The organism is Peribacillus asahii (genome assembly GCF_003570725.1).
Classification (GTDB): domain Bacteria; phylum Bacillota; class Bacilli; order Bacillales; family DSM-1321; genus Peribacillus; species Peribacillus asahii.
The window spans coordinates 57,672-115,342 of sequence record NZ_QWVS01000003.1 but is presented as its reverse complement, the minus strand read 5'-3'; the positions used below and the strand labels follow the sequence as shown (position 1 = coordinate 115,342).

Genomic DNA, 57,671 nt, shown 5'->3' with positions numbered 1-57,671 from the left:
GACCTTCAGCAATCCATTTATCTGCTCCACGTCTGGAGGTAATTCCTGACTCACTAATATATTTATTAATCCGCAAAAACAGCACACCTTTTTTCATTAAATTTTGTTACATTACAAAAGATAACGTAAACGCCCCTCTTTATTCAAGGGGCGTTCCGTTATTATTAAGAATTCGTACTCTGTAGTTTGGCTTTTTGACTAGATAGATAAACTCCAATAAAGACAAGCAGGCCGCCGACAATTTGTACAAGTGTAATCGTTTGTCCTAAAATTAAACTTAAAATAGCGGTAAAAACAGCAATTAAGTTAAGATAAATTCCGGCTTGGCTAGCATTAATATGACGTAACGAGCTATTCCAAAAGATGAAAGAACCAACAGATGGAAAGAGAGCAATATACACAATACCAATAATGGCTTGATTACTAAGTTGATAATTAAACTCGGAAAAAAGAACAAATGGCAATAAAGTGATAAGTCCTAGAACAGCAGATATAGATGTTCCGGAAATGGGGGGAATATTTTTAAGTTTTTTTCCGATAATTGAATAAAATGTCCATACGAGAATGGCTGCAATCATTAATACATCACCTTTATTATAGGTAAGGTGAAGAACTTCCTGAAGCTGTCCTTTCGTTAACACGAGTAAAACACCTAATAAAGAAATGAACAGACCAATTCCATTTTTTAGAGAAATTCGCTCTCGTAATAAAAATGCAGAAAAAAATACGATAACAGCTGGATTAATAGAATTAACGAGTGCTGCGTTTAGTGGAGTTGTGTATTTCAGTGCCCAATAAAGGAGAAGGTTGTAGCTAATAATTCCGAGTACACCCATAGTCCAGAGAATTTTCCACTGCTTCCACACTTGCTTCCAATTAGGTCGTTCAATCCAGTGGGCAATCGGAATTAATAAGAACGTTGCAAGGAGCCAACGTGAGAAGGTTAATTGTATGGGCGACATTTCGTTTATGACATATTGACCAAATACATAATTGCCAGCCCAAAACAAGTTGGCCAAAACTAAAAATAAAATAACTAATGATTTGTTCATTCGCAAACGCGACCTTTCTAAAAAAGTAAGTAGTTTTGCATCTATTCAAACAATATAGCAAAATAGGAAAAAGTTTTCAATTGGGAGAATGAGATCATGAGATGCAGGGATTGGTATCTTTGTTTTGTATTTTCGCTTATAATGAAGATAGGTCAGATGAAAGTTAAAAGGAGACAACAGCATGTCTGAAACTAAAAAGATGAGTTTGGCGAATGCCATTAAGCAGAAGTTGGCACAAAAGCAAGCTCAGACAACAAAAGGAACAAAAGAAACAGGGGTTGTAAAGACCGCTAAACCATTAAAAAATCAATTAACTAAAAAACCAAACAACCAACGAAAACGTACGGGGGTTTGATTGAAGAAAAACCTCATTGAGAAGACAGTCAATGGGGATTTTTTGTATCATTAGACTACGGATTATCCCAGTTTTGAGATTTAAGTTTAGGCTGTTTGAAGCTGGTTTCTTGTGTAAAAATCTGTTAATTTTATAGTGTGTATTTTGGAAATTACGTATCATTTTTATTAAAATCTTTACAGAAGTGCAATTTCTGTGTTGAAAATGTAAAGTTTATGACATCGTATAACAAAGCTATTTTGTTAAAATAATGATTTAAAAGTGGATTTTTACATCACTATATGCAAGATAGGCACAACCATGGTTTCATATATAAGCCAAAAAATTATTTATCAACAATCGTATTTACGGAAGCCTTTTAAATAAACATATTGTAAAAATATAAGGGTGGAGGCGTGAGAATGGACGAGCAATTAATTCAAAAAAAGTTTTACGAAATACTTATAGAAGGTAAAGAAAAGCATCCAATTGAATCTTTAGGAGAACTTTTTATAGAAGAAAACAAAAAAGAGATTGCTAATTTAACAGATATTCGCTTTGCACAAGGGGAAGTATATTTTCAACATCTTGATTATGAAGCAGCCATTTTTAAATGGGAAAACATTGAGGGCAAACTCGGTCCATGGGCAAAGAAGAATATTGCAGATGCGTATTTTGAGTTGGAATTATATGATACAGCAGAATCGATTTATAAAGATGTTTCGACTGATAACCCAGTGTTGAAGATGGAAGTGTTTTTGCAATTGTTTTCTCTTTATATCGTTGGGATGAAACATCCATTAGCACGTGATGTCATTAAAGAAGCAGTTGCATTTGATCCAGACTATCCGAATGTAACGAAGATGGCTCGTGCTTTTTTTGAAGAGCAAAAGGATTGGCCGAATGCTGTTGAATTAGCTGTGAATGAAAGTATTCGTACAGAATCTATGGCCTGGTTTGATGTATTGCATGCCTATATTAAGCAGGGGGTTGCTCAATCCAGTGCTCCAGATTATTTTGCTCGTATGTTGGAATCATTATATCAGCTTGAGCCAGTTCGATTTGAAAAGATGGCTGTAGCTCTATGGAAGAATTATAAGTATACAGATTCGTATTTTAATTGGTTAGAGGTTATTACAGAATTAATTGGCAAAGGCGAACATAGTAAAGAGCATAGATGGAATGATTTATCCAATCAATATCAAGAAGCATTTTCTCGTTTACTAGAAGGAAAGTACTTGATTCGTGATTTGAAGCCCGTTATTCCAAGTCTATTAGAAAACTGGTTGAAGATTTCAAATGGAGAGCAGACTATTCATGCAGCGGCAGCTGTAGCTTCATGGAACAAGGTATTCCCTGAATCAATGAATATGTTAATTGTTCACGAGGCAGAGGGGATATTAAATCAATCAAGTAAAGTGAAGGGTGGCTTAACGGCAAGCGAAACGTTATTCGAGTCGATTGCTGCTTGGGCGCAAGAGAATGAATTAGCTGTTGGCTATAAATTAAAGTGGATGATTCGTGAGTTACTCAATACCAATTCTTATCGTCTTCTTCTTGCGGGAAGTGCTGGCAGCGGGAAAACGTCCTTTATGGAAGCACTTGTTGGTCAAACATTAGGAGTGCATGATTATTCTGGTACGATTAGTGTTCAAGATAGCTCAGAATCGGCCATCATCGAAATTACGGGGGATGAGCAAAAGATTGTAACGGAGTTAGGTGAGACAAATGGTCAAAAAGGGTCCATTATGGATATCCACCTTTCAAGTGATTACTTGCAAAAGCAAACGTTGCGTGTAGTTGATGCACCAGGGTTTAATGGAGAAAAAACGATTTCTTCTGATTTTCAACATCATTTAGCAGGAAGCGATGGACTATTATTTGTGTTAGATGCACGGGCTCCTTTTACAGGAGTGGAGCGCGATTTATTATTAGACATTCAAGCAGCAGCACCGCAAATTCCGATTCATTTTTTATTAAATAAAATGGATACCGTTTATAGCGATCAAGTGGCTATGCAGATGGAAGATGAAACATGGAATAAAGTAAATATGTACTTTCCGAAGGCGAAAGTGTTTACTTTTTCGAATAAGTATGAAGATAGCAAGCAACTGAATGATTTTGCACTATTTATGAATAGTAATTATCGTCAAGATGATTGGAAAGAAAAGCGGACAGAGAAGGTATTGAATTTTATTCATCAGACGTTAACTTATTTGTTAGAAAAGCGGGCGTCTACGGAAAGAAAATGGGAACATTCGATTGCTTGGAATGAACAAATGGTAGAGAAGCTCAACGGAGCGATGAATCAATTAGCTGATTTGGAAAAAGAAAAAATTAAAACGATTACTAAATCGTATCGTTCGTTTAAGGAAGAAGTCAAAAGTGAAATATTTACAAAAATTCCTGAAATCCTGCATAACTGCTCTAATTTAATAACGGAAAATAGTGATTTTAGTCAAGTTCATGTGCAATTAAATCAAGAAATGAATGAAAAAATTCAAGAATATGTTAAGCAGACTTTAATGCCAGATTACTATCATTCTTTACAAAAATGGATTTCAGAGTCTGAAATGGAATTTACTCAAAGTCAGCAATTTATGGATGACGTAAGCAGTGGCTTTAATGAATTATATCAAGAAGAACGGATTGGCTTACTTGGTGATTTTAAAGTGCTCGATGATTGGAGAAGAGATGCGGATAGAATGACAAGTGGTATTCGAATAGAAAATGTAAATATTTTGCTTAGACGCACGCCGGCGCAATTATTGCTTAAAGGAGCTGGGAAGCTGTTAGGAGCAATTCCTCAAAACAAGGCATCGATGTATAATCGGTATAAAAAATACTTGGAAAATGAAGATTTCCTTGATGTCGCACTTATGATTAGTGATCGTTTCTTAGCCCAGTTTGAACTATTCGAGCAGTCAATTGAACGTGATATTACTTTGTTCTTTAGAAGCGCATTTTCTATGCTGCAAAAAACAATTGATACAACACAGATGGAAACGAAAGAGTATCAAGAGACGCTTCTGCATATGAGAGAAAACCCAGAAGTGTATCGTGATCCAATTACGTTGTTTGAAGTGAAGCTGAATCAAGCTGAGCGCCTTGAAAAAGTAGAGAAAAGACGTTTGGGTAAACTACAGCGTAATATTTAGCAGGTCAGAATACTTTATTTATACAATGGATATCGTTAAAGGTTTTACGTATTATAAGCAAAATCATCGAACAAAAGGACACCCGTTGATGGGTGTCCTTTTGTTGTTTTAAAAGAAAGATGGAGAAGGAGTAAAGAAGCGTTTGTAAGAGGTTTTTAGTTTATAACATAATTCAATTATGAACCCAATAAACTAATGGTAACGTCAGAATAAGGAAGGGGAGAGGCATGCAAAATCAGCCTCAAATACCTGGTCATGTAAGCGCAGATGAGTTTAATCGTATGTTACTTCCACCTGAATCATTTGCGGCCAAACCGGAGTCATTAACCGAACAACTCTTTATTGAACGTTCTTTAACGGAAAATAGATTTTGGCTTAGAATTATGAAAGAACATGCTAAATTTCTAGGAGATGGTTTTAATCGTAAGGATACGGGACTAATTCAACAAACCGATCGTTTTTATCATTATTTTGAACAGCAGGAAAAGCGGGCTTATGAAGTCCCAAATAATGTTTCTTTGGTGAGGAAATTAAACGAAGATAGTATTGAACTGGTAAAAGGGTTCCGGAATTTTAAAAGAAATCTTCTTATCTTGATCATTAATTGTAAAGTAAGCGGGTTTAATTTTCCTTTGCTTGTAGACCATACTGCTCGTGAAGCAGAATACTTTATGAGAACACTAAAAAAATTTAATAAAGGGATTTTAGATCCCATTCAAGATGCCATTATTAATGAGAATGTATTTTGGCTGAAAATTATGATGGAACACTCGCGATTTATTGCTTCATTGCTAGATCAATCTGAAAGGAATTTAGTACACACAGCTCTTAAATTTGGGGATGATTTTGAAACGCTGTTAAATCAAGCGAGAGACGTAGAGTCAATGTTACATCATAAACAACCAACATATCCTATTATCGGCAAAATGAATAAAGACAGTGAAGATGCAGCTACTGAAATTCGAGATTTCAAGAAAGCGGGGCTAGATTTTATTAAGAACTGCCAAATTCGGAACGTAATTGACCCGCTTCTTGCTGACCACGTTTTACGCGAAGCTAATCATTTCCTTTATATGATTCATATATTGGAAGATCGTTTAAACAAGAAGAAAATGAGTGAACAGCAATAACATTGTATTATATGGGAGGCCAAAATGAATCGTGTAGGTAAAGATGATTTCGTACCGGGATTTGTACCAAATCATAATCATGGTTCGGTTGATTATACATCTGTAAATGACGGTCATGTTCATCAGTGTTTAGATGTTACTTCTCCTCCTATCCAGACTCAAGATGGGAATCATATTCATTACACGGAAGGCTATGTTGTTTTTGAAGGTGGGCATACCCATCATTATCAGGCATATTCAGGTCCTGCTATCCCTGTGGGAAATGGAATGCACGTCCATCATTATGATTTTTATACAACAGAAAATGATGGGCATCGGCATCGAGTAAGAGGTGTGGATCAGCCTGCTCCAGGGAATAAATAATAACCACCCATAGGGTATAGTAAGATAATTTTGTGATAGCCATGCATTTTAACAGAGACTTCAAACGGATTTAGTTTGGAGTTCTCTGTTTTTTGACTGTGCTTAATGGTATAAAAAGATTTTTAATTGATCGTTTTGATCAATGGTTCCTAATAAAATATCATGTATATCTGCATCATATAGGCTTTTAACTTTGTGTTCCAGCCAGTTTTCGTTCTTACCAATTCGATGTAATTCTTTGAGTTCAATTTTTCCCTCTTTAATAATTGTACTAGGAAAAGTAAATGGTTTAGTCACTATGTTCATATTCGCTGGGGTCATCGCCTGATATTGTGGATGCAAGAAAAATGAAATCGTACCATCTGGCTCCCATAAAGCAAATGCTACCTTTTGAACGTCTTCGACTTTTTCCTTCCTCAATTCTGATAATAAAAAATCAATAGATATTCTTGCTCTTTTTAAGTTTTTAGATATAATCTTTCCATTTTCAATAAGTGAGAAGGGAGGAGTATCAATAAAATGTCGAAGTTTCCTCCATTTCAGACTAGCAAATACTCCAATTAAGTATAAGGCAACTAAAACGGTCATGGTAATCATCGAGCCTTTCAAACCTAACCCTTCATCAGACAATGGGTGGGCAACAATGTTTCCAATCGATAAGGCTATAATGAAATCAAGTAGTTGTAACTGAGAAATCGATCGTTGTCCCATTATTTTTGCCATAAAGAATAAGAAAAGAAAAGCAACAACAGCTCGTAAAATCCACTCTATTGAAGTAAGGGATTCCTGGCTTTGAAAAAAGTCCATTCAAATTCACGTCCTTATTTCCTGTTATTCAGTGCTTAGTATTATCTGTCATGTCATTCGTGATACAATAAAAGAATATGAAACTAATTAATTATACGAGAGGTGCCAAGGTGAGAAAGAGAGTAACAGCATTGGTTGTACTGACATTTTTATTAATGGTTGCGGGTTGTACATCAAGGGAATATGATGCCAATATGGATTTAGGAAAAGAGCAAGTACAAGAAGAAAATTATTTGGAAGCGTATGATGCGTTTGCATTAGCGTACAAGGATCAAGAAACGGATGAAGCAAAGGAATTGATGGAGCTTTCTAAATACCTTGCTGATGGAATCAGTCATTACGAAGAGAAAGACTTTGAGGCTGCTTTAACAGCTTTTGAAAAAGGAGCGGGATACGAAGCTAAAACAAAGTTAGGCAAGAAAATGGTTAAGATTGCGGATGAATGGGTAACGAAGATTGATCATATGAATGAAGATTCATCTGATGTAGTAGAAGAAGAAACATTGAGCCCTGAAGAAGAGGCGGCACTTGAGGAGCAAAATATTGAAGTGCCAGCAGACGTTAAAGAACCAGAGAAGAGTGACGTCAACACAGAACCGAAAAGAACGGAGACTGATTCGAATTCATCAGATTCGTCAAATTCATCAAGTGCTGATGTTTCAAAGGAGCAGAATCAGAATCAGAATAAGGAAGATTCTAAAAAACTAACTGTCCAAGAAGCAGAGCAATTAGTTAAAGACTTTATCGAAATTGAGGATTATCCATATCTACGTGTTCAGTATGATCATGATGATGAAAAAGGCGATTATATCTTTCAAGTATTTGAAAGCGTAGAGGATAATGAATACGGCCATACAGCTACATGGGGATGGTACGGGGTAAATCCGAAAACAAAAGAAGTATATGATATAATGCAATGATGGAAAAACGACCTCTGTTGAGGATATAAAAAGGCTCTATAAGAAAATTGGAAATCGAGTTTTAGATTTTGATAGATATGTTAATGAAACCTACACCTATTTAATTTTTTAATGGGTGTAGGTTTTTTTTGTTGGTAAAATAAGTAAAATGGTGTTGGATGAATCTGTTAATTGGTTTAGAATGGTAAAAAGAGGAGGGAGATGAATGGAGGAGCATTTGAAAATATTAAATCCTTTAAAATGGATGTGCGGTACGGCTGGTGTAATTGGTCTAGGTATCTTCATTTTAAGTCTCTTTGCCAGCGAGTATAATAAAGATTATTTGTTTTCTATTATCGGATTAATGCTTTTAATTACTTCACTAGCTATCTTTTTAGTTGGGATGTTTTTTATTGTGATGGAGGAAATGGTGATGAATACAGAAAAGGGGGAGAGGGTTATTCCTACGGGATCAAACGTAGTAGCTTTTAAAAGAAAAAGACGAACGTTACATTAATGTTCGTCTTTTTTTCTGCTTTCGTTAAGAATTTCTTAAGCTTTCTCCTGTATGATAATGCCATTGAAAGAAGTATTGCATATAGGAGGAAGTAGGATATGGAATCATTCAATGAAGAGCAAGTAAAAGTGAAAAAAGAAAAATCACCATTAGTGACATCTATTATATCGAGTACGGTCGCTGCTTTAATCACTTCTTCTGTCTTTCTGTTTGCTGGTGATTATGTTCATAATGATCAAAAGCAAGAAGCGGATACTGTAACAACCCAAACATCAAATTCAAATACAAATGTTCAAAGGGTATCTACAAGTAATGTAAATAGCAATTCCGTTGCAGACATCGTTGAAAATACTTCAAAATCGATTGTAGGTGTGGTCAATTATCAACAATCCCAAACGACAAATTGGTTTGGAGAACCGAACGCTCAAGCGGCTAATGGAGAAAGTGAAACGGTTGAAAGCGGTACGGGTTCAGGAGTAGTTTGGAAAAAGGAGAATGGAAAAGCTTATATTATTACCAATAACCATGTCATTGAAGGAGCAGCTAAAGTCGAGATTTCTTTATATGATGGGACGAAAACAAAAGCTGATGTGGTAGGGGCCGATGCATTAACAGATTTAGCTGTTTTAACCATTGATGCTTCTGATGCACCAGAAGGGCTTACTTTTGGTGATTCGGACAGTGTTCGTCCAGGAGAAAGCGTATTAGCGATTGGGAATCCACTCGGCCTTGATTTTTCTAGGTCTGTTACACAAGGAATCGTAAGTGCTATAAATCGCACAATGTCTGTTGATACTTCTGCGGGAGAATGGGAATTGAATGTACTTCAAACGGATGCAGCGATTAATCCCGGTAACAGTGGGGGCGCGTTAATTAATACGAGTGGAGAGGTCGTCGGGATTAACAGTATGAAAATTTCAGAAAGCGGAGTAGAGGGATTAGGGTTTGCGATTCCAAGTAATGATGTAATTCCCATCGCGGAGCAGTTGGTTAAAAGCGGAAAAATTACTCGTCCATATTTAGGCGTAAGTCTAATGAATGTTTCCGACATTCCACAATATTATAGGAAAAATGTACAGAACTCTGTTCAGTCAGGTGTGATTATAACTGGAGTTGAAGCTAATTCAGCAGCAGCTAAAGCAGGCTTTCAACAAGAAGACATTATTGGCGCAGTTGATGGTGTAGAAGTCGGTACAGCTACGGACTTTAGAAAACAATTGTATACAGAAAAAAAGATTGGCGATAAAGTATCATTTACGATATATCGCGGTAACGATAAGAAAACAATAACTGTTACCTTACAAAGTAAGCAGTAAGACATATCGAAACAGAGAAAGGCCCTCGTTTGGGGCTTTTTTTGGTGAACGGCAACGCAAACTAAAAAAAGAGTCAAAGGCATGGTCTAGGTAACTATATTGTCCTTAAATACATACCAATAATGAGCGCTCCGACTCCTGATATTAGTAAACTATATACCATTGATGAGTGCCTTAAAGCTTCATAGAAAATTTCTTTAAGTGTAACCATAATCATAATTCCTACAGCAAGGCTAATAATAAAAGCCCATAAAGCAGGGTAGTCCATGCCAACCATACTTCCTAGAACCGCTCCTATTCCAACAGGTAAAGAAACAATACAAGTAAAGAGAAGGAGTTCATAAATACCAAGTCCGGCTAAAAGTAAGGGCGTAAACATTGCTATTCCTTCAGGGATATTATGAAGAATAAGTGTTTGAAGAATGGAATCACTTATCCCCGTATGCTGACTTGAACCAAAGGCGATCCCCATAGGAAAGTTATGGATTGAGATACTGATTGCCAATAAGTAACCCGTATGCATAAATAAATCTTTACTTGAATGATGATTAATGGTGGTAACCTTACTATATGTTTGGTGTATAAGCAGGAAAAGTAAGCTACCTGTGACAATTCCTAAAATAAATATGGTCCATCCGCCGAGATTAATGCTTTCAGGTACAATCTCTAGAAAAACTAATCCAAGAATCAAGCCTGTGCATAATGCGTATATAGCTGCGATTCCTTGTTGAAACCTTCTTAAAAGCATTGTGAGCAATCCGCCGATACTAATTCCTATTGCTGTTGCAACGAAACCTAGTACGCCAATATAAAACATTTTACACCCCTATATTCTGCCTATAAGTATATATGGACAAAATATAGAAATTATTCATAGGGAATAAAGGAATAAACATTAGAGTCCTCAAATAATCAACAATATTGTTTAACAAAGCCAAACTAAAAGAAAAACGTACCTTAATGGCACGTTTATACTTTTAATTCATTGTGAGCAATGAGTGAAGTTTCAATTTGAATCGTTGTGTGTTCTATTTTAAATGTATCCTTTATTTTATTAATGGCTTCTTGTAATATTTCTTGACTGTTTTTATCATCTTCAATGAGTATATGACAGCTTAAAGAATCTAATCCAGAGGTAATGGTCCATATATGGAGGTCATGTACATCGATGACTCCATCAATTTCTTTTAGAGCTGCTTTTACTTCTTCCTGATTAATAGTAAGAGGGGTGCCCTCCATTAAAATATGGACCGAGTGCTTTATGACTCCCCAAGCACTTTTTAAAATTAATAATGCGACTAAAACTGAAATGATAGGGTCTGCTATATACCAATCGAATAGAAGCATTAATGTACCAGCTGCAATTGCTCCAACAGAACCTAATGCATCCCCAAGTACGTGTAGATAAGCACTTCGTAAATTAACATTATTCTTCACGTCGCCTTTGCGCATTAACGACCAAGCACTAATTAAATTGGCAAACAATCCTATTGAAGCAATCAGCATCATTGTTCCACTTGCAATAGTTGGTGGTTCGAAAAAGCGTCCGTATGCTTCCCAAACGATAAACCCCGCGATTACAAATAGGGTAACACCATTAAATAATGCCGCTAATATTTCAAAGCGATAATATCCATAGCTTTTATTAGGTGATGGCGGTTTCGCTGCGAACCATATCGCAATTAAACTTAGAAATAAGGAACTAGCGTCACTAAGCATATGTCCGGAATCAGATAATAAAGCTAGACTATTGGTGAGTAAACCTCCAAAGAATTCTAGAAACATAATTCCAGTAGTAATTAGTAAAGCTATAATTAACCCTTTTTTATTTCCTTCTCTTGTTTCTTCAAAATGATTATGACTATGAGAGTGACCGTGGTGATGATGTCCGTGATCATGGTGATGGCCCATGTTCATTCCTCCCTTACTCGCATTGAATATGTGATAAAACTTGATTTAAAATGGTAATAACGTGTTCATCGTCATAGGTATAATAAAACGTGTTGCCTTCACGTCTATACTTAACAAGTCGTAGATTTCTTAAGAAACTTAATTGGTGGGAAACAGCTGATTGTGTCATATCTAATACTTCAGTAATGTGATTGACAGAGCATTCCTCTTGAGAAAGTAAATATAAAATCTTTATTCTAGTCGGGTCAGCTAATGCTTTGAAAATTCGGGAGGCTTCGTCTACCGTATTAGGCGATAAAAAAGAATGGTCATGTTGGTTCATAAAATATACACCTCATTTATTTGGTTAGTAATCTGCTGATAAAGAATTAGAAAAGAAAAAGGCAAGTTATATCTCATAGATAAACCTGCTTGCCCAGCGTCTATAACAATAACGTCATAAATCATGCTTAACAACTCAACTGAACTATATGAGCATATGTTCATATATAACATATGTTTAAAAGTAAATTTTGTCAATTACTTTATATGGGATTTTTTGTTATGAAATTTACAAAGAGTATACGTAGTGTTTTAACCGCAAATCGTAATGTAACTTTGCGGAATTAGCGTGAATGAAACTGCTAACATTATTTAGCAGTTTTTTTATTTTACAAATAGTTTGACAATATCGAAATATAATCATATTATAACGTTAAAAGTTGCGTTAGGGCAAAAAAAAAGTATGGAGGAAAGAATGATGACTGAATCTAAAAAAATAAAGTTATTTAATGGGAAGAAGGGGGACTTCATTCGTCTTACTCATTTAGATATAGATGGTGTTATGCGAAGAAGACTGCTGGATTTAGGTTTTGTTCCGGGGGCTGTCGTTGAGGTACTTAGAAAAAGTCCTTTGGGAGATCCTATTGCTTTTCGTGTAAGTCAAACCTCTATAGCTTTAAGAAAAGAAGAGAGTTTAAGAATCGAAGGGGAGTTGATTAACCCATGACTAAATCCTTCCGTATTGCCCTTGCCGGTAATCCAAACACCGGGAAAAGCACCTTATTTAATCTGTTAACTGGATTAAAACAGCATACTGGGAATTGGGCAGGAAAAACTGTGGATTTGAAGGCTGGTACATTTACCTTCAAGACAAACCAATATGAAATGATTGATTTGCCCGGAACTTATTCTCTATTTTCAAATTCAAAGGACGAAGAAATTGCCCGGGATTATATTGTATTTGAGAAGCCCGATGTAACTTTGGTGGTCTTGGATGCTACAGCTCTTGAAAGAAATATGAATCTAGCTTTACAAGTGATGGAGATTACGGATCGTCTCATTATTTGTATTAACTTAATTGACGAAGCAGAAAAAATGGGCATTAAAATTAATGAAAAAGTATTGATGAAGCGCTTGGGAGTTCCTGTTATTAAAATATCCGCTAGAAACAAATCCGGGATACCGATGCTGCTTGATACTATTGATCGAGTTGTAACTGGGGCCATTCAATGTACGCCTTATCAAATGACTTATGATGAAGAAACAGAGAAAAAAATAGCATTATTATTGCCAACCGTCGAAAAGATTTCAGGTAATAAGTTTCCAGCAAGGTGGTTGTCTTTAAGATTGTTAGATGGAGATACAAATCTTCTACAGCAAATTCAACAGAAGATTACAATAATGGAGGGATAACAGGGTGGGAGCACAATCTGCATACAAGCAAAATGAAGTACAAGAACTCTTTTATCAGGCTGAGCAGCTTTCTTCTTCTAATGTTCGTGATCAAATTGTTGAACAACTTTATAAAAAAAGCAATGAATTGATTAAAGAAGGAGTTAGTTTTACAAAAACAAAACATGATCAAAGAACAGAGAAATTAGATGCTATTTTTACATCACCTATTTGGGGATTTCCGATTATGCTCATTATGTTAGGAGTTATTTTTTATTTAACGATTGCAGGGGCGAATATTCCTTCCTCTATGTTAGCTAGTTTCTTTGGATGGATTGAGGGATATTTAACCCTAATGTTTACGACTTTACATGCTCCAGATTGGCTTCATGGAGTTCTTGTTTTAGGATTATATCGAGGAACGAGTTGGGTGATTAGTGTGATGCTTCCACCGATGGCCATATTTTTCCCTACTTTTGCACTTCTTGAGAATTATGGCTATCTGCCTCGAGTTGCTTTTAACATGGATCGATTATTTAAAACTGTTGGGGCGCATGGAAAGCAATCATTAACAATGGCTATGGGGTTCGGATGTAATGCAGCTGCAGTTATGTCTTCACGAATTATTGAGTCCCCTCGTGAACGGATGTTAGCCATTCTGACCAATAATTTTGTTCCTTGTAATGGTCGTTGGGGCACACTAATTGTTTTAGCTTCTCTATTTATGGCCGCGGGCTTTACAGGCGGAATGAAGTCTTTGGTTACAACGTCAGTCATCGTTGGCATTGTAATGTTTGGAATTATAATAACGTTTCTTGTTTCGTGGGTACTGTCTAAAACAGCGCTAAAGGGTGTTCCCACTCATTATACGCTAGAACTGCCGCCTTATAGAAAACCAAAGTTCGTTGATACGGTCATTAGATCCTCTTTAACTAAATCTTTATCGGTTCTTAAGCGTGCAATAAAAGTTGCGGCTCCTGCAGGAATTTTGACTTGGGTTTTAGCTAATATTCAGGTAGGAGATACGAGTATCTTATTGCATATTGTGAACTTTTTAGATCCATTAGGACAAATGATTGGATTAGATGGCTATATACTAATGGCATTTTTAATAGGGCTTCCAGCAAATGAAATCGTATTACCGATATTATTGATGGGGTACTTATCAACAGGTGCACTAATTGATGTAGAGGGTATTGAAGATCTAAAGCAGATTTTTTTGAATAACGGTTGGACGTGGTTAACAGCTCTTAATATGATGTTGTTTTCATTGTTACATTACCCATGTGGAACGACATTAGTTAATATTTATAAAGAAACAAAAAGTATAAAATGGACATTTTGGTCTTTTATGATTCCAACAGGGATTGCGTTTTTAGTTACATTTTTAATTACTCAAATCGTTCGTTTCATGGGGTGGGTATAGAGCGAGGTAACAGAGGCCCTTGGTTTGAGAAGAAATATTTTGAAGAAAATAGATTAGAAAGGAACAATGAACATGGCTTAGTCCCTTGATTTTGAGGGGCTTTTTTTGTTTGGTTATGAGACATAAATGGGGAGGTGAAATGACAATTTAGTGAATATTATCAGTTCGTTTAAGTGGATGGGGGAAACATGCTATGATTGGATGGTCTCATTTATTATAATATATATTATAAATAAAGATAGAATAGATGTACAAGGTTAACAAGCCTTTATAAAAAAGTGATATAGATGTATTGGAGGAGAAACGGTGATGAAAAAAAATATGCCAAATTGGTTAAATAACACTTTAGTTGTCATTATTTCAATCATATCCCTAGGAGGGGTAGCTCAAAACCTTGAATGGAGATCTAATAAAAAGAAGGAAAAGGATGTTGAAAATCATAATGGAAACTAAAGGAATGTAGATTGTGGAGTGGAAGCTGAATCGAAATTCTAAAAAAGCTCTCTATAAACAAATTGCTGAATATATTGAACATGGAATCGCTGATGGAACCTTTCCGGTAGATACTCCACTACCTTCAGAACGCTCTTTAGCCAGTGAGTTAAAGGTAAACCGAAGTACAGTAGTAGCGGCTTATGATGAACTGGAGGCTAACGGATTAATTGAGCGGAAAAAAGGAAGCGGAACGACTATTAGTAAGGATATTTGGGGAATGACTAGAAGGCGTATTCCAAGTTGGAACACCTATATTGAATCTGGTTCATTTTTGCCTAACTTACCGCTCATACAAAGAATTCGTAAAGAAATGGTCGACGATACCTTAATTAATTTATCTAGTGGAGAACTATCAGAAGATTTGTTTCCCGTTGATTCTCTAAGGGAAATCCTTTCCGGCAGATCATTTGTTGGGAGCCTTGGGTATGACCACCCGCAAGGAAACGCATATTTAAGGGAAACGATTGTCTCTCATGTAAAACAATATAGAAGAATTCATACAGATTCATCTTCTATTATGATTACTTCTGGTGCCCAACAGGCCCTGCATCTCGTTGTGCAATGTTTACTGAAACCAGGGGATGCTGTTGCTCTTGAGGACCCGTCTTATTCATATGGCCTTCCTATTTTTCAATCAGCTGGCATACGGACGTATCCGTTGCCTGTGAATCAGGAAGGAGTCGATCCGGATGATTTGTTATCGCTTCTTAAAAAGCGAAAAATTCGTATGATTTTTTTAAATCCTGCTTTTCAAAATCCTACAGGAACGTTGCTTTCTATTGAGCGACGTAGAAGGATATTAGAGATTTCATCTGAGCATGGAATTCCTGTTATTGAAGATGATCCTTATAGTTTAACAGCATTTAATGGAGAAGAAATTGCTACGCTAAAATCAATGGATGACTATGGAAATGTTTTATATATTAGTTCATTATCCAAAATCGTTGCTTCTGGTTTACGAATTGGTTGGATTATTGGCCCGAAGTCTGTCATCGAAAGACTATCGGATGCTAAACAACAAATTGATTTTGGACATGGAATTTTTAATCAGTGGGTGGCAAATGACTTTCTTAGTTCTCCTTATTTTCATTCTCATATTGCTTATTTAAGAGAGCAGCTAGAAACAAGAAGAAATCAAATGGTTTCAAGTCTGCAGCAATATTTGAATCAGCAGGTTGAATTTCATATTCCACAAGGCGGCATTCATTTATGGTGTAAAATAAATGAAACGTTGAATGAGAAAAAATTGCTGGAGGAAGCGATAAAAAGAGGGGTTATTCATGTTCCAGGTTCTACTTTAGGATCAAAAAAAGGGTATGTACGATTTACTTTTGCTAGAGCGAACGAAACATGCATTCACGAAGGGATTAAAAGATTTTCTGCTGCCTTAAAAAGTTTATAAACATGATGAAGGAAAAGAGTGCCTAAAAAAGATGTTGTAATAACAATCTTTGGGGCACTCTTTTTAATGTATCGTGAATTAATAAGGAGTAAAGACCATTAATAGATGAGATTTTACTCTAGTATTGATCTTTTCATTTAGTGGAACTTTTAATCTATAGTGCATAGAATATTTTAATGAAATAATGACAAAATATTTTTGTCAAGTTTTTTGTTAAAATTTTATAGAAATATTTGACAATTTTGTGAAATATATTAAAATAAAAGCAAAGGAGCTGAGCTAAATGAAAATATTGAACCCTTTAAAGTGGGTATGTGGAACTGCTAATGTCATTGGTTTAGGTATCCTGATTGTGAGTTTTATTGTAAACGGTTACAAATGGAACTATACTTTGTCGTTCATAGGATTAACGATGGCTATTAGCGCGACACTCATATTTATGGTTGGTTTATTTTTCATTTTGACGGAAGAGCTGGTTTCGAATACGGAAAAAGGGGAGAAGGTTATCCCAATTAAACGTAACGTATCTAATGTCGTTGAGTTCAAAAGAAAAAGAAGGGTATCAAATTGATACTCTTCTTTCTACTACATAATTTGTATGGTGAATTTTTCACAAGGGGCCGTTCATCATAGAGGGAGTTTTAAGGAGTAATATAAAAAATTACTTTAATTAATCAATCTTTGAGCATGAAGTGTGGCTTGTATGACAATGCCATAGCTCTAAATCCATGTTTAAAATCCTTCAAACAGAGTTTTAACAAACCAATATATTTCACCTTTAAAAGGAGACAAAAGTGCCTAGGCACGTTTATTAGAAAGTCGACCCAGGCACTTTTTATGTATAAGGATTTAAAATAAAATTATATCATAGAAAAAACAGGAATCAAAATTGATTCCTGTTTTTTCTATGATATAACTCTTTTTCGATAGGCTTCCGTTCGGATATTGCTATACTGATATATTTTTAATAGAGATTTCCCTAACGATTGTTTTCGATAAGCGATTGATATCTCTTTATAGTTTGGAGAAAACGAAAACAGATTAATCAATTAGTATATTCCCTTTTTCAAAATGTGTTATTAAATATCGTAGATTCCATTTATTGTATAATTCTTCATGAACATTTTGTGACATATATCACTTTCCATTGTTTTTTTTTCTTAATGATACTAATATAAGAATGTAATTGTAAACATGATAGTTTTATCAATTATTTTCAACACAACTTCTAAAAAAAAAGAAAGGGGAATCTTTATGAAAATGAAATGGACTTTATTAGCTCTTATTTTCGCTGTTGCCACTGCGCTTACTGGCTGCGAAAATCCGTTAGCTGTCTTCGATCCAAAAGGTCCTCAAGCGGCAACACTCTCAGATACTATTATTCTTACAATTTGGATAATGCTTGCTATCTGTGTTGTTGTAACTGTTGCCTTTATTTATATGTTAGTAAAATATCGTGCGTCTAAACAAAGCAAAGATTATGAACCTCCTCACATTGAAGGAAGTGCAGTTGTTGAAACAATTTGGACAGCAATTCCAATAATCATTGTTGCTTTCCTATCCGTTGTTACTGTAGTTTCACTAAAAGACGTTGAGGCAACGCCGAAAGGATATGAAAACAAAGAACCTCTAGTTATTTATGCTTCATCATCTAACTGGAAGTGGCATTTTAGTTATCCGGAAGAAAATATTGAAACAGTAAACTACGTGTATGTTCCGACAGACCGTCCGCTTGAGTTTAAACTTTATTCTTATGGACCAATCTCAAGCTTCTGGATTCCGCAGCTTGGTGGGCAAAAGTATGCAATGGCTGACATGGTAACTACGCTTCACTTGTTAGCTGATGAACCAGGAGAAATGTGGGGACGAAATTCAAACTTTAGTGGTAAAGGTTCTGCTCACCAACTATTTGATGTGCAAGCAGTTTCTCCTGCTGAATTTGAAGAATGGGTAGAAGAGGCTAAAGCTAAATCAGAGCCACTTACTGAAGAAAAATTCGACGAATTATTAAAAACAGAGCATGTTGGTCGACAAACGTTCACTGGAACGCATTTAGAATTTAGTCCAGCTCCAGAAGGTTCTCATAACATGGATGACATGGAGAACAAGGAAGATATGGAAGATATGGAAGACATGAATCATGACATGGATCATAAATAATAGTCAACTTTAATAAATGAAACATATGAATTTCCAATTTTAAACATGACGAAAGGAGTCACGAAGTATGGAATTCTTTGAAAGATTTGCCGTGCCGCATCCAAGTTTCGCCATCTATGCGTCGATGGTAGGGATTGCTCTTACTAGTCTCGCTATTGTTGTCGGCTTAACCTATTTTAAAAAATGGGGTTACTTATGGCGTGAGTGGATTACAACCGTCGATCATAAGCGTATCGGGATTATGTATATCCTAGCTGCTTTGATTATGCTTTTACGTGGTCTTGTTGATGCCGTTATGTTACGTGCTCAACTTGCCATTCCTGATAATACAATCTTAGATTCTCAGCATTACAATGAGGTATTCTCAGCACATGGTGTTATCATGATCATGTTTATGGCGATGCCGTTCTTATTTGGTTTAATGAATATCGTTACGCCGCTACAAATTGGTGCACGTGACGTTGCGTTCCCGCGTTTGAATGCAATCAGCTTTTGGTTGTTCTTCATGGGTGCTATGTTATTCAACATCGCTTTCGTAGTAGGTGGTGCGCCTGATGCTGGTTGGACATCTTACTTCCCGCTAGCTAGTGAAGAGTTTAGTCCATCAGTGGGTACGAATTATTATATGATGTCGCTTCAGCTTTCAGGTCTCGGTACATTAATGACAGGTATTAACTTTTTGACTACCATTTTTAGAATGAGAGCTCCTGGCTTGAAATTAATGCAACTGCCAATGTTCACATGGGCTATGTTAGTTACTAACGTACTAATCATAGCGGTGTTCCCTTTATTTGCAGTAGCACTTGCATTTGGGGCAATGGACCGTATGTTCGGTACTCAATTCTTTACAATTGGTAATGGCGGTATGGATATGATGTGGGCAAACTTGTTCTGGGTTTGGGGACATCCTGAAGTATATATCTTAATCCTGCCTGCATTTGGTATCTATAGTGAAATTATCTCAACATTTGCACGCCGTAACCTATATGGTTATAAATCAATGGTTGCTTCAATGGTCGCTATCACTATTCTTTCTCTAGTTGTATGGGCTCACCATTTCTATACAATGGGGCAAGGAGTATTAGCAAATAGTATTTTCTCTATTGCAACAATGGCAATTGCCGTTCCAACAGGGATTAAAATCTTTAACTGGTTGGCAACACTTCGAAAAGGTAAAATTGAGTTTACAACGCCAATGCTTTGGTCTTTAGCATTTATTCCAACCTTCTTAATCGGTGGGGTTACAGGGGTTATGCTTGCGATGGCAAGTGCCGACTTCCAATATCATAATACGATGTTCTTAGTTGCTCACTTCCATTACACAATTATTCCTGGTGTAGTATATGCGTTTATTGCTGGTTTAATTTACTGGTGGCCAAAAATGTTTGGTTTTATGCTGAACGAAAAAATCGGGAAAGTTTCATTCTGGTTGGTAGCCATCTTCTTTAATGTAACATTCTTCCCGATGTTTATTACAGGGTTAGATGGTCAAGCACGCCGTATGTACACATACTCTGAAGAAACTGGTTTCGGTCCATTAAACTTGATTGCCTCTATTGGAGCAATTGGATTAGCTCTTGGTTTCATCGTACTTGCATACAACATCTATTGGAGTACTCGTTATATGCCAAGAAATATTGGTTCAGATCCATGGAATGCACGTTCTCTTGAATGGTCAATTCCTAGTCCAGTACCTGTATATAACTTTGCAACACTACCACATGTTAAATCGTCACAAGCATTCTGGGATGCTAAGACAAAGGGTCATAACTTATTCCCAGATAAAGTGGAAGAGATTCATATGCCAAATAACAGCGGTGTACCGTTTATCATGTGTGTCATCTTCTTTATTGGTGCGTTCTCTTTAATATTTGATATGATTCCTTTAGCAATTGCTTCCCTAATCGGAGTCTTTGCTTGTATGGCTTACCGTTCATTTGAGGCTAACCATGATCACGGATATCATATTCATGTGAAAGAAATTGAAGAAACAGAAGAAAGATTGCGAGGTGCTAACAAATGAAAATAGATAACTCGCTTCCACTTGAATATAGTACAGAAGAAAATCGTTTGAAGATTTTAGGCTTTTGGATTTTCTTAGCTGCCGAAATTGCGCTTTTTGCAACACTTTTCGCGACTTACTTTGCTTATCAGGGCCGTACAGGTAACGGTCCTGGTACGGAGATTTTCGAGATTACACCAGTATTAATTAACACATTCGCTCTATTAACAAGTAGTTTTACCATTGGATTAGCAGTTAATGCTATGCGACTTGGAAATAAAAAGGCAATGTTAACATTCCTTGGTCTCACATTAGCTCTTGGACTTGTATTCTTAGGAGTAGAAATTAAAGAGTTTTTCACATTCGTTCATGAAGGAGCGACAATCCAAACAAGTGGGTACTTATCCATCTTATTTTCAACATTAGGAACACATGGTGCTCACGTATCGCTTGGTTTCTTCTGGGGATTATTCATCATTATCCAAGTGTCTAAATATGGATTAACTCCACACACAGCTAATAAAGCGTTCATCTTTTCATTGTACTGGCACTTCTTAGACGTAGTTTGGATCTTCATTTTCAGCTTCGTCTACTTGAAAGGAATGATGTAATATGGCACAGTTATTTCCTAAGCACCATGTAATGGGATTTATCTTCTCATTGGTCCTTACAGTAGTTGCGATGGCTGTTGTTGTTTATGACCTTTCTTATACAGCAGCAATGGCTATTCTGCTAATAACTGCTTTCATGCAAGCTGGCGTTCAATTAGTAATGTTTATGCATGCTGGAGAATCTGAAGATAAGGTTACAATTTACACTAACGTTATCTATATGGTATTCTTTGCTATAGTAACGATATTAGGTACACTATTACTGTTCATTTGGGATATGTAATAATATATAAGAGAAGAGTATCAAATTTGATACTCTTCTTTTTATTTCTGGCTCATAATTTTATTCTGAGTCTTTTTCTTATGTCCTAGAGGGCTGTCGTGAGTAGCAATTGCTTAAGGGCGAATTCTCTTATGCCTATCTATGCCCCCTCAGCCTTTTTCATGCGGCAGCAAGCCATGTTGACGGATCATACGGCCAATAGTTTGAAGTCGCTGTATAAAATAGGCTGAATTTTTAGATGGGCCGGATTAGGACTGGAAATTGTTAAGGAATTGGGAAGTTAGTGCAATGTTAGTGTTATAGAGAAGATATATATCCATAAAAAAGAAGCAGGCTGTGGGCTGCCTGCTTCTTAATTTTCCCATTGTTTTTTTACTTGAGAAAGAGCTAATTGATGGATTTCTTCCGGAGCTGTATCTCTCGTTGCTAATACATTTGTTTGATAAGTTCTCCCTTTGAAATCAACTGTAACTGTAACTTTAATCATTGTCATCTTCCTTTCTTGAATTAGTATTGGATGTAAGAGAGGTATACTCATTCTTTTCTTGCACTTTTTGAGTGGTTTTAATATAGGGGATTGATTATTTTTTTTAATTATCTGATATTTGCGACAATTTGTCAATAGGTTAATTTGTAAAAAATGTAAAAAAGTAAAATGCACTAGTTTTTAAGGGGGAATTCGAAAGCAACTGCTGCTTATTTGCTTTCGAATTATGCCTTCCTTAAATTTTTGTTAAAATAATCCCAATGATTGCAATCAAAATACCACTTATTTGATAGATTCTCAGTTTTTCTTGAAATAAATAGCAGCCAGCAAAAACGACAAATAAACAATTTAGACTAACAATCGGAAATATAATACTCGAGATACCTGTACTTAATGCATAGAAGTAACAGCCGTATCCCATAATGCTTAATAGACCAACCACTGTTCCAATTTGAATCTCAGGAGCTTGTATTTTCTCACGTTTGAGAATGAGTATAATTAATAAATAAATGCTGCCGCCTCCATACATGGCAGTGAGCACGTCCAATGATTGAAATTGTAAGTGTGCGGACGTTTGCATTAGAACTCCGAGTGTTCCAAATGAAAAAATAGCAAAGCATACGTGCATAATCCAGATGAAATAGCTATGTTGTCCCTTTGCATTAGGGGTATACTGAATCACGACGACAGCTACCATCATACAAAATATACCAATCCATTGAATAGATGAAATGTGCTCATGAAAGATAAGAGCGGAACAAAGGATTGGAAAAATAGCATTCGCTGCCACTAATGGTGCTGTTAAACTGGCGGGGCCTTTTTCGAAAGCACGTGATAACTGAATATTCCCGTTCGTATTTAGAATACCAATTAGAGCACCAATTAAAATAGTTAGTATATGGAAATTTTGATTACCAATAAAGACACTATAACCAAATGTACATATGAATGCAACTAAGTAGAAGAAAAATTGGATATGAATCTTTGAAAGGCCTTTTCCATTACTCCACTTAAAAATACTATTATTAATTCCAAAACATAAACTCGTGACAAGTGCTGCAAAAATCCACATAATGTAATCGCTTCTTTCGTGATAAGGTTGGAATGTTGTTAATTTTACGCTCAAAAGAGTATTGTAGCAATAAGAATTCGTAAGGTATGAAAGGTTTTATTGACATATGTGTTTAAATTCCCTATTCTTAATAGGGATTACATTTCCATACACACATTCCGTTATAGCGGAAGAGGTTCATAGCAACAACCCTCTATAAAAAACTATGGCTTGACTGGGACACTAATCAACCATATCTGTGAGGAGATATGGTTTTTTGTATACGTCTGTGTTAAACGATAATATCGTTTAACACAGACTGGTTTATAGCCTTTATGAGCATCGTTGTGAGAACATAAATGACTGAGGAGGATTTTGAAATGGCTGGAAGATCAGAAAGTGAGTTAAAGGATATTACGTTACTTGGAAATCAAGGGACAAAATATTTATTTGAATATACTCCAGATGTGTTGGAGACATTTGATAATAAGCATGCAAATCGAGATTATTTCGTTAAATTTAACTGTCCAGAATTTACGAGCTTATGTCCAATGACGGGACAACCAGACTTCGCAACCATTTACATTAGCTATATTCCAGATGTGAAAATGGTAGAAAGTAAATCGTTAAAGCTGTATTTATTCAGTTTTCGTAATCATGGAGATTTCCATGAAGATTGCATGAATATTATTATGAATGATTTAATTGAATTAATGGATCCGCGTTATATTGAAGTATGGGGGAAATTCACGCCGCGCGGCGGGATTTCGATTGATCCATATACGAACTATGGAAAGCCTGGTACAAAATATGAAAAGATGGCGGAGCATCGTTTAATGAATCACGATTTATATCCAGAGAAAGTGGATAATCGCTAAAACGCTATAGAATGAAAAGACAATTGCTTAGGCAGTTGTCTTTTTCGATTTGACCTCAGATGTATGAGTTAAAAATCGAAATGGATTTCTTGGCTGACTCATTTCAATTTTAGAGAATTTACGAGTAATTTATATTTGAAATTTAAATTAAGGTTATATATTTTTAGTTTTTTATCATAAGTCCACTCTAAAAATACAAATGTACACCATAAATAGAATTTATACTTGATTGTTTGCGGAAAACAAGTGATAATAATAGAAGAATTTTTACTGAATATTTCTAACAATAGGGGATGTCGTGATGAAAGTTATTAAATTTGGTGGTAGTTCATTAGCTTCTGGTGAGCAATTAAAAAAAGTGTTTAATATAGTAATCTCTGATTCTGAACGGAAAATTGTTGTTGTTTCAGCTCCTGGTAAAAGAAATTCTGATGATATAAAAGTAACTGATTTATTAATCGCTACTGCAGAGCGTCAATTACGTAATGAAAAAAATGAAGAGTTGATTGAAGAAGTCATCGCACGTTATGCAAGTATTGCTGAGGAATTAAGTATTCCTGCAGATATTATCACGACAATTCGTGAAGATCTTTTAGCTCTAGTACACGCAGATCAAAGCGATGAGAAGCGTTATATTGATGCGCTGAAAGCAAGCGGTGAAGATAATAATGCGAAGCTTGTAGCCGCGTTTTTCCAAAGCCAAGGTGTAGAAGCGGAATATGTATGTCCAAAGCAGGCTGGGTTAATTGTAACGGATGAAGAGGGGTATACAAGTGTATTACCTGAATCTTATGAAAGATTGAGTGCTTTGCGTGATAGAAAAGGAATTGTTGTGTTCCCTGGATTTTTTGGATACACAGAGGATGGAGATGTATTAACGTTCTCACGCAGTGGTTCAGATATTACCGGTTCAATCTTAGCTGCAGCTGTTAAAGCAGATTTCTATGAGAATTTTACAGATGTTGATGCGGTTTATTCCGTGAATCCAAATGTAGTGTCTAATCCTAAGGAAATTCGCGAGATTACATATCGCGAAATGCGTGAGTTGTCTTATGCAGGTTTTACTGTTTTACATGATGAAGCATTAATTCCAGCATTTCGTGCAGGCATTCCGGTAAACATTCGCAATACGAATAATCCTACAGCACCAGGAACACTTATTGTGAATAAACGAAACAATACAAATGGGCCTGTTATTGGAATTGCGAGTGACAAAGGATTTTGCAGCATTTATATCAGCAAATATTTAATGAACCGTGAAGTTGGTTTTGGTCGTAAAATGCTGTCTATTTTGGAAGAGTACGGTGTAGCGTATGAACATACTCCATCTGGGATTGATGATGTAACACTAATCTTGCGCCAAGATCAAATGAATGCAGAAACGGAAGAGAAAATTGTACAGCGCTTAACAGAAGAACTTCATGCAGACGAAGTGATTGTTGAACATAATCTTGCCCTTATTATGGTTGTTGGGGAAGGTATGCGTCATAATGTAGGGACAACAGCAAGAGCGGCTAAAGCACTTGCTGATGCAAAGGTTAATATTGAAATGATTAACCAAGGTTCATCAGAAGTAAGCATGATGTTTGCGGTTAAAGGGGAGTCAGAGGACAAAGCGGTTCACGCTCTGTATCATGAATTCTTCTAATTACTTTTACTAATTTCACTGAAAGCATTTAGTTAGATTCTTCCATTTTTAGACTTTGTTACATGTAGAAAGAGAAGGTGAGCGAATTCACCTTCTCTTTAATTATATGTTTTATTGTTTAAACATGAAGGTTGAGAAAGCTGTTTGCATTCTCGGAATGCGAAATGACGGCAGCCTATGCATTGGTTCGTGTTTAATCGAGTTAGTGCATAGTCAATAGCTTCTCCGGTATGTTTAAAGAAATGCTCTTCTCCAATTTCCTCTAGTAATTTATTTTTTTGTAACGTTTCTTTTAACGGTGATGTAGCTCCTGACACTAGTACAGTTCCTCCATAATTATGAATCTCTTTTACTATGTTTCGGAAAGTAGCTTCTCCAGTTGTATCCATAAACGGTACTTTACTAAGCCGTAAAATTAACACTCGTGGTTTCCTTTGCAGTGTATCCAGTATGTTTTTTTCAAACGTTTGCGCTGCTCCAAAAAAGAGAGGTCCTTCAATCGTATAAATGCTCACTTGCGGACAATCATGCTGATCATTTACAACATGAGGCAACACTTTATTTTGTTTATTACGATGATCAGGCAGTACTTTTTCTGTTACAAGCTGCTTGCTCATTTGTTTGACAAATAATAGGATGGCTAAAATAAGCCCTACTTCAACAGCTACAGTTAAGCTTGTAAATACAGTTAATAGAAAAGTTAAAAGCAGAACAAGAGAATCTCCGGTTTTCTGTTTAAGTAAGTGAGCGAAATGCTTTCGTTCACTCATGTTCCAAGCGACAATCATTAAAACAGGAGCCATGCTTGCCAAAGGAATCGCAGAAGCATAAGGAGCGAGCAATAACAAAGTGAATAAAACAAAGATGCCATGAATGATACCAGACATCGGAGAGACGGCACCGCTTTTAATATTCGTAGCTGTTCGAGCAATGGCTCCGGTAGCCGGAATACCCCCGAAAAAGGGCGTGACAATATTGGCAACTCCTTGCCCGATTAGTTCACGATTACTATTATGCTTACTGTTTGTCATTGTCATGCCATCAGCGACAACAGCTGACAGTAGAGATTCAATAGCTCCTAAGGCAGCAATGACAAAAGCGGGACCAAGCAATCGTTCAATTCTTTCCCATGTTATATTGAGCATTTCAACTTGTGGAAGTGCATTAGGAATGCCTCCGTAAACGGTTCCAATCGTCGGAACTTGTTCAGCAAAGAAGATAGATGCAACGATACTTGAAACAATTAATCCGGCTAAAGAGTTCGGTACTTTTGGGAGAAAATGGGCTGTTCCTAGAATCACAGCTAGACAGATGAGTGCTGTTATAACGCTATAAATATTTATAGTATCTACATGAAAGATAATTTCTTTCATATTTGCAATAAACCGCTCATGCTTTTCAATGCCTGTTAGTCCTAAAAAGTTGGCGATTTGCCCAGTGAAAATAATCACTGCAATTCCTGCAGTAAAACCAATTGTAACGGGGAGCGGGATATATTTAATTAATGTACCGAGCTTAAGAATACCCATGAGACATAGCATGATCCCCGCTAATAATCCAGCTAATAGCAAGTCTGCATAACCATAGGTAAGAACAATGCCTAATAAAATAGGAACAAAAGCTCCGGTTGGTCCACCAATTTGATATTTGGAACCACCGAGTAGAGAAATGAGAATCCCAGCAATAATAGTTGTATAAATTCCATACTCTGGATTCACTCCAGAAGCAATGGCAAAAGCCATAGCGAGTGGAATAGCAATAACGCCAACAGTTATACCTGAGAGGATATCTTTTTGAAAATCGCGGGATGAATACCCTTGAAATCTCCCTGTAAATTTAGTTCTCACAGTATGCCCCTTCTTTTCTGTTCAATAGTTTTATTGTTCACTCTTTTCTGTCTCATCCAGTTCGTCTTCTAATATTGAAATGGTATCAATTAAATGATTATTATAAATTTCTTTAGCGATAGCGAGTAAGTCAGCAATTTTTGGATCACGAAGCGAATAAATGACTTTTTTTCCATCCTTCGTACCTACAACAATATTTTTTGCTCGAAGAATACTTAACTGTTGTGAAACCGCTGAGCCTTCGCTTCCCAAACTACTTTGAATTTCATTAACACTTTTATCTCCTTCCGTTAATAATTCAAGGATTTGAATGCGTAACGGATGTGCTAACGCTTTAAAAAATTCTGTTTTAAATTGCTGCATAGGATTCTCCATTTCTTTATGAATATAAAATTAATATATTCAAATATTTGAATATGTTGATTTTACTACATCTTGTAAATAACATCAATAAATTATAAATTTTTACATATTGACTTTAGTGTAAAAAACCCCTATAAGTAAACGATAATATGATGATTCATATTCCGTTTGCTTATAGGGGTTTGTTTGGTATCTAAATTAAACTTACGCACTTTTTTGTATAGGCGGTTCCTGCTCAAGTTTACGCTTATTAGATAGCCATTTGAAAGGAAGGGCACAATAATCGACTATTTTCCCTTCGATTAATGGTTTTGTCAGCACAGTGACAGGTTTAGAGCTTAGTATGAGCACAAGTAAAATTGCATACATCGGCAGCTGTAAATAATGCCAGATTGTTGTAAACTCTTCTGGATTGATGACGTATACGTATAGTGTTCGAACGATTGCTCCGTGAAGAATATAAATATAGGCTGTTTTTCGTCCTAAGCTTGTAAAGAATGTCTTTTTGGTTGGTACAAAGGATAAAAACGCAAAGCCAACTAAAAGTGAAAATGAATAAAACATGGCCCGTTTTAAGCCGATATACCATTCTTCATGCCCATTTGCAATATAGGAACGGTTTGCCCCTAACCAAGATTGAACTTCGGCTGGTGAAATTTGAGATACAATAAACCAAACTACTGCAATAAAAACAATACCTATTAATTTAGAAGACTTCTTTTTCACGATTTCAAAATGTTCTTTCCTCAAATAAAACCCTAGCATAAAGAAAGGAAAGTACGTAAAGGTTCTCTGGATATTAAAGTAATGTCCAGCACTTTCGATATATCCAATTCCAATTCCAAAAATAAAAGCGAAAAGGAGTGGGTGCTTTAAATTAGAGAAAATAAATAAAAGCATTTTCCACATAAATAAACTGAATATAAACCATAAAGTGAATTGCGGCTGGAAGAAGTCAAAAGTGAATATACTTTTGTCATATAATAAGTAATAGTAATAGGCAAAAATTACTTGAAATAGTAAATAAGGTACAAGGAGTGCTTTGGTGGTTTTTTCAATGTAACCAGGTCGATTAAAGCCCTTGGATAAAAAACCTGTAATAACGATGAGGGCAGGCATTCTAAGTAAAGAAAGAAAGTTATTTAATTCGAAGATAAACCAATGATGGTGTTTTACTTGCACGATAAAGTGACCAAATACAACTAGAAATACGAGAATAAATCTAGCGTTATCAAAAAACGGGTCACGTTCCTTGACAATACTAATAGTTAACATCCCCTTAATTTTTATAGATTTACAATCTTGGATTGTAGTAGTAATTTCAAACAACAAAAAAAGACTTGGAAAAGTCTTAAGTGAAAATACGGAGCCAGCGTTATTTTGAAGTTATTTGAATATAATTATAAGCTTATTCCTAATATATTTCAATGGGACTACTAGTAAAAAAAGGTGGTAATTTCCTACCTTTTTGATAGGGGGAATAATTTGAATATAGGATTTTTCTCCTAAACGATTGTTTAAATAGTGATAAAAAACGCCTCTAGCAAAAAAGCTGGAGGCGTTGTTATGTGAAAAAATAGTCCCCGACTACCCGATCGTTGATTGTGGTAAATGAAAATAACTGAATAAAGAGGGGGCAATATTCTAGTGACTTGTATTTACACAAAGCATCAATCATTTCTATGGGTACAGAGAAAGTCGGGGTGACATTGTATCTTTGTACAATGTCTAAAAGGTGTACGATTTTAAGGATCATACGTACTTATCGAAATTCAGAAAATAATAATGAAAATCATTATCAATTAGAATTTTATCTCGTTTTTCTTTTTTTGTCAACAGATGTGTTGGAAAATTTTTTTATAAAATAGAAGAGCAGCTAAATCGTGTTAAAATTTTAATGCAAATTGTATAATTGGAACAATTAACAAAAGGTTTTGAGGTTTTTGGAAAATAAAATACATAATGGATGTGCAAAAAGGGTGAATCGATGATAAAACTATTTAAATATTTGAAACCGTATCAACTATTCATCGGGCTTGCTCTGTTTTTTCTATTAGTTGAACTTGGAGTAGAGCTCGTACAGCCGTTGTTAATGGCGAAAATTATTGATGAAGGAATTATGCAGAAAGATTTATCGGTCGTTGTTTTTTGGGGCTCTATCATGATGGGGATGGCGCTGTTTTCTTTTCTCGGAGGAATTGTTAATTCTTTTGCTGCTTCACATGTTGCTCAAAGTTTTGGTTACGATGTTCGAAAACGGTTGTTTGAAAAAGTGCAGGCCTTTTCATTTTCTAATTTGAATAAATTCGCTGCCTCTTCGTTAATTACGAGGTTAACGAATGATGTAACAATGATTCAAAGTACGGTATTTATGGGCCTTCGCATTATGCTGCGTGCACCGCAAATGGTCATCGGCGGGGTTGTAATGGCGCTTTTCGTCCATGTTCAGTTAGCACTTATTTTAGTCATTATGATTCCCGTTCTTGTGTTCTTTTTAGTATGGATGATGAAGCGAGCGATGCGTTTATTTAAAGGTGTACAGGAGAGATTAGATCAAGTAAATGGTGTCATACGTGAGAATTTGATGGGAACGAGGGTCATTAAAGTGTTCTTACGAAAAGATCATGAGGTGAAGCGTTTTGCTGCAGCAAGTGATGAATTAAAAGAGAAAACAACTGCCTCTCTACGATTCATTGAAACGACGATGCCGGTATTAATGCTCATCATGAATGGCGGAATTCTCTTTATTATTTGGCTGGGCAGTGAGTATATTTCGACTGGCGATATTCAAGTCGGAGAGGTAGTTGCTATTGTCAATTATGCAATGAGAATTACAACTTCTCTCTCTATTTTATCCTGGTTAATGACGGTAGTTGCACGAGCGAAGGCATCGGCAGACCGTGTGAATGACATAGTAGATACAGAAATCGATCTTCTTGATGCGAAGGAAACGGGTCATATAGGAGGGGAATATGAAGGAAAGATACAATTTGATTCGGTCTCTTTTCGTTACCCAGGAAGTGAAGCGCTTGTATTAAAAAATCTTTCATTTACTGCTGAAGCGAGGGAAACGGTAGCGATTATGGGGGCGACAGGAGCTGGGAAAACCTCATTGTTTCAATTGATTCCTCGGCTTTTTGATATTGAGTCCGGGTACATTTATTTGGATGATGAAGAGCTTACACATATACCGCTCCATACGCTTCGAAAGCAAATTGGTTATGTGCCGCAAGAGGCTGTCCTTTTTTCAGGATCCATCCGAGACAATATTGCGTGGGGCAAGGAAGAAGCTTCTATTGAAGAAATTATGTTGGCAGCCAAACATGCGCAAATTCATGAAACCATTATGCAATTACCTAAGCAGTATGAAACAACTTTAGGTCAGAAAGGCATCAACCTTTCTGGTGGACAAAAACAGCGTCTTTCAATTGCTCGTGCCCTTGTTCGCAATCCTAAAATTCTCTTGTTAGATGATAGTACAAGTGCTCTGGATTTAAAAACAGAGGGAAAGTTGCTTCATGCATTAAAAAAAGGGTATAGCTGTACGACGCTTATTATTACTCAAAAGATTAGCACAGCGATGGAAGCGGATAAAATCTTATTGTTAGACGAAGGGGAGCTGGTTGCTATAGGAACGCATGCGCAATTAGCTGAGACAAATGCTCTTTATCAAAAAATTATCCAATCGCAGTTCGGAAAGGAGGGATTGCGATTTGAGGCCAAAAGCTAAGATGAAAAAGCCGGAAAATTGGTTTCCGACAGTAAAGCGTATTTGGGGTTATTTGCGTGAAAGGGAAAAAGGCATTGTATTTGTCTTACTTATGGTTATTGTGAGCTCTATGCTCGGTTTATTAGGACCTTATCTCGTAGGAGTTGCAATTGATGAATATATTGTAACGAAAGATGAAAGCGGACTTTTGCTTTTATTGTGCAGCTTGCTTGGTGTTTATGTATTCTATTCTCTTTCAACGTGGCTGCAAAATTATTGGATGATTGGGATAGCTCAACATACAGTTTACCGGATGCGAAGTGATTTGTTTTATCAATTTCAATTACTGCCGATTTCTTTTTTTGATAAACGAAAGCATGGCGAACTGATGAGTCGTGTTACGAATGATATGGAAAATGTTAGTTCTACGTTAAATAGCTCCGTTATTCAAATTTTTTCTAGTGTGTTGACGCTGGTTGGAACGATTGGAGTAATGCTATGGTTAAGTCCATTATTAACATTGCTAACATTGACGATTGTGCCGCTTATGTTCTATGGCATGAAGTGGATTACCAATCGAACAGGGAAGCTGTTTAAAGAGCAGCAGAGCAGTATTGGTGAATTAAATGGATTTATTGAGGAAACCATTTCTGGACAGCGAATTGTCAAAACGTTTTCTCAAGAAGAGAAGGTTATTGGAGAATTCTTAGAAAGAAGCGAAAGATACAAACGTTCTTCGTTCTGGGCACAATCTTACTCGGGGTTAATTCCTAAGTTGATGAACTTGCTGAATAATCTTAGCTTTACGATTATTGCAGCAATTGGTGGATATCTGGCGTTAAAGGGTGTTGTTTCAATTGGGGTTATTGTAATTTTCACGGAATACTCTAGACAGTTTACTCGTCCATTGAACGAATTAGCCAACCAGTTTAATACATTGCTATCGGCGATTGCAGGTGCTGAGCGAGTATTTGAAGTGTTAGATGAACGAGAAGAGGCACAGGATGAGAAGGAAGCTAGTGTCCTCCGACATGTGACAGGGAAAGTAGAGTTTGAACAAGTCTCATTTTCCTATGAAAAAGAAGGACATAATACGATTAAAGATGTAAGTTTTCATGCTAATCCAGGGGAAACAATTGCACTTGTTGGACCGACAGGAGCGGGAAAAACGACGATTATTAATTTACTATCTCGTTTTTATGAGGTGCAAAATGGACGTATTATGGTAGATGGACAGGATATTAGTAATGTAACAAGAGCTAGTTTGCGCTCTCATATGGGCTTTGTTCTGCAAGATTCGTTCTTATTTCAAGGAACGATTCGTGAAAATATTAGATTTGGACGTTTAGAAGCAAGTGACGCAGAGGTCGTTGAGGCTGCTAAACTAGCTAACGCACACTCTTTTATTATGAAGTTGCCCGACCAATATGACACAGTGCTGCAACAGGATGATAGTGGAATTAGCCAAGGACAGCGGCAGTTGTTATCGATTGCACGAGCGATTCTAGCAAATCCAACGATTTTAATTTTAGATGAAGCAACAAGTAACATCGATACCATAACAGAAGTGAAGATTCAGGAAGCGCTGGAACACTTGATGGAAGGAAGAACGAGCTTTGTCATTGCTCATCGCTTAAACACTATTCAACAAGCTGATCAAATTCTTGTATTAGAAAAAGGGCGTATTATTGAAAAAGGCTCGCATAGAGAATTGTTAGAAGTAAAAGGATTTTATTATGAGTTGTATCATAGTCAATTAAAAGGAGATAAGATTGGTTAACTTTTACATGCTATTCAGGGAACAGGCTGAATAGCATGTTTTTTTATGAACAAATCCAATTTGTTGCATATAAAAGAAAGCGGTTACTTATAATTCAGAATAGAAAGATAATTGTGTGATGGATTCTTGTATGTTACATGGCTAATCATCAAAGGAGGTGGGCGGATGGTTCACGCGACCTTTCTTTCTTAAGCATCTAATTTTTTTTAAAATGATGAAGAGGGGTTGAAGGAGAATGAAAGCGCTTAAATCGTTGATTATTTGGGGAATTGTATCGGCTATAGGAGCGTGGAGTTTTGCAGCAATCGCCTTAAATCGGGGGGAAAGTATTAATGCTATTTGGCTTATAATAGCAGCCCTTAGTGTATATGCAGTTGCCTATCGTTTTTATAGTAAGTTTATTGCTAGAAAAGTGTTTGGATTAGATGATAATAGGAAAACGCCTGCAGAAATCCATAATGATGGGAAAGATTATGTACCTACGAATAAATGGGTGCTATTCGGCCATCACTTTGCTGCTATTGCTGGTGCAGGTCCGCTTGTCGGCCCCGTTTTGGCAGCACAAATGGGGTATTTACCTGGAACAATTTGGATTATTGTTGGGGTTGTTTTAGCGGGAGCTGTACAGGATTTTATTATTCTATTCGGATCGATGCGTCGTAATGGTAAGTCGCTTGGAGAGATGATTAAAGAGGACATGGGGCCAATTACGGGTTTAATCGCAATGGTAGGCATTCTAGGCATTATGATTATTTTATTAGCGGTCCTTGCCCTCGTAGTAGTAAAAGCTTTAATTGGTAGTCCATGGGGGATGTTCACGATTGCAGCAACGATTCCGATTGCGATCTTTATGGGAATCTATATGCGTTATATTCGGCCGGGACGAGTCGGAGAAGGTTCAATTATCGGTATTATTCTATTAATACTCGCTTTATATTTTGGTCAATACGTGTCAGAAAGTGAAACGCTAGCGCCATTATTCACATTTAGTGGTGAAACGATTGCAATCATGATGATTATATACGGATTTGTAGCATCTGTTCTTCCGGTTTGGCTGCTGCTTGCTCCGCGTGATTATTTAAGTACATTTTTAAAAATTGGGACGATTATCGGTTTAGCATTAGGGATTTTATTTGTATTACCGGTGCTTGAAATGCCAGCTGTAACTCAGTTTATCGATGGTACGGGTCCTGTATTCTCCGGTAACTTGTTCCCGTTCTTATTTATTACAATCGCTTGTGGAGCCGTATCGGGTTTTCACTCTCTTATTGCTTCTGGAACAACACCGAAAATGATTGAACGTGAATCGCATGCTCGTCCAATTGGTTATGGTGCGATGTTAACGGAGTCGTTTGTTGCAATTATGGCCATCATTGCAGCTTGTGTAATAACGCCAGGTATCTACTTTTCTCTGAATAGTCCAGCTGCCGTCATTGGAACGGATGCAGTGTCAGCGGCAACGACCATTTCTGAATGGGGGTTTGTCATTACCCCGGATGATATTACGACGCTTGCCGATGATGTAGGGGAAGAAACAATTCTATCGCGTACGGGCGGGGCACCGACGTTTGCGATTGGAATGGCCTACATTTTTTCAGAAATCATTGGCGGGAAGGCTTTGATGGCTTTTTGGTATCATTTTGCAATCCTCTTTGAAGCCTTGTTTATTTTGACCACGGTAGATGCGGGGACGAGAGTGGGCCGCTTTATGATTCAAGATATTATCGGAACGGTTTATAAGCCGTTTAAGAAAACAGAAAAGTGGCTTCCAAACGTAATAGCGACCTTCTTATGTGTATCTTTGTGGGGATATTTCCTCTATCAAGGGGTTATCGATCCTCTTGGAGGGATTAATACTCTTTGGCCGTTATTTGGGATTGCCAATCAAATGCTGGCTGCCATCGCTCTCTTACTGGGGACAACAGTATTATTTAAAATAGGAAAGAAAGCGTATACATGGGTTACGCTTGTACCGACAACTTTCTTACTAGTGATTACGATGACAGCCGGTTGGCAAAAGTTATTTCATGAAAATCCTGCAATCGGTTTCTTAGCACATGCGAATAAATTTAAAGACGCTTACGATAATGGGGAAGTACTTGCACCAGCAAAAGATTTGGCTCAAATGAAGCAAGTTATTATTAATGATTATGTCGATGCAGCATTATGTGCAATTTTTATGATCGTGGTAATTACAGTTTTGATTTCGGCGATTAGATTATGGATTAAGGTATTAAAGAATCAAAAAATTGATTCACATGAAACGCCTTACGTCTCACGAACATAAGTGGGGGAATGAGAATGGTAAAGAAAATAGTCAATATGTTACGTTATCGTAAGCAGTTTATTAGTTTGCTTGTCGGCGTTCCGAGTTATGAAACATATGTGGAACATATGAAAGAACATCATCCGCACGAACCGATTAAAAGTCGTAAAGTATTTTTCTGTGAAGTACAAGAAGAACGATATAACGCAAAGGGTGGTAAAGTATCTCGTTGTTGTTAATGAAAGTATAATGAAGGATCCTCCGTTGTGAGGATTCTTTTTTTGTCTATTTTTGGCTTTGAGATAGGCCTGATATTCTTTGAAATATATTTTCGTGTATGATCATGCGAAATTTAGCAGTGGAGGAATCTATGTGGCATGGCATTATAGATAGCTTAATATAATGCATGTAACAAAAAATAGCATTTGCGAAAAAAAATTTTAAAAAATATATTGAATTTTTAGAAAATTAATCATATGATGTGTAATATAACATAACGTGTAAGAAATACTAACATGTAAAGGGGGGGATTATGCAATTAGCAGATTCGGTATTTATGTTTGTTGCTACAATGTTAGTTTGGTTAATGACTCCAGGAATTGCCTTATTCTATGGAGGGATGGTACGAAGTAAAAATGTGTTAAGTACAGCAATGCATAGTTATATGCCAATGGCTGTTATTTCCCTTCTTTGGGTAGTTATTGGGTACTCGCTTGCATTTTCTCCAGGAAATACTTTCATCGGTGGACTAGATTGGGTTGGGTTAAAAGGGGTAGGTTTTGAACCAGGACCGTATAGCGACACAATTCCTCACAGTTTATTTATGTTATTCCAAATGACCTTCGCAGTTTTAACCGTTTCAATTATCGCTGGCGGCATTGCTGAGCGTATGAAATTTTCAGCCTTCTTAATTTTCTCAATTTTATGGTCATTGTTTGTATACGCTCCGGTTGCACACTGGGTATGGGGCGGCGGATGGTTACACGCAATTGGTACAATCGATTTTGCTGGCGGCAATGTTGTACACATTTCATCTGGTGTAGCTGATTTAGTATTAGCAATTATGTTAGGGAAACGTAAAGAATCCGCAAACAGTTCTCCGCATAATCTTCCATTAACATTTCTTGGTGCATCACTCATTTGGTTTGGTTGGTACGGATTTAATGTAGGAAGTGCTCTTACACTTGATGAAGTAGCTATGAATGTATTTGTAAATACAGTGGTTGCGGCAGCAGCTGGGATTATTGGCTGGTTAGTTGTCGAAAACATGATTAACAAAAAGCCAACGATGCTTGGAGCAGTATCAGGAGCTCTTGCAGGTCTTGTAGCAATCACACCAGCTTGTGGATTTGTCACTCCTTCAGCCTCTATTATTATTGGCCTTATTGGTGGAGCATTATGCTTCTGGGCTATCTTCTCATTAAAATCAAAATTAGGCTATGATGATGCCTTGGACGCTTTTGGATTACATGGAATTGGTGGAACATGGGGCGGTGTTGCAACAGGATTATTTGCAACAACTTCTGTAAACGCCGGTGGAGCAGATGGTTTATTCTATGGTGATGCCAGCTTATTATGGAAAAGCTTAGTTGCTATTATCGCTACTTATATATTCGTTGCAGTTGTCACATTCATTATTGCGAAAATTACTAGTATGTTTGTACCGCTTCGTGTGAATGAGGAAGATGAGTCGGTTGGTCTTGATATTTCTTTGCATGGTGAAAAAGCGTACCATGAATCAATTTAAAGGAAGGTGATTATATGAGTGAAATATTAACGAAAATTGATATTATTACCCGTCCGATTAATTTCGAAAAGTTTAAAGCAGAGCTTGCGAAAATTGGGGTAAGCGGGATTACCGTATCGGATGTGAAGGGCACAAGTCTTCAAAAAGGCTACATTGAAACATACCGTGGAGTCAATCGAGAAAATTCATTACACGATCGAATTAAAATTGAAATTGTCGTTTGTGAAGTTCCTGTTCAAGATGTGGTGGATGTGACAAGGAAGTTTTTAAGTACGGGAAAACCAGGGGATGGGAAAATATTCATTTATGAATTAGCGAATGTAGTAAAAATTAGCACAGGTGCAGAAGGTTATGATGCACTTAAAGATGAGAAGTAAACATCTTTTGAAAAAGGAGCGGTCATAATGGGAAAGTTAGTTCGTATTGTTATGGCGAAGAAACAGAAGATTATTAATACGCTTATAGCAGAGAAGGTGTATGAACCTACGGACCGTTCCTTTCTATTAGACTTACCACTAAAGGATTTAGAAGATCTTTTATTCATTCAAAGGGAATCGATGATTGATCAAGAAAATGATCAGACGTAAAAGGAGCCGTTCTTCTTCCTCTTTAGATGGAAGGACGGTTTTCTTGTTTTACCCATAGAAATTTCTTTGCATTCCGACTATAATGAGTGAAGAAATAATTATTGCGCATTTTTTTCTGGTTTTTTCACGTTTTTCGCTTTTTTAGTGCCATTTTTTGTTTGGTGAATAGAAAAGACGATGGTGTTAATCAAATTTTAGATATAAAACAAAAAAGAACCTTTTAAATAGACTAAACGAGAAACAAAAGAGTAGGTTGGTGGGATAAAAAAATGGATCGATTTTCAATTCAATCTGTATTAAATATTGTAAATGATTTTGTACCAATGGAGAATGCATCAATTGCTGTGTCTGATGAGAAGCAATTTATTTATTATCAGCCGAGTAAACAAATTGACTTAAAGATTCAACCAGGGGACATAATAAATACCGACACTATAACGTACAAAGCGTTAAGTGATCAAAAAAAGGTTTCTGAGCACGTTGATAATAATAGCTTTGGTATTCCGTATTTCGGAGTTGCTGTGCCGATTATGGACGGAGATAAACCAAAGGGAGTCGTTACAACTATTCTGCCTTCCAAGCCGCTTTTACTTTCTACATCATTCTTAACCGTGAAAACGAATGATCGTTGGATGCCTATTCCGAATGATGAAATTATGTATTTGGAAGCACAAAATCGAAAAACACGTATTCAGTCGAGTCGTGTCAATGGCTTTCATAAACTGAATTTAAGTGAGCTTGAACTTGTGTTACCAACGGATAACTTCATTAGAGTGCATCGTTCTTATATTGTGAATATCCACTTTATTGAGGAAATCTTGCCAGATTTCCATTCGACTTTTTTACTTGTGATGAAGGATAAGTCGAAAATTCAAGTGAGTCAAACATATGCAAGTCAATTTAGGCGAGCATTAGGTTTTTGAATTATTGGCTTTTTTCCTTCTTTATGCCTTAAAAATTCTGGTTTAATTTATTTTTAAGGCCTTTCATTCCAAAATGAATGTGACTCTAACGTTAGATTGTTAAAATGAACAAGTATAGAAAAGCGGAAATGGGGGACTTTTGTATGAACGAAAGCGTTTTCAAGAAAATTCGCAATAAGCAATTTCAAGATAAAATTGTAACTGCCAAGGAAGCTGCTTCATGGATTGAAGATGGTATGGTACTTGGTATGAGTGGATTCACTCGTGCTGGTGATGCTAAAGTTGTTCCAATGGCACTTGTTGAAAGAGCAAAAACTGAACAATTTAAAGTAGATGTATATACTGGTGCTTCATTAGGGCCGGAAGTTGATAAATTTATGGCAGAAGCTGGAGTTATCCGTAAGCGCGGACCGTTCCAAGGAGATGCTGGGATTCGTGGCAAAATTAATAAGGGCGAAGTTACTTATGTTGACGCACATTTATCTCATAATGCTGAATTAGTTCGTCAAGGAATTATGGGACCAATCGATTATGCAATTATCGAAGCTGCTGCAATTACTGAAGATGGTATGTTAATTCCAACAACATCTGTAGGTAACTCACCAATCTTCGTTCAAGAAGCGAAAAACATTATCATTGAGTTGAACATTACTCATCCTGATTCACTAGAAGGTATTCATGATATCTATGTACCTGCTCCACAAGGTGAGCGTGAACCAATTCCGATGACGAAAGCTTCAGATCGTATCGGAACAATTGGTATTCCGTTAGATCCAGCGAAAGTTAAAGGTATTGTAATTTCTGAAGAGCCAGATGCTCCTTCATTAATCGTTCCTCCGGATGAGGAAACACAAACAATGGCCAACCTTTTATTAGATTTCTTCCGCGAAGAAATTAAAGCAGGTCGCTTAACAAATAAATTAGCTCCACTTCAATCAGGTGTAGGTTCTGTAGCAAATGCAGTATTAGATGGCTTTGCTAATTCTGAATTCGAAGATCTTGAAGTGTCTTCAGAAGTACTTCAAGATGCTGTATTCAACTTAATCGATGCAGGTAAAGTTAAATTCGCAGCTGCTACTTCAATTACACTTACTGAAGAGTTACAGAAGAAAGTATATGGCAACTTAGAAGCTTATGCTGATAAAATTTGCTTACGTCCACAAGAAATTTCTAACCACCCAGAAATTATCCGTCGACTCGGCTTAATTTCAATCAATACAGCGTTAGAGCTTGATATCTATGGAAATGTTAACTCTACACACGTTTCAGGTACAAGAATGATGAACGGTATTGGTGGATCTGGAGATTTCGCTCGTAACGCTCGTTTAGGTATCTTCGTAACAAAATCATATGCAAAAGGTGGAAACATCTCAAGTATCGTTCCTATGGTTTCACACGTAGACCATACTGAGCATGATGTGGATGTAATCGTAACTGAACAAGGTATCGCTGACTTACGTGGACTAGCTCCAAAAGAACGCGTTGAATTGATCATTAACAACTGTGCACACCCAGATTATCGTGAGCAGCTTTGGGCTTACTACAACGAAGCTGTTGAGAAAACTGGTGGACACCAAACTCCACACGTTCTTGAAAAAGCATTATCTTGGCACGTTAACCTTGCTAAGAACGGTACAATGAAAGAAGTTTCTCTTCAAGAGCAAAAATAATAAATAAACAATTCGCTATGGCATTTGCTGTAGCGAATTTTTTTTGGACAAGCCAAGTATACATTATGAATTAATAGATAGTATAAACAAATTATGTAGATTTATACAAAGAATGAGAATTTGTTAACATGTTATAAGGTCATTCAATAAGGCTAATATGGAAAAATAATAATAAAAAATGTTGTCCGTTGAGAAAGTGTGTTACACTGCAATCAGTAATAGAAAAAGAAATGATATGTTTCTCCATCTTATTGAATTGAGAAAAATGTGGAGGAGGGGAACTGGTGTTTAAATCAAAACTGCATTTTTGGACCTTTGAGCTGTTGATGATTGCTGTGCTTATTTTTGTAAGTACAAAAATTTCATTTCTATTCGAACCAATTGGTATTTTCATCACAACTTTGTTTTTTCCTATTCTAATTGCAGGGTTTCTATTTTTTCTCTTTAACCCGATTGTGACATTTTTAACGAGAGGGAAAGTACCGAAAGGATTGGCGATTCTCCTCATTTATGTCGTCTCCCTTAGTTTGATTGGTCTGTTAATTGGTTTATTGGGTCCATCTTTATCAAAACAGGTTACAGAACTGATTAATGATATTCCAGGTTATTTCAATGAGGCTAGGAATTTCATTGAGGATATGTCTGAAACAATGTGGTTTAAGTGGACGATGGAGCAGGATTATGTTTCATTAGAGGAGGTTGGAAACACACTTCAAAACTATTTAACGACATTGCCGAGTAATATAACGAATAGTCTTTCATCCATTTTTAGCGTAGCAACGAACATCACATTAGTCATCGTGACAGTTCCATTTATTTTATTTTATATGTTAAAGGATGGGCATAAATTTTCGCGTGCATTATTACGCTTTGTACCGAAAGGATATCGAAAGTCTGGATTAGTCATCTTAAGAGAGACAATGGAAACATTGGCAACATACATACAAGGTCAACTGCTAGTCTGTTTCTTTGTTGGCGTTGGAACGTTTATTGGGTATTTAATTATTGATTTGCCATACGCGATTTTGTTTGCTTTACTATGTGCCATTACAAATATTATCCCGTATGTGGGTCCATTTTTAGGCGGCGCACCAGCTTTTGTTATAGCGTTAATTCATTCTCCGACACAAGCGGTCTTGGTAATTGTCGTTATTACAATTGTACAGCAACTTGATGGAAATTTAATTTCACCACTTGTGATTGGGAAGAAGCTGAACACACATCCATTAACAATCATTATTCTTTTACTTGTTGCTGGCAATCTGGCTGGGGTTTTAGGGATGATTTTGGCTGTTCCGACATATTCGGTCGTCAAAACTATCGTTTTAAATATCGTGAAGTTTATAAAATTGCGTAAAAAAGAGCAAAATGAAGAAATATTAGAGTGAATAAAAGCGAGTTCTTAGGAGCTCGCTTTTATTTTTTTATCTGAAAGGCGTGTGAAACCGTAGTCTCACACGTATGGGACAAAAATTGTATAGATCAACAATATTCATTAACAAAGTTATCTGCAAATAAACAGAATATAATAAAAAACGTTCGAACATGTTCTTTATAATTGATAATATTCACGAATTAAATATGAAATCCACTTGCACTGTGGGTTGTTTTTAATGTTCTCCAACAAGCCCTTTGTAATAGCTAGGCTTGTATTTGTTTTGAATAGATTATCTTTTAGAATTTGCAGCGATTCTTGCTCAATTGGATTTTCGATATCATCGATTTTTTGTTCAATTAGTGCAGCAATATGTTCTGTTGTTACCTGTTCATGTATAGGTTCCTTAATAATACGTATAATATCTCCTGAAATAAAAGGGATTGTTGAATGTTCAGCTAGTAAAGCTGTTTTTTCGACGAGTGATTTAGTTAATGAATCGATATCTAACGGTAAATTAAAGCGCAGATATAAGGCTGAGTAAATTTGTATAAACCCTTTAATGCAAATTAATAAATCGTATTTCGTTTCCTCAATCTGTTCACCGTATAATTGATCTAATATATACAGTATGCTTTCATTGATATGACTGTCATAGTAATCATGTTTAGAGATTAGTTCCTCATTAAAGGTTTGTGTTTGTTCTTTAAGAAACATTTTCGCGAAAGCTGAATGTTTACTGAAAGAACGGAATGTTGTGAAGTAGAATACATAAAGAAGTTCTTCCTCGTTTGAACAACTTCTGACTGATTGGTCAATATCAGCTGTGATTTGCATCATAAAGTAATCGATTAATGCTAGAATTAACTCATCTTTTGATTTGAATGAAAGGTAAAAAGCTCCTTTTGAGATACCACAGCGCTCCGTAATTTGCTGGACAGAAGTTGCTTCGAAGCCTTGCTCTGAAAATAGCTCCAATGCTTTATCCATTATTAATTGTTTTTTGACCATCTATTAAAATCGCTCCTACATAATTTATTGACAATTGACCGATTAGTCATTAGTATAAGTAATTGAATTGAACAAGTCAATTAAAGGCAGGTGCAAAGGTGAAAAGTTTAGTTAATTTTGTCTTGAAAAATAAACTAGCGGTTTGGTTACTGACAATTATCATCACTGTCTCAGGAATTTATTCCGGTACACGAATGAAAATGGAGACGATACCAGATATCTCAATTCCATATTTAATGGTAACAGCAGTGTATCCGGGTGCGACTCCTGAAAAAGTAATGGATGATGTGTCTATACCATTAGAGAAAACACTTGAAAGCTTAGAAGGAGTAAAAGCTATTTACTCAAATTCATATTCTAACATGGCAAGTTTGCAGGTAGAGTATGATTATGAAAAAGATATGGATGAAGCAAAGCGTGAAATCCAAGCTGTGCTTGATACAGTGTCACTGCCTGAAAGTGTCGAAGAACCATCAATTTCTAAGATTAGTATGAATATGATGCCTGTTGTTGCATTAAGTGTAAGCAGCACGGAAGAAGATATCGTTGGATTAACAAAGACAGTTGAAGAAAGTTTGTTACCAAAGATTGAGAAAATTGAGGGTGTTGCTTCTGCGACGGTTACCGGTCAACATATTGAGGAAGTTGAATTAACATACGATGAAGACAAAATGGCTTCTTTAGGTGTGACAGAAGAAGACGTTGAAAAGATGATTCAAGCAAGTGATATGGCCGTATCGCTAGGTCTATTTGAGTTTGAAGAATCAGAACAAGCCGTTTCCATTGATGGGAAGTTCATGACAGCAAATGAGTTAAAGAAAATGTTAATTCCGGTAACACCATCAGCTGCAAATCCATCACCAGTTGTAGAGCTTGGTGACATTGCAAAAATTAAAGTAGTTGGGAAAGTAGAGTCTGTATCTCGTACGAATGGTGAAGAAGCCATTGCGATTCAAATCGTAAAAGCACAAGATGCAAACACTGTAACAGTTGTTAATGAAGTAAAAGAGTTAATGAAAGAAGAAGAGAAGAGCATTGATGGACTTGTTGTTGATATAACACTTGACCAAGGTGCTCCAATCGAGGAATCTGTTACAACAATGATTGAAAAAGCAGTATTTGGTGGTTTAATTGCTGTTTTAATCATTTTGCTATTCTTACGTGACTTTAAATCAACCATTATTTCGATTGTCTCCATTCCAGTTTCAATTTTCATGGCATTATTACTATTAAACTGGATGGACATTACATTAAATATTATGACGCTCGGTGCGATTACGGTCGCGATTGGTCGTGTTATTGATGACTCGATTGTAGTAGTAGAAAACATTTATCGTCGTTTGCATTTAAGAGAAGAGAAGCTTTCAGGACGTGCGTTAGTTCGTGAAGCAACGATTGAAATGTTTAAACCGATCTTATCGTCTACATTAGTAACGGTTGCAGTATTTGCACCACTCATCTTTGTAGGTGGTATGGTTGGAGAGTTATTCACGCCATTCGCATTGACAATGACGTTTGCGCTTGGAGCATCATTAATTGTCGCGATTACGATTGTTCCAGCTCTTTCACACTTCTTATTTAAGAAAAAATTATATAGTGAGAAAGCAGAAGGACATCATAAAGAACCAGGGAAACTTTCAAAATCGTATAAAGGGATTCTTGAATGGACGTTAAATCATAAAATTGTTACTTCTGTAGTTGCTATAGTGATGTTAGTAGGAAGTTTAATGTTAACACCACTTATTGGCTTTAGCTTCTTAGGTAGTGAAGAAGAGAAAGTGATGTATTTAACATACACACCAAAAGCTGGTGAACTTGAAGAAGATACTTTAGCCAATATGGCAGCCGTGGAAGAAAAAATGCTTAAGCGTGATGAAATTGATATTGTTCAAGTTTCTATTACAGATAGTACGGATTCAACAGCGGCCATGATGGGGGGAGGAACTGGCGGTGGATTAATGTATTTAATCTTTGATCCAGACACAGAAAACTTCGCTGATGTAAAAGCAGAAATTGAAGACTATGTATTTAATATTGGTCAAACAGGTGAATGGAAGAGTCAAAACTTCACAGCAAGTTCTGTTTCGAGCAATGAAATTAGCTACACATTCTACAGTGAAGATTTAGATGATTTAAATGAAGCTGTTGGAATGGTAGAAAAAGTATTAGCAAAGAATGACGGCTTAAAAGATGTTTCATCTAGTGCAGAAGAAAGCTATAAAGAATTCACATTCAAAGTAGAACAAGATGAACTATTACAATATGGTTTAACAACAGGTCAAATTGTGCAGATGTTAAGTCCGCATACGGAACAAAATGTATTAACAACAGTTGAAAAAGACGGAAACACGTTAGACGTCATTGTACAACAAGAAGCTAAAACAGCACCTAAATCCATTGATGACATGCTTGAAAAAGAAGTGCCAACCGCTTCAGGAAAAACAGTAGAGCTTTCAGAAATCGTAAAAGTAGAAGAAGGGTTCGCTTTAAATACGCTTTCTCGTAGTAAGGGTGAATACTATGCGACAGTATCTGGTACGATTTTAGGCGATGATATTTCAAAAGTATCGGCTGAAGTGGATAAAGAGATTGATAAATTAGACTTACCAAATGGGGTTGAACTAGGTGTTGCTGGTGTAACAGCTGACATTAATGAGACATTCACACAACTAGGTCTTGCAATGATTGCAGCGATTGCAATTGTATACTTTATCTTAGTTGTCACATTCGGTGAAGGTTTAGCGCCATTTGTGATTCTTTTCTCATTACCATTTGCAGTAATCGGTTCATTTGTAGGCTTATTAGTTGCAGGTGAAACAATCTCTGTATCAGTAATGATGGGTCTACTCATGTTAATTGGTATCGTTGTAACAAACGCAATCGTACTTGTAGATCGAATCATTCATATGGAACGTGAGGGTATGTCGATGCGTGCGGCTATCCTTGAAGCAGGAGCAACACGTCTACGTCCAATCTTAATGACAGCCATTGCAACAATCGGCGCATTAATCCCACTAGCAATTGGCTCTGGTGGCAGCGGTTTAATTTCAAAAGGATTAGGTATTACAGTAATTGGCGGTTTAGCAAGTTCTACGTTGCTGACGTTAATTATCGTACCGATTGTATATGAAGTATTATCTAAACTATTTAAGAAGAACCGTAAAGAAATAGAAGAAAACTAATCGTAAAAGCTTGGTTTACAACATAAAGCGCGTGTCGGATGGTCATTCCGGTACGCGCTTTTATAGTGTTTCTTCATTTATAAAGAAATAGGCTGAATTTTATTATTCCTTTTATTTACAAATATGGAGTGGAAGCATATAATAGTTATTAACCAGTGGTCAATAAAAGGAGTAAAAGATGTCACCTAGAAAATCTGTTGAACAAGAATTAACAAGAGATATGATTATTGATACTGCAAGAACTTTATTTGCGCAATCGGGCTATCAGCATGTATCTATGAGAAAAATCGCGCAGGCATTAGAATATTCTCATGGTGCGCTTTATTATCATTTTCAAAATAAAGCAGAACTATTTTATGCAATTGTCGCTAAGGATTTCTCTTTATTAAATCATTTATTAATCGAAATTATGAATGAAGAGCTGACGAACACGGAGAAAGTAAAGAAAATCTTGTTACGATTTATTCAATTTGGTTTAGATTATCCGAATCATTATGAACTGATGTTTTTAACAAGAAACCGTGATATCCAGCAGCATTTACAAATGGCTCCAGTGGAAAGCTATGAGCAATTTGCACAAACTTTGTCAACATTATGTGGCTCACGAGTAACCGCTCAAGCAATTTGGTCTGTTTTTTTAGCGGTTCATGGCTTTGTCAGCGTTCATTGTCGTAACGAGCAAACATATGAGGAAGTGGAAGGGGTAGCAAAGACTCATATCAGATTTATGCTAAAAGGTCTTGGTATAGAAGAAGAGGGATAATTGCTGAAAAAATCGCCTAAGGGCGAATTTTTTCAGCAATTAATTGACCGATGGTTAATTAATAAAAGGGAGTGAATTCACTTGAAAAAAGCACTTGTATTGGGCGCGACGGGAAGTATAGGAAGTGCAGTGGTTTATGAATTAGTGAATAGAGGAGTCGAAGTAACTGCCTTTGCCCGAAGTGGGGATCAGTTAAATAAGCTATTCGGAAATCAGCCAGTGAAGATAACAATCGGCGATGTATTTCAACAAGATGATGTAGAGAAGGCTGCAGAAGGTGTAGATGTTGTATTCCATGCTATTAATATCCCTTATCCAGAATGGCAAGAAAAGCAGCCGATATTACTAACTAATATTTTAGAGGCGGTAAAGAGAACAGGAACGAAGCTTGTGATGATAGATAATATTTATGCATATGGAAGGAGTTATGGCGTTCCTGTTACAGAGGAAGTAAAGAAAAAACCACATACGAAAAAAGGGAAGATTCGTTTACAGTTAGAGCAGATGGCGAAACAGTCACGTGTACCACTTCTGATTACGCATCTTCCAGATTTTTATGGACCGAACGCTGGAAGTACATTGCTTAATTATACATTTCAAGCAATGATTCAGAATAAAAAAGCGAGGTATATAGGCAATCAAATGTTAGCCAGAGAATTTATTTATACACCAGATGGAGCAAAAGCAATTGTTGAATTAGCGTTTCAAAATCGCTTTGATGGGGAGAGCTGGAATATCCCGGGGGCAGGGACAATTACAGGAACAGACATTATTAAGATTGCTAAGCAGGTTACAGGGTATAACAAAAAGGTCTCCACTGTCAGTAAAAATATGATTCGATTCATAGGGGTATTTGATTCTTTTATGAGAGAGTATGTAGAAATGTATTATTTAAACGAAGAGCCTGTCGTGTTAAATGGTGATAAATATGAACGAGAAATTGGTCCTGCACCAAGAACGCCATATGAAGAAGGAATTAAGCAAACGTTATTAAGCATAAAAAATAACAGCCTAACTAGTTAATAGGCTGTTATTTCAGATATAAGCTGAATGTTCTTGTATTTATAATCCGAGTGAAATATATTTTGTTTCTAAAAACTCTTCAATACCTTGGTGTCCGCCTTCGCGGCCTAGTCCACTTTGTTTAAACCCGCCGAATGGGGCTTGAGGAGTGGACGGTAGACCATCATTTAAACCAACAATACCGAATTCCAGCGCTTCAACAACACGGATGCCGCGGCTAATGTTTTCAGTAAATACGTAGGCTGCTAACCCATAGATGGAGCTGTTCGCCCGTTCAATGACTTCTTCTTCCGTTTTAAAGGAAGTGATCGGTGCAAGCGGACCAAATGTTTCTTCTGTCATACAGAGCATACTGTCATCGGTGTTTGAAAGAACAGTCGGTTCTAAAAATAGACCATTCACTACTTTTCCGCCTGTTTCAAGCTTAGCGCCACGACGAACAGCATCCTCAATATGAGCTAATACTTTATCAACTGCGTGCTGGTCGATGAGTGGACCAATATCGACCCCTTGTTCAAGACCATTTCCTACCTTTAACTCTTTTACTTTAGCAACAAATGTTTCGATGAACTGATTGTAAATCGATTCATGTACGTATATTCGGTTCGAGCAGACGCATGTTTGACCAGCGTTCCGGAATTTAGAGCTAATTACACCATTCACAGCTTTTTCTAAATCTGCATCTTCTAAGACGATAGAAGGGGCGTGTCCACCCAGTTCCAAGGAAATTTTTTTAACGGTTTCGGCAGAGCCCTTCATTAATGTTTTTCCTACTTCGGTAGACCCAGTAAACGTCAATTTGCGAACGCGAGGGTCTTGAAGCCATGTGTCGCCAATTTCGGATGACTTGCCAGTGACAAGGTTGATGACTCCTTTCGGAATCCCAGCTTGCTCTGCAAGTTCGACAATTTTTAGAGCGGTAATAGGTGTTAGGTTGGCTGGTTTGATGACAACTGTACAGCCAACGACGAGTGCTGGTGCCACTTTACGTGTAATCATAGCTGCTGGGAAATTCCATGGCGTGATGACAGCAACTACACCTACAGGCTGCTTGGAGACGAATAGGCGTTTATTCGATTGTGTCGCTGGAATCATTTCTCCATATACGCGTTTTCCTTCTTCTGCAAACCAAGAGAGAAAGCCGTTTGCATAGGTCATTTCGCCGATAGCCTCTTTTAATGGTTTCCCTTGTTCCTCTGTCATAATCTTTGCAATTTCTTCTTTATTAGTATCAATTAAGTGATACCATTTCCAGATCAAATCAGCACGTTCATAGACTGAGAGAGCAGACCAGCTTTTAAGTGCTTCATAAGCCGCATCGGTAGCTTTTTTAGCTTCATTGGCCCCGCCGATAGGTATAGTAGCAATGACTTCATTCGTCGCGGGGTTTGTTACATCCGTGCGTTCGAGTCCAAAATCAGACCATTCTCCATTGATGTATAAATCATATTGCTTCATATGAAAAACCTCCCTTTATATATGGTTATGTATAGTAAAACATGCTAGTTATTATCTATTATATATATAATGAAGAATCTATTAAACAAAGAAGGCTTATCAGAACAAATAAACAGCTGCCCCTTAAAAAGGGCAGCTGTTTTGAGATGATATTTAGGCAGCTGTGTCTGCCTTTACGTTTGTTGCTTTGTTAGCATCAAATTCTTTTTCTGATTTAGAGATAACAACTGTTGCAACACCGTTACCGATTAAGTTTGTAACCGCACGTGCTTCTGACATGAAGCGGTCTACACCTAATAGAAGAGCTATACCTTCAACAGGAATCATTGGGAATGCGGCTAATGTAGCGGCAAGTGTGATGAAACCAGAACCTGTAACACCTGCAGCACCTTTAGATGTTAGCATTAAGATCCCAAGTAGAGTGATTTCTTGCCAGATTGTTAAATCAACTCCGTAGGCTTGTGCAATAAAGATAGCAGCCATTGATAGATAGATAGATGTACCATCAAGGTTGAACGAGTATCCAGTAGGTACAACTAATCCAACAACGGATTTTGAACAACCGTAATTTTCAAGCTTATTCATCATACTAGGAAGAGCGGACTCAGATGATGATGTTCCGACTACAAGTAAAATTTCATGTTTGATGTAAGCGATAAATTTGAAAATGTTAAAGCCGAATGCTTTTGCAATAGAACCTAGAACAAAGACGATAAATAGGAACATTGTTAGGTAAACGGCACCCATTAATTGAGCTAATGAACTAAGTGAACCAAGACCGAAATTACCAATTGTGTACGCCATTGCACCAAATGCTGCAAGTGGAGATATTTTCATTACCATACCTACAATGCCGAAGAAAATATCAGCTAATTGTTGGAATAACGTAACAACCGGTTTTCCTTTCTCACCTAGTCCAGCAAGAGAAAGACCGAATAGAATAGCAAATAACAAGATTGGCAGCAATTGACCACCAGCCATTGCGGCAACTGCGTTCTCAGGAATAATACTTGAAATAAAGGCAATTGCTCCATGTTCTGATTCTGCAGCTGCTGTTGTGTATTGAGAAACATCAGCACTAGCGTTGTCTGCAGCGCTCATATTAAATCCTTTACCAGGACCCCACACGTTTACAACGATAATTCCAATAGCAAGAGCAATCGTGGAAACGATTTCAAAATACAATAAAGCTTTTCCGCCGATTCGACCAATCTTTTTCATATCACCCATGCCGCCGATTCCGATTACAACGGTAAAGAAGATGATTGGAGCAATAACCATTTTAATTAATTTAATAAACCAGTCAGCTAATACTTTCAATTCAGTACCAAAAGTCGGGAAGAAGTGTCCAACTGCAATACCGAGAACGATACCAAGTACAACTTGAACTGTTAAATTTTTTAGAATTTTCAAGATGCATTCTCCTTTGTTATATAATAGGTTCATTACAACTGTCTACATTGTAACAGGTGAAGGAGAATGATATTTTTTTTGGTGATATTGTTCTTTTTGGTCTTTTTGTTCTGGATTTAAATGGTTATTTAAGAGGGTATGAAAAAGCTATCCTAATAGAAGGATAGCTTTTGGATGCTACTGTTCAAAAGGTTTAATAAGTCCATAAAGAGTTTCGATAACAGGCAATTGAATCCCAGCTTTATTGGCTAATCGTAAAGCGCCGCCTTGTAAATGTTCGACTTCTAATGTTAAACCCTTTCGACGATCTTGGTGCATCGAGGAAGTAGATTCGTGTGGTAACGTTTGTAAATTAGTGACAGCCTGATTTAATTGCTCTTCACTAATTGAAACGTGATAGGCATTAGCTAGGTTTTTCATCTCAATCAGCGCTTTATGCAATAAGTTGAAAGTGGAAGGAGATTGCCGGATTGTACCAATTGGTAGATTTGCGGCGGTTGTTACGCCTGAAAAAGCTGTAATGAACATATATTTATTCCACATTCTCATCAAGATTTGTTTAGATTGACGAGCATCGATTACAGCTGTGCTCATCACTTGTTCGAGCTCTTCACAAAAACCTGTTTGTGAAGGGTGTAAAGGGCCAAATATTAAGTCGTGATTTTGGCTGGAATGAATCACATGACCTTTCTCGTTTAAGGTTGTGATAATATAAGCGAACCCTCCAAGTACAGCTTCTTCTCCCAATTGCTCTTGAAGAATAGGGATATGCTCTAATCCATTTAAAAGCGGCAGGATTTTAGCTCCACGTTCGACAAGCGTTCGTAAAGCGGGCAGGGTACCTTCTAGATGGTAGCCTTTTACAGACAGAATAACTAAATCGGCATGTTCAATTTGAGTAGCATCTTCAACTAGATTTAGCTGATTAAATAGATAATTCCCATGTGGACTTGTAATATGTAAACCTTCTTCTTCTAATTGGCGAGCGCGAGTTTTACGAACGAGAAATGTAACGTGCTGGCCAGCTTCTTCAAGACGAGCTCCAAAATAGGCTCCAACTGCTCCTGCGCCTACAATAACAATCTTCAAAATAAACACCTCTCCTATTAGTATTATGTAAATCATATCACATATCCAGAAAGAGATAACACAATTTTCCTAACATTTGGATTTTTTGGAGGAGTAAAAGGAATGCAAGATTTCTAGAGGAGAAGTGGATAATAGAGAAGGGAGACTATACTAGTCGAATATTGCTCTTTCGTGCAACAAAAAACCGAATCGGAACGACATTGTTCACGATTCGGTTCTGTATAATTATTGATATACTTTGATTTTAACAGTTTTTACGCCCCACTTAAGAGCTTTAGATTTAGAAGACATGAAAACATCAATCTTCTTTCCTTTCATAGCTCCACCTGTATCAGCTGCAATCGCCGTTCCATAACCTTCCACATATACTTTCGATCCAAGTGGAATCAACTTTGGATCAACGGAAATTGCTTTCACGTTCGGATTTTTCTTTAAGTTCAGTCCTGTTGCGGTAATACCGCTGCAATTTTTACAATTAGCTGTATAAGCTGTTGCTTTCACAGTGTATGTTTTATAGCTTTTTGATGTAGATGCTTTTTTAACTGTCGTAGTTTTTTTAACTTTTAAAACTTGTTTAGGTTTAATTGTATTATTTTTAAGACCATTCCAGCTTTTAAGCTGTTTCACGGTTACGTTATGTTTATCTGCAATAAGCCATAATGTGTCGCCTTTTTTTACAGTGTATGTACTAGCGGCCGATGAAACTCCGGAAAACCCAAATACTAGAAAACAAGCTGTTATCATCGTAATTAGTGTTTTTTTCATAAATAATCTCCTTTGTTTTAAATCGTACTCTTAGAATAACAGCTTAATATGACAGCGGTGTTTCACAGGAATACTATTTTTATTACAAAAAGATGTCGAATATGGTCATTTTGTAACAATCGAAACAATGATATATATGACAATTTTTACTTTTAATGGGTAATCATATATTTTTTCGGAGTGCATATCGTATGGAAAAGTAAAGAAGAGAGGTATATCATGCATTATTACGCAATTAACAATTGGGGCCAGCAGATGAACAAAATCACGCTGTTTGGTCTTAATATTTTTTAATGGGACATCAATAGAAAAAAAGCTCTCTGCAAAAAGGCCAGAGAGCTTGTCTTATATTACGGCTGAGGTTTATTTATTCTTTTCATTCTTTGTAATAGCAAACCGCCCGTTTGGTTATTTTCCCCTGTAACAAATGTTGGCATGTAGTATTGTAAATATTGTCCATACTGATTATTGGTTTTTAATAGCAGCTCATCTACATAATAAACCCCTTTTGGGATGGAATCTAATAAAAGAACGGTTAAAGCAGAATAGATGCCACAAGCTACTTGAAAATAGGTAGCGTTTGTTTTGTATTTACTATAAATAGAATGATTATCCGTAACATTATACATATAGCGTTCTTTATCGGGATAGACAAGCAGAACGCCCACTAAATCTTCTCCTTCGAGCGGCGCCTCAAGGGGATCGAGAACTTTCATTTCATGGTCCCATAATTGCTGAACATTATCAAGCTTAGAGCGAATGAGTTCTGTCGTATGATCATTGACTTTATACAAAAAACCACTTTCCATATTATACAGCTGACCTAACGTATATACTTCTTCATGAGGCATTAAGCATCCATCAAACTGCTTGTCCCCTAAAGTAACCTGAAATTCAAGATTGTATACTTGTTCATATAAAAAGAGGGGAGTATGATGCTGCATGAACATCGGGTAACTGAGAATCGCTTCATCTAGAAAGCATTCAGGTGCCCAAGTTGTATAAATTACACCTGGTTTAGCGTATTGGGGATTCTTATAAAAGGAAGTGTCGTGCTCAACAATATAGCAGCCGAGTGGAGGCTCTGAGCTTTTAGTTAACAATTCGATGGCCATCCATTGTACAACACCTGGATTCATGCCTGAGCCAATAATTGCGGTGGTATTTAAGAATTGATTCTTATATGCTTCAAAATATCGAATTCTCTCAATCAAAGGAAATCCTTCATATAATTCTTCATTTTCATCAACCATAGCGCATTCTAAAGCGGAATTGACATACTTAACTCCAAGTTGATTACAGCAAGCAAGCATCGCGACAGTATCTGCCCATGATACATCAATAACAATGGAGGTTTGGGTGTGTGTGAGATGTTGGGTGAATTGATCTGTATCTTGTAAATCAAATTGATGAATGACACATTTAGTGAAGAGGTTAGGGAATAGATTGTGGTAGTAGCTGATATCTTTTTGCTTATTATCTATTAAATGAAGAGTAGAGTTCTGAATCAAGGGATGCAGCGGATCTTTTTTGTCGACCGCTGATTTATTTAAGATAGAGAGTATAGATTTGGCAACCCCGCCTGAACTTCCTAGAAGAGTGATAACTGTGGAGGTGTTATTCATTTAACATTCATCCAATCTTTGTTTTTTTTTGTAGGCTTCTTATGGTCGATAGTTTTATAAGCATAGCCTTTATATGAATATGTATGAATAATCAAAAGGGTATGGATGAATATGCTTAAAAATATTATTTAATAAAAATAGGGGATAGTACAAGCTGGCCAACCGGTATAAGCATACAGTATGGAAAGTAAAGAAGGTAGTGATTCAGTGAACACAAAAGGACAACATTTTGTTATTGATGCGTTCCAGTGCCGGGCGGATATTTTGAATTAGGAAGATGTATTAAAGGAGTTTCTTATAAAAGCAGTCGAAGATTTAGGCATGGAGATTTATCTATTTTATCTGAGAGACAGCATGCAATTCTTAATGAAGAAAGTAACTTAAAGGCTACATAAAGTGTATGAAGAGGAGATACAGAAATGGGGATAGCTTTATACAAATGTAATGCAAATAAGTTCTCTGCTTATTGAATAGAGAGCTTATTTTGTTTGGAAAGTGGGAACGACTAGTAAGTTAAATTTTTTATCAAATGGTAAAGTTTTGTTAGATTTCCTGAAAAAATATAGTTGTATAGTATAATAGATTTATAAATTTGGAGGTTAACGGGAGGTTTTAAGGTGAAAAGAATAAAAAAAGTTTTGGCTGCTAGTGGATTAAGTTCATTACTCCTAGCATCTATGGCTGTGCCTGCCAATGCGTATAATGAACAATCTGCGAGTGCTATATCCTCATTGTTATCAGAGAAGGGGACAAGCCAAAAGAAACAGCTAGAACAGAAAATACCTATGAGCAACGAGACGTTTACGATTAAGTATAGTAAGCCGATTTCAGCAGCAGAGCATCGCGCGTTAGGCGGGACTGTTGTTCGTCAATTTTCTCATCTAAACTATGCCGAAATCAAAGTGAAAAACAAAGCGAATTTGGCAGAAGTGATGCGAAAATATCAAAAGCTTGGAAAAGTAGAAAGTGTGAGTCCTAACTTTTTGTATAAAAGTACTGCTTCTGTTGATCCAAAAGCGAGTCAACAATATCAACACACGATGTTGCAAATAGAAAAAGCTCAAAAATTAGCCGGTAAAAATAAAATTACCGTCGCTGTTGTAGATACGGGAACGGACTCAAAGCATCCTGATTTAAAAAATGCTCTATTACCAGGTTACAATGCAGCTAATCCGGCTAATCAACCAATTCCGATGGAACATGGCACACATGTTTCAGGGATTATAGCGGCTGCAAAAAATAATGGTATTGGTGGATATGGAATTAGTCCAAATGTGAAGATTCTGCCTGTAGATGTGTTTGATGGGCAAGAAGGAGCAACAGATGCAAGTATAGCAGAAGGTATTCTTTATGCTGTAGAAAAGGGAGCTAAAGTCATTAATATGAGTTTAGGGGGACCTGGGACGACACCATTAATGGAAGAAGCGGTTCAAACAGCTATTAAGAAAGGTGTTATTATTGTAGCGGCAGCTGGAAATGAAAGCACGGATGCACTTAGTTATCCTGCCGCATATGAAGGAGTTATTAGTGTAGGAAGTATTAATGAGGACAAGCAATTATCTTCTTATTCAAATTATGGTCCATCTGTAGATGTTGTGGCACCGGGTGAAAATGTTTATAGTACGCTGTATGACAAGGGCAAGAAATCTACTTTTATGAGCGCGAGCGGCACATCAATGGCATCACCTGTAGTGGCAGGAGTCGCAGGACTTTTATTGACGAAATATCCAAAGCTGACACCGGCTCAAGTAGAATATATTTTGGAGAAAACAGCGGATAATCTTGGAGCTTCAGGCTTTGATACGACATATGCTAACGGGTTAGTAAATCCCGTTCGAGCATTATCATTTGATATGAAGAAATTACCTACATATGTAAAGAAAGAATGGACCAAGACAGAAATTCTGGCTAAGGCAGAAGCTGTTGATGCGACTAAACAAGTAGTTAGAGAGGGCGCTATTACAAAGCCTTTTGAGCAAAAATGGATTAAATTTGAGGTCAAAAAAGGAGAGTCTATTCAAACGTTGCTAGAGGGTGCAAAGCAATACGATTATAAGATTAGTGGACATTTTTATGGCAAAAGTAATCAGACAGAATCGTTTGAAGTGAACCAAACACAAGATGGACAATCAGAAGCGAAATTAATAGAAGCTCCTTTTGATGCGACCGTAGTTATTGGTGTAAAAGATGTAAATGCGAGTTTTGATGACAGCGGACGCAAGAGATCTACTTATAAGTTAACAGTCAATAAAGCTGCTAAGTTGCCTGAAGATGAAACAACGATTGAAAATATGATACAGGTTGATCACTTTCCTTATAAGTTACCTCAACCTTTTACTTTAGCGGGAGAACAAGGTGATTATGATTATTTCAAGCTAGAAGTAGATAAACAACAGCTTGTTCAAATCAATCTTTCTGCTATTCCTGGTTTAAACACGGACATTGGTGTTTATAATATGGCTAATTTCTTCCCTAAAGAAAGTACGGAAGAAGAGAAGATGAGTGAGGAAGACAAACAAGCTTTACTAAAGGAGCTACTAGAAGGGGAAGCGGCTGTTAAAGGAGAGTTCTACGCAAATAGTAACGAGACAAGTCAAGGAGAAACACTAACATTTGTGGCAGAGCCTGATCAGGAATATGTCATTAAAGTGGCTGGAGATGCGGTTAGTTCTAACCTAATAGAAATGCTTGTAAATATGTTACTAGGATTGGACACTACGCTTGAAGTACAAGAAAAACAATCATCGTTATTACCTTATCAATTAGAAGTAGTAAGCAAAGAGACGATTGAAGATGAAGATTACTTAAGTCAAGATATGCTTATGGGAGGAAGCGGGAACGCTGTATTATCTGAATTAGGTTTAGTGGATGCGGAGGAAGAAGCAAGTCAATCTATTGTCGATGAACAAACGAATATGATTCAGATGATTCTCGAAAATGCCCGCCCGTATGCACTTGGGAAACAAGCCTCAGGTTATATTCAAAATGATAGAGATGAGGATTACTTTTTGATTGAGCCGACTGAATCTGCTCTATATCAATTTGAATTGAGTAATGAAAGTGGAATCATTCCTGCAACAGAGATTCTTGAAGTTGTAAAGGAAGAAGATGAAGAAGGAGAACCGATTCTTTATACGGCTCCTGTTGTGACAAACATGGCATTAGAAGGATTTAGTGTGAAATTAAATAAACAAATGTATACAGGGCTGCAACGCGGAAAGCAATATATTGTAAAAATGTATAGTGATACGCAGTTAGCTTCAAGTGCTGTTTCATTTAATCCTTACCAGCTATCATCTAAGAAATTGAATACTAATGTAGAAGATCAGTATGAACCAAGTGATTATAAAAATGTGAAAAAACTGCCTGGAACATCCTTTAAAGGGAACTTGGCGATGCCAAATGATACAGACGTCTTTTATTACACAGCAAAAGAAACAGGAATTAAAGCCATTTCGGTGGAGCCTTCTAAAGTAACAGCCAGCATGAAAT

50 protein-coding genes (2 of these 50 cut by a window edge) are annotated in these 57,671 nt (G+C 36.7%); 33 read left to right on the top strand and 17 right to left on the bottom strand.

Translation table 11 applies throughout. The annotated features are described in order from the left end of the window. Positions 1 to 76, bottom strand: partial view of a 23S rRNA pseudouridine(2604) synthase RluF gene (rluF, locus tag D1953_RS03285; RefSeq protein ID WP_119115754.1) — the 5' portion only. The gene continues 632 nt to the left of window position 1, outside the view; 76 of the gene's 708 nt are visible here — the first part of the coding sequence; it begins with the start codon at positions 74 to 76; its stop codon lies beyond the left edge, outside the window. Between the two features lie 88 nt (positions 77 to 164). Further along, positions 165 to 1,052, bottom strand: coding sequence for a DMT family transporter (locus D1953_RS03280; protein WP_119115741.1), 888 nt, complete (start codon positions 1,050 to 1,052; stop codon positions 165 to 167). A 181-nt stretch (positions 1,053 to 1,233) separates the two neighbouring features. Between D1953_RS03280 and D1953_RS21125 the strand changes: the two genes are divergently transcribed. The 4 genes from D1953_RS21125 (at position 1,234) to D1953_RS03265 (ending at position 6,037) form a co-directional block, all read left to right on the top strand. Then, positions 1,234 to 1,407, top strand: coding sequence for a hypothetical protein (locus D1953_RS21125; protein WP_182480482.1), 174 nt, complete (start codon positions 1,234 to 1,236; stop codon positions 1,405 to 1,407). A gap of 401 nt (positions 1,408 to 1,808) precedes the next feature. After that, the gene (locus D1953_RS03275) at positions 1,809 to 4,544 is read left to right on the top strand and encodes a GTPase domain-containing protein (RefSeq protein WP_119115740.1); all 2,736 of its coding nucleotides are present in this window, start codon (positions 1,809 to 1,811) and stop codon (positions 4,542 to 4,544) included. A 227-nt stretch (positions 4,545 to 4,771) separates the two neighbouring features. Beyond that, on the top strand, positions 4,772 to 5,674 hold the full coding sequence (locus D1953_RS03270) for a DUF2935 domain-containing protein (RefSeq protein WP_119115739.1): 903 nt from the start codon (positions 4,772 to 4,774) through the stop codon (positions 5,672 to 5,674). Between the two features lie 24 nt (positions 5,675 to 5,698). Next, positions 5,699 to 6,037: a YmaF family protein gene (locus D1953_RS03265; RefSeq protein ID WP_119115738.1), complete on the top strand. Its 339-nt coding sequence runs from the start codon at positions 5,699 to 5,701 to the stop codon at positions 6,035 to 6,037. A 102-nt stretch (positions 6,038 to 6,139) separates the two neighbouring features. Here D1953_RS03265 and D1953_RS03260 read toward each other — a convergent pair whose 3' ends face one another. Next, a complete protein-coding gene (locus D1953_RS03260) occupies positions 6,140 to 6,844 on the bottom strand; it encodes a DUF421 domain-containing protein (RefSeq protein ID WP_119115737.1) in 705 nt (234 codons plus the stop codon). Between the two features lie 110 nt (positions 6,845 to 6,954). Between D1953_RS03260 and D1953_RS03255 the strand changes: the two genes are divergently transcribed. The 3 genes from D1953_RS03255 to D1953_RS03245 all read left to right on the top strand — a co-directional run bounded on the left by D1953_RS03255 (position 6,955) and on the right by D1953_RS03245 (position 9,576). After that, positions 6,955 to 7,764: an outer membrane protein assembly factor BamD gene (locus D1953_RS03255; protein WP_119115736.1), complete on the top strand. Its 810-nt coding sequence runs from the start codon at positions 6,955 to 6,957 to the stop codon at positions 7,762 to 7,764. Positions 7,765 to 7,969: 205 nt separating this feature from the next. Next, entirely contained in the window at positions 7,970 to 8,260 is a 291-nt protein-coding gene (locus D1953_RS03250) for a hypothetical protein (RefSeq protein ID WP_119115735.1), read from the top strand. 98 nt (positions 8,261 to 8,358) lie between these two features. Beyond that, complete coding sequence (locus D1953_RS03245; RefSeq protein ID WP_119115734.1) at positions 8,359 to 9,576, top strand: S1C family serine protease; 1,218 nt, start codon at positions 8,359 to 8,361, stop codon at positions 9,574 to 9,576. A gap of 94 nt (positions 9,577 to 9,670) precedes the next feature. Here the strand turns inward: D1953_RS03245 and D1953_RS03240 are convergent, their stop codons facing one another. From D1953_RS03240 to D1953_RS03230, 3 genes are all read right to left on the bottom strand, one after another. After that, a complete protein-coding gene (locus D1953_RS03240; protein WP_119115733.1) occupies positions 9,671 to 10,393 on the bottom strand; it encodes a ZIP family metal transporter in 723 nt (240 codons plus the stop codon). A gap of 152 nt (positions 10,394 to 10,545) precedes the next feature. Next, positions 10,546 to 11,487 carry a cation diffusion facilitator family transporter gene (locus D1953_RS03235; RefSeq protein WP_119115732.1) on the bottom strand — a complete coding sequence of 314 codons (942 nt, stop codon included), beginning with the start codon at positions 11,485 to 11,487 and terminating at the stop codon, positions 10,546 to 10,548. 13 nt (positions 11,488 to 11,500) lie between these two features. Then, a complete protein-coding gene (locus tag D1953_RS03230; protein WP_119115731.1) occupies positions 11,501 to 11,809 on the bottom strand; it encodes an ArsR/SmtB family transcription factor in 309 nt (102 codons plus the stop codon). A 417-nt stretch (positions 11,810 to 12,226) separates the two neighbouring features. Between D1953_RS03230 and D1953_RS03225 the strand changes: the two genes are divergently transcribed. From D1953_RS03225 to qoxD, 10 genes are all read left to right on the top strand, one after another. Next, the gene (locus tag D1953_RS03225) at positions 12,227 to 12,475 is read left to right on the top strand and encodes a FeoA family protein (protein ID WP_119115730.1); all 249 of its coding nucleotides are present in this window, start codon (positions 12,227 to 12,229) and stop codon (positions 12,473 to 12,475) included. After that, positions 12,472 to 13,161: a FeoB small GTPase domain-containing protein gene (locus tag D1953_RS03220; RefSeq protein WP_119115729.1), complete on the top strand. Its 690-nt coding sequence runs from the start codon at positions 12,472 to 12,474 to the stop codon at positions 13,159 to 13,161. The genes D1953_RS03225 and D1953_RS03220 overlap by 4 nt, the downstream gene beginning before the upstream one ends. 4 nt (positions 13,162 to 13,165) lie before the next feature. Then, positions 13,166 to 14,566: a nucleoside recognition domain-containing protein gene (locus D1953_RS03215; RefSeq protein WP_119115728.1), complete on the top strand. Its 1,401-nt coding sequence runs from the start codon at positions 13,166 to 13,168 to the stop codon at positions 14,564 to 14,566. A 309-nt stretch (positions 14,567 to 14,875) separates the two neighbouring features. Next, positions 14,876 to 15,019: a hypothetical protein gene (locus D1953_RS21120; RefSeq protein ID WP_182480481.1), complete on the top strand. Its 144-nt coding sequence runs from the start codon at positions 14,876 to 14,878 to the stop codon at positions 15,017 to 15,019. A gap of 13 nt (positions 15,020 to 15,032) precedes the next feature. Further along, on the top strand, positions 15,033 to 16,463 hold the full coding sequence (gene pdxR, locus D1953_RS03210) for a MocR-like pyridoxine biosynthesis transcription factor PdxR (protein WP_119115727.1): 1,431 nt from the start codon (positions 15,033 to 15,035) through the stop codon (positions 16,461 to 16,463). A gap of 283 nt (positions 16,464 to 16,746) precedes the next feature. Then, complete coding sequence (locus D1953_RS03205; RefSeq protein ID WP_119115726.1) at positions 16,747 to 17,034, top strand: hypothetical protein; 288 nt, start codon at positions 16,747 to 16,749, stop codon at positions 17,032 to 17,034. Positions 17,035 to 17,717: 683 nt separating this feature from the next. Next, the gene (qoxA, locus tag D1953_RS03200; RefSeq protein WP_119115725.1) at positions 17,718 to 18,623 is read left to right on the top strand and encodes a cytochrome aa3 quinol oxidase subunit II; all 906 of its coding nucleotides are present in this window, start codon (positions 17,718 to 17,720) and stop codon (positions 18,621 to 18,623) included. A gap of 67 nt (positions 18,624 to 18,690) precedes the next feature. Beyond that, entirely contained in the window at positions 18,691 to 20,646 is a 1,956-nt protein-coding gene (gene qoxB, locus D1953_RS03195) for a cytochrome aa3 quinol oxidase subunit I (RefSeq protein WP_119115724.1), read from the top strand. Next, the gene (gene qoxC / locus D1953_RS03190; RefSeq protein WP_119115723.1) at positions 20,643 to 21,236 is read left to right on the top strand and encodes a cytochrome aa3 quinol oxidase subunit III; all 594 of its coding nucleotides are present in this window, start codon (positions 20,643 to 20,645) and stop codon (positions 21,234 to 21,236) included. Before qoxB ends, qoxC begins: the two co-directional genes overlap by 4 nt. A gap of 1 nt (position 21,237) precedes the next feature. Next, complete coding sequence (gene qoxD, locus D1953_RS03185; RefSeq protein WP_119115722.1) at positions 21,238 to 21,519, top strand: cytochrome aa3 quinol oxidase subunit IV; 282 nt, start codon at positions 21,238 to 21,240, stop codon at positions 21,517 to 21,519. Between the two features lie 352 nt (positions 21,520 to 21,871). On the opposite strand, the gene D1953_RS03180 is transcribed toward qoxD, so the two are convergent. Further along, a complete protein-coding gene (locus D1953_RS03180) occupies positions 21,872 to 22,006 on the bottom strand; it encodes a BA3454 family stress response protein (RefSeq protein WP_119115721.1) in 135 nt (44 codons plus the stop codon). Between the two features lie 235 nt (positions 22,007 to 22,241). Continuing rightward, a complete protein-coding gene (locus D1953_RS03175; RefSeq protein ID WP_119115720.1) occupies positions 22,242 to 23,078 on the bottom strand; it encodes an EamA family transporter in 837 nt (278 codons plus the stop codon). Positions 23,079 to 23,437: 359 nt separating this feature from the next. Here D1953_RS03175 and queF point away from each other — a divergent pair, with 359 nt between their 5' ends. Together queF and D1953_RS03165 are read left to right on the top strand one after the other, a co-directional pair. After that, positions 23,438 to 23,935: a preQ(1) synthase gene (gene queF / locus D1953_RS03170; RefSeq protein WP_119115719.1), complete on the top strand. Its 498-nt coding sequence runs from the start codon at positions 23,438 to 23,440 to the stop codon at positions 23,933 to 23,935. Positions 23,936 to 24,236: 301 nt separating this feature from the next. Continuing rightward, positions 24,237 to 25,583 (top strand): aspartate kinase, encoded by a 1,347-nt coding sequence (locus D1953_RS03165; RefSeq protein ID WP_119115718.1) that lies wholly within the window; start codon positions 24,237 to 24,239, stop codon positions 25,581 to 25,583. A 98-nt stretch (positions 25,584 to 25,681) separates the two neighbouring features. Here the strand turns inward: D1953_RS03165 and D1953_RS03160 are convergent, their stop codons facing one another. The 3 genes from D1953_RS03160 to D1953_RS03150 form a co-directional block, all read right to left on the bottom strand. Then, entirely contained in the window at positions 25,682 to 27,430 is a 1,749-nt protein-coding gene (locus D1953_RS03160; protein ID WP_119115717.1) for a SulP family inorganic anion transporter, read from the bottom strand. Between the two features lie 30 nt (positions 27,431 to 27,460). Next, positions 27,461 to 27,805 carry an ArsR/SmtB family transcription factor gene (locus tag D1953_RS03155; protein WP_119115716.1) on the bottom strand — a complete coding sequence of 115 codons (345 nt, stop codon included), beginning with the start codon at positions 27,803 to 27,805 and terminating at the stop codon, positions 27,461 to 27,463. 192 nt (positions 27,806 to 27,997) lie between these two features. Further along, positions 27,998 to 29,068, bottom strand: coding sequence for an acyltransferase family protein (locus D1953_RS03150; protein ID WP_119115715.1), 1,071 nt, complete (start codon positions 29,066 to 29,068; stop codon positions 27,998 to 28,000). 712 nt (positions 29,069 to 29,780) lie between these two features. On the opposite strand from D1953_RS03150, the gene D1953_RS03145 reads away from it, so the two are divergent. The 10 genes from D1953_RS03145 to D1953_RS03100 all read left to right on the top strand — a co-directional run bounded on the left by D1953_RS03145 (position 29,781) and on the right by D1953_RS03100 (position 41,863). Further along, a complete protein-coding gene (locus tag D1953_RS03145; protein WP_119115714.1) occupies positions 29,781 to 31,523 on the top strand; it encodes an ABC transporter ATP-binding protein in 1,743 nt (580 codons plus the stop codon). A gap of 1 nt (position 31,524) precedes the next feature. Next, the gene (locus D1953_RS03140; RefSeq protein ID WP_245979877.1) at positions 31,525 to 33,282 is read left to right on the top strand and encodes an ABC transporter ATP-binding protein; all 1,758 of its coding nucleotides are present in this window, start codon (positions 31,525 to 31,527) and stop codon (positions 33,280 to 33,282) included. Positions 33,283 to 33,517: 235 nt separating this feature from the next. After that, positions 33,518 to 35,569 carry a carbon starvation CstA family protein gene (locus tag D1953_RS03135; protein WP_119115712.1) on the top strand — a complete coding sequence of 684 codons (2,052 nt, stop codon included), beginning with the start codon at positions 33,518 to 33,520 and terminating at the stop codon, positions 35,567 to 35,569. A gap of 14 nt (positions 35,570 to 35,583) precedes the next feature. Then, a complete protein-coding gene (locus D1953_RS03130; RefSeq protein WP_119115711.1) occupies positions 35,584 to 35,787 on the top strand; it encodes a YbdD/YjiX family protein in 204 nt (67 codons plus the stop codon). Between the two features lie 293 nt (positions 35,788 to 36,080). Next, positions 36,081 to 37,295: an ammonium transporter gene (locus D1953_RS03125; protein ID WP_119115710.1), complete on the top strand. Its 1,215-nt coding sequence runs from the start codon at positions 36,081 to 36,083 to the stop codon at positions 37,293 to 37,295. Positions 37,296 to 37,309: 14 nt separating this feature from the next. Next, on the top strand, positions 37,310 to 37,672 hold the full coding sequence (locus D1953_RS03120; RefSeq protein ID WP_119115709.1) for a P-II family nitrogen regulator: 363 nt from the start codon (positions 37,310 to 37,312) through the stop codon (positions 37,670 to 37,672). A gap of 27 nt (positions 37,673 to 37,699) precedes the next feature. Beyond that, positions 37,700 to 37,882: a hypothetical protein gene (locus D1953_RS03115; protein ID WP_119115708.1), complete on the top strand. Its 183-nt coding sequence runs from the start codon at positions 37,700 to 37,702 to the stop codon at positions 37,880 to 37,882. Between the two features lie 269 nt (positions 37,883 to 38,151). After that, positions 38,152 to 38,805, top strand: coding sequence for a LytTR family DNA-binding domain-containing protein (locus D1953_RS03110; RefSeq protein WP_119115707.1), 654 nt, complete (start codon positions 38,152 to 38,154; stop codon positions 38,803 to 38,805). A 143-nt stretch (positions 38,806 to 38,948) separates the two neighbouring features. Further along, positions 38,949 to 40,475 (top strand): succinyl-CoA:acetate CoA-transferase ScpC, encoded by a 1,527-nt coding sequence (gene scpC / locus D1953_RS03105; RefSeq protein ID WP_119115706.1) that lies wholly within the window; start codon positions 38,949 to 38,951, stop codon positions 40,473 to 40,475. A gap of 284 nt (positions 40,476 to 40,759) precedes the next feature. After that, the gene (locus D1953_RS03100) at positions 40,760 to 41,863 is read left to right on the top strand and encodes an AI-2E family transporter (RefSeq protein ID WP_119115705.1); all 1,104 of its coding nucleotides are present in this window, start codon (positions 40,760 to 40,762) and stop codon (positions 41,861 to 41,863) included. Between the two features lie 164 nt (positions 41,864 to 42,027). On the opposite strand, the gene D1953_RS03095 is transcribed toward D1953_RS03100, so the two are convergent. Continuing rightward, the gene (locus tag D1953_RS03095; protein WP_119115704.1) at positions 42,028 to 42,861 is read right to left on the bottom strand and encodes a TetR/AcrR family transcriptional regulator; all 834 of its coding nucleotides are present in this window, start codon (positions 42,859 to 42,861) and stop codon (positions 42,028 to 42,030) included. Positions 42,862 to 42,959: 98 nt separating this feature from the next. On the opposite strand from D1953_RS03095, the gene D1953_RS03090 reads away from it, so the two are divergent. From D1953_RS03090 to D1953_RS03080, 3 genes are all read left to right on the top strand, one after another. Continuing rightward, positions 42,960 to 46,043, top strand: coding sequence for an efflux RND transporter permease subunit (locus D1953_RS03090; RefSeq protein ID WP_119115703.1), 3,084 nt, complete (start codon positions 42,960 to 42,962; stop codon positions 46,041 to 46,043). A 178-nt stretch (positions 46,044 to 46,221) separates the two neighbouring features. After that, the gene (locus tag D1953_RS03085; RefSeq protein WP_119115702.1) at positions 46,222 to 46,806 is read left to right on the top strand and encodes a TetR/AcrR family transcriptional regulator; all 585 of its coding nucleotides are present in this window, start codon (positions 46,222 to 46,224) and stop codon (positions 46,804 to 46,806) included. Positions 46,807 to 46,887: 81 nt separating this feature from the next. Next, positions 46,888 to 47,829 (top strand): NAD-dependent epimerase/dehydratase family protein, encoded by a 942-nt coding sequence (locus D1953_RS03080; protein WP_119115701.1) that lies wholly within the window; start codon positions 46,888 to 46,890, stop codon positions 47,827 to 47,829. Positions 47,830 to 47,868: 39 nt separating this feature from the next. On the opposite strand, the gene D1953_RS03075 is transcribed toward D1953_RS03080, so the two are convergent. The 5 genes from D1953_RS03075 to D1953_RS03055 form a co-directional block, all read right to left on the bottom strand. Further along, the gene (locus D1953_RS03075) at positions 47,869 to 49,287 is read right to left on the bottom strand and encodes an NAD-dependent succinate-semialdehyde dehydrogenase (RefSeq protein ID WP_119115700.1); all 1,419 of its coding nucleotides are present in this window, start codon (positions 49,285 to 49,287) and stop codon (positions 47,869 to 47,871) included. Positions 49,288 to 49,440: 153 nt separating this feature from the next. Further along, complete coding sequence (locus D1953_RS03070) at positions 49,441 to 50,733, bottom strand: dicarboxylate/amino acid:cation symporter (RefSeq protein ID WP_119115699.1); 1,293 nt, start codon at positions 50,731 to 50,733, stop codon at positions 49,441 to 49,443. A 144-nt stretch (positions 50,734 to 50,877) separates the two neighbouring features. After that, the gene (locus tag D1953_RS03065) at positions 50,878 to 51,789 is read right to left on the bottom strand and encodes a ketopantoate reductase family protein (RefSeq protein ID WP_119115698.1); all 912 of its coding nucleotides are present in this window, start codon (positions 51,787 to 51,789) and stop codon (positions 50,878 to 50,880) included. A gap of 225 nt (positions 51,790 to 52,014) precedes the next feature. Continuing rightward, positions 52,015 to 52,554 (bottom strand): 3D domain-containing protein, encoded by a 540-nt coding sequence (locus tag D1953_RS03060; RefSeq protein WP_119115697.1) that lies wholly within the window; start codon positions 52,552 to 52,554, stop codon positions 52,015 to 52,017. A gap of 350 nt (positions 52,555 to 52,904) precedes the next feature. Next, positions 52,905 to 54,179 carry an S-adenosylmethionine decarboxylase related protein gene (locus tag D1953_RS03055; RefSeq protein ID WP_119115696.1) on the bottom strand — a complete coding sequence of 425 codons (1,275 nt, stop codon included), beginning with the start codon at positions 54,177 to 54,179 and terminating at the stop codon, positions 52,905 to 52,907. 617 nt (positions 54,180 to 54,796) lie between these two features. Between D1953_RS03055 and D1953_RS03050 the strand changes: the two genes are divergently transcribed. Further along, on the top strand, positions 54,797 to 57,671 hold the 5' portion of the coding sequence (locus D1953_RS03050; RefSeq protein WP_119115695.1) for a S8 family peptidase. The gene runs 611 nt beyond the window's last position; 2,875 of the gene's 3,486 nt are visible here — the first part of the coding sequence; its start codon is at positions 54,797 to 54,799; the stop codon falls past the right edge of the window.

Excerpts from the sequence above, each read along its gene's own strand:
- D1953_RS03235 (WP_119115732.1), bottom strand. The coding sequence starts at position 11,487 with ATGGGCCATCACCATGATCACGGACATCATCACCACGGTCACTCTCAT.
- D1953_RS03175 (WP_119115720.1), bottom strand. The coding sequence starts at position 23,078 with ATGTGGATTTTTGCAGCACTTGTCACGAGTTTATGTTTTGGAATTAAT.
- D1953_RS03060 (WP_119115697.1), bottom strand. The coding sequence starts at position 52,554 with ATGAAAAAAACACTAATTACGATGATAACAGCTTGTTTTCTAGTATTT.
- qoxB (WP_119115724.1), top strand. The coding sequence starts at position 18,691 with ATGGAATTCTTTGAAAGATTTGCCGTGCCGCATCCAAGTTTCGCCATC.
- D1953_RS03245 (WP_119115734.1), top strand. The coding sequence starts at position 8,359 with ATGGAATCATTCAATGAAGAGCAAGTAAAAGTGAAAAAAGAAAAATCA.
- D1953_RS03075 (WP_119115700.1), bottom strand. The coding sequence starts at position 49,287 with ATGAAGCAATATGATTTATACATCAATGGAGAATGGTCTGATTTTGGA.
- D1953_RS03180 (WP_119115721.1), bottom strand. The coding sequence starts at position 22,006 with ATGATTAAAGTTACAGTTACAGTTGATTTCAAAGGGAGAACTTATCAA.
- D1953_RS03115 (WP_119115708.1), top strand. The coding sequence starts at position 37,700 with ATGGGAAAGTTAGTTCGTATTGTTATGGCGAAGAAACAGAAGATTATT.
- D1953_RS03140 (WP_245979877.1), top strand. The coding sequence starts at position 31,525 with ATGAAAAAGCCGGAAAATTGGTTTCCGACAGTAAAGCGTATTTGGGGT.
- D1953_RS03270 (WP_119115739.1), top strand. The coding sequence starts at position 4,772 with ATGCAAAATCAGCCTCAAATACCTGGTCATGTAAGCGCAGATGAGTTT.
- D1953_RS03260 (WP_119115737.1), bottom strand. The coding sequence starts at position 6,844 with ATGGACTTTTTTCAAAGCCAGGAATCCCTTACTTCAATAGAGTGGATT.
- D1953_RS03250 (WP_119115735.1), top strand. The coding sequence starts at position 7,970 with ATGGAGGAGCATTTGAAAATATTAAATCCTTTAAAATGGATGTGCGGT.
- D1953_RS03110 (WP_119115707.1), top strand. The coding sequence starts at position 38,152 with ATGGATCGATTTTCAATTCAATCTGTATTAAATATTGTAAATGATTTT.
- D1953_RS03280 (WP_119115741.1), bottom strand. The coding sequence starts at position 1,052 with ATGAACAAATCATTAGTTATTTTATTTTTAGTTTTGGCCAACTTGTTT.
- D1953_RS03055 (WP_119115696.1), bottom strand. The coding sequence starts at position 54,179 with ATGAATAACACCTCCACAGTTATCACTCTTCTAGGAAGTTCAGGCGGG.
- D1953_RS21120 (WP_182480481.1), top strand. The coding sequence starts at position 14,876 with ATGAAAAAAAATATGCCAAATTGGTTAAATAACACTTTAGTTGTCATT.
- D1953_RS03275 (WP_119115740.1), top strand. The coding sequence starts at position 1,809 with ATGGACGAGCAATTAATTCAAAAAAAGTTTTACGAAATACTTATAGAA.
- D1953_RS03095 (WP_119115704.1), bottom strand. The coding sequence starts at position 42,861 with ATGGTCAAAAAACAATTAATAATGGATAAAGCATTGGAGCTATTTTCA.
- D1953_RS03125 (WP_119115710.1), top strand. The coding sequence starts at position 36,081 with ATGCAATTAGCAGATTCGGTATTTATGTTTGTTGCTACAATGTTAGTT.
- D1953_RS03155 (WP_119115716.1), bottom strand. The coding sequence starts at position 27,805 with ATGGAGAATCCTATGCAGCAATTTAAAACAGAATTTTTTAAAGCGTTA.
- D1953_RS21125 (WP_182480482.1), top strand. The coding sequence starts at position 1,234 with ATGTCTGAAACTAAAAAGATGAGTTTGGCGAATGCCATTAAGCAGAAG.
- D1953_RS03265 (WP_119115738.1), top strand. The coding sequence starts at position 5,699 with ATGAATCGTGTAGGTAAAGATGATTTCGTACCGGGATTTGTACCAAAT.
- D1953_RS03135 (WP_119115712.1), top strand. The coding sequence starts at position 33,518 with ATGAAAGCGCTTAAATCGTTGATTATTTGGGGAATTGTATCGGCTATA.
- D1953_RS03205 (WP_119115726.1), top strand. The coding sequence starts at position 16,747 with ATGAAAATATTGAACCCTTTAAAGTGGGTATGTGGAACTGCTAATGTC.
- D1953_RS03225 (WP_119115730.1), top strand. The coding sequence starts at position 12,227 with ATGACTGAATCTAAAAAAATAAAGTTATTTAATGGGAAGAAGGGGGAC.
- D1953_RS03150 (WP_119115715.1), bottom strand. The coding sequence starts at position 29,068 with ATGTTAACTATTAGTATTGTCAAGGAACGTGACCCGTTTTTTGATAAC.
- D1953_RS03165 (WP_119115718.1), top strand. The coding sequence starts at position 24,237 with ATGAAAGTTATTAAATTTGGTGGTAGTTCATTAGCTTCTGGTGAGCAA.
- D1953_RS03220 (WP_119115729.1), top strand. The coding sequence starts at position 12,472 with ATGACTAAATCCTTCCGTATTGCCCTTGCCGGTAATCCAAACACCGGG.
- D1953_RS03070 (WP_119115699.1), bottom strand. The coding sequence starts at position 50,733 with ATGAACCTATTATATAACAAAGGAGAATGCATCTTGAAAATTCTAAAA.
- D1953_RS03085 (WP_119115702.1), top strand. The coding sequence starts at position 46,222 with ATGTCACCTAGAAAATCTGTTGAACAAGAATTAACAAGAGATATGATT.
- D1953_RS03130 (WP_119115711.1), top strand. The coding sequence starts at position 35,584 with ATGGTAAAGAAAATAGTCAATATGTTACGTTATCGTAAGCAGTTTATT.
- qoxA (WP_119115725.1), top strand. The coding sequence starts at position 17,718 with ATGAAAATGAAATGGACTTTATTAGCTCTTATTTTCGCTGTTGCCACT.
- D1953_RS03120 (WP_119115709.1), top strand. The coding sequence starts at position 37,310 with ATGAGTGAAATATTAACGAAAATTGATATTATTACCCGTCCGATTAAT.
- qoxC (WP_119115723.1), top strand. The coding sequence starts at position 20,643 with ATGAAAATAGATAACTCGCTTCCACTTGAATATAGTACAGAAGAAAAT.
- D1953_RS03240 (WP_119115733.1), bottom strand. The coding sequence starts at position 10,393 with ATGTTTTATATTGGCGTACTAGGTTTCGTTGCAACAGCAATAGGAATT.
- qoxD (WP_119115722.1), top strand. The coding sequence starts at position 21,238 with ATGGCACAGTTATTTCCTAAGCACCATGTAATGGGATTTATCTTCTCA.
- D1953_RS03145 (WP_119115714.1), top strand. The coding sequence starts at position 29,781 with ATGATAAAACTATTTAAATATTTGAAACCGTATCAACTATTCATCGGG.
- queF (WP_119115719.1), top strand. The coding sequence starts at position 23,438 with ATGGCTGGAAGATCAGAAAGTGAGTTAAAGGATATTACGTTACTTGGA.
- scpC (WP_119115706.1), top strand. The coding sequence starts at position 38,949 with ATGAACGAAAGCGTTTTCAAGAAAATTCGCAATAAGCAATTTCAAGAT.
- D1953_RS03230 (WP_119115731.1), bottom strand. The coding sequence starts at position 11,809 with ATGAACCAACATGACCATTCTTTTTTATCGCCTAATACGGTAGACGAA.